Source organism: Streptomyces sp. NPDC096205 (genome assembly GCF_044763135.1).
Classification (GTDB): domain Bacteria; phylum Actinomycetota; class Actinomycetes; order Streptomycetales; family Streptomycetaceae; genus Streptomyces.
Genome location: NZ_JBIWFS010000003.1, coordinates 750,257 through 806,237, shown reverse-complemented (window position 1 = coordinate 806,237; position 55,981 = coordinate 750,257). Strand labels below are relative to the sequence as shown.

At 72.4% G+C, this 55,981-nt stretch carries 50 protein-coding genes and 1 pseudogene (1 of these 51 only partly in view); 20 read left to right on the top strand and 31 right to left on the bottom strand.

The window, feature by feature from the left end; genetic code table 11:
• The 3 genes in view from ACIQ6Y_RS16115 to ACIQ6Y_RS16105 are tightly spaced (at most 60 nt apart) and all read right to left on the bottom strand, a layout consistent with a single transcriptional unit that may run on beyond the window.
• A protein-coding gene (locus tag ACIQ6Y_RS16115; protein WP_404038256.1) for a class I SAM-dependent methyltransferase crosses the window boundary here: on the bottom strand, positions 1–566 show its 5' portion. Its footprint begins 205 nt before the window's first position; the window shows 566 of its 771 coding nt (coding positions 1–566); its start codon is at positions 564–566; its stop codon lies beyond the left edge, outside the window.
• A 49-nt stretch (positions 567–615) separates the two neighbouring features.
• Positions 616–1,140, bottom strand: a complete 525-nt coding sequence (locus tag ACIQ6Y_RS16110; protein ID WP_404038253.1) for an EamA/RhaT family transporter — start codon at positions 1,138–1,140, stop codon at positions 616–618.
• Positions 1,141–1,200: 60 nt separating this feature from the next.
• Positions 1,201–1,518 (bottom strand): SH3 domain-containing protein, encoded by a 318-nt coding sequence (locus tag ACIQ6Y_RS16105; RefSeq protein WP_404038250.1) that lies wholly within the window; start codon positions 1,516–1,518, stop codon positions 1,201–1,203.
• Positions 1,519–1,683: 165 nt separating this feature from the next.
• On the opposite strand from ACIQ6Y_RS16105, the gene ACIQ6Y_RS16100 reads away from it, so the two are divergent.
• Positions 1,684–3,777 carry a serine/threonine-protein kinase gene (locus tag ACIQ6Y_RS16100; protein WP_404038247.1) on the top strand — a complete coding sequence of 698 codons (2,094 nt, stop codon included), beginning with the start codon at positions 1,684–1,686 and terminating at the stop codon, positions 3,775–3,777.
• A 59-nt stretch (positions 3,778–3,836) separates the two neighbouring features.
• Here the strand turns inward: ACIQ6Y_RS16100 and ilvD are convergent, their stop codons facing one another.
• From ilvD to ACIQ6Y_RS16080, 4 genes are all read right to left on the bottom strand, one after another.
• Positions 3,837–5,690, bottom strand: a complete 1,854-nt coding sequence (gene ilvD, locus ACIQ6Y_RS16095) for a dihydroxy-acid dehydratase (protein WP_404038244.1) — start codon at positions 5,688–5,690, stop codon at positions 3,837–3,839.
• 110 nt (positions 5,691–5,800) lie between these two features.
• Positions 5,801–6,406: a TetR family transcriptional regulator gene (locus ACIQ6Y_RS16090; protein WP_404038241.1), complete on the bottom strand. Its 606-nt coding sequence runs from the start codon at positions 6,404–6,406 to the stop codon at positions 5,801–5,803.
• Positions 6,403–7,227, bottom strand: a complete 825-nt coding sequence (locus ACIQ6Y_RS16085; RefSeq protein WP_404038238.1) for a sugar phosphate isomerase/epimerase family protein — start codon at positions 7,225–7,227, stop codon at positions 6,403–6,405. The genes ACIQ6Y_RS16090 and ACIQ6Y_RS16085 overlap by 4 nt, the downstream gene beginning before the upstream one ends.
• A 113-nt stretch (positions 7,228–7,340) precedes the next feature.
• Positions 7,341–8,270, bottom strand: coding sequence for a Ppx/GppA family phosphatase (locus ACIQ6Y_RS16080; RefSeq protein ID WP_404038235.1), 930 nt, complete (start codon positions 8,268–8,270; stop codon positions 7,341–7,343).
• A gap of 95 nt (positions 8,271–8,365) precedes the next feature.
• Here ACIQ6Y_RS16080 and ACIQ6Y_RS16075 point away from each other — a divergent pair, with 95 nt between their 5' ends.
• Positions 8,366–9,208 (top strand): hypothetical protein, encoded by an 843-nt coding sequence (locus tag ACIQ6Y_RS16075; protein ID WP_404038232.1) that lies wholly within the window; start codon positions 8,366–8,368, stop codon positions 9,206–9,208.
• A 21-nt stretch (positions 9,209–9,229) separates the two neighbouring features.
• Here the strand turns inward: ACIQ6Y_RS16075 and ACIQ6Y_RS16070 are convergent, their stop codons facing one another.
• Positions 9,230–10,954, bottom strand: a complete 1,725-nt coding sequence (locus tag ACIQ6Y_RS16070) for a hypothetical protein (RefSeq protein WP_404038229.1) — start codon at positions 10,952–10,954, stop codon at positions 9,230–9,232.
• Between the two features lie 297 nt (positions 10,955–11,251).
• Here ACIQ6Y_RS16070 and radA point away from each other — a divergent pair, with 297 nt between their 5' ends.
• Positions 11,252–12,661, top strand: a complete 1,410-nt coding sequence (gene radA, locus ACIQ6Y_RS16065) for a DNA repair protein RadA (protein ID WP_404038227.1) — start codon at positions 11,252–11,254, stop codon at positions 12,659–12,661.
• Between the two features lie 81 nt (positions 12,662–12,742).
• Positions 12,743–13,867 (top strand): DNA integrity scanning diadenylate cyclase DisA, encoded by a 1,125-nt coding sequence (gene disA / locus ACIQ6Y_RS16060; protein ID WP_404038224.1) that lies wholly within the window; start codon positions 12,743–12,745, stop codon positions 13,865–13,867.
• Positions 13,868–14,001: 134 nt separating this feature from the next.
• Here the strand turns inward: disA and ACIQ6Y_RS16055 are convergent, their stop codons facing one another.
• The gene (locus tag ACIQ6Y_RS16055; RefSeq protein ID WP_404038221.1) at positions 14,002–14,856 is read right to left on the bottom strand and encodes a hypothetical protein; all 855 of its coding nucleotides are present in this window, start codon (positions 14,854–14,856) and stop codon (positions 14,002–14,004) included.
• A gap of 176 nt (positions 14,857–15,032) precedes the next feature.
• Here ACIQ6Y_RS16055 and ACIQ6Y_RS16050 point away from each other — a divergent pair, with 176 nt between their 5' ends.
• The gene (locus ACIQ6Y_RS16050) at positions 15,033–15,635 is read left to right on the top strand and encodes a phosphatase PAP2 family protein (protein WP_404038218.1); all 603 of its coding nucleotides are present in this window, start codon (positions 15,033–15,035) and stop codon (positions 15,633–15,635) included.
• A 19-nt stretch (positions 15,636–15,654) separates the two neighbouring features.
• Here the strand turns inward: ACIQ6Y_RS16050 and ACIQ6Y_RS16045 are convergent, their stop codons facing one another.
• Positions 15,655–16,326, bottom strand: a complete 672-nt coding sequence (locus ACIQ6Y_RS16045; RefSeq protein WP_404038407.1) for a response regulator — start codon at positions 16,324–16,326, stop codon at positions 15,655–15,657.
• A complete protein-coding gene (locus tag ACIQ6Y_RS16040; RefSeq protein WP_404038215.1) occupies positions 16,323–17,960 on the bottom strand; it encodes a sensor histidine kinase in 1,638 nt (545 codons plus the stop codon). Before ACIQ6Y_RS16040 ends, ACIQ6Y_RS16045 begins: the two co-directional genes overlap by 4 nt.
• Before the next feature lie 120 nt (positions 17,961–18,080).
• Here ACIQ6Y_RS16040 and ACIQ6Y_RS16035 point away from each other — a divergent pair, with 120 nt between their 5' ends.
• The 5 genes from ACIQ6Y_RS16035 (at position 18,081) to cseC (ending at position 23,087) form a co-directional block, all read left to right on the top strand.
• Positions 18,081–19,070: an A/G-specific adenine glycosylase gene (locus ACIQ6Y_RS16035; protein ID WP_404038212.1), complete on the top strand. Its 990-nt coding sequence runs from the start codon at positions 18,081–18,083 to the stop codon at positions 19,068–19,070.
• Positions 19,071–19,255: 185 nt separating this feature from the next.
• The gene (locus ACIQ6Y_RS16030; RefSeq protein ID WP_399643610.1) at positions 19,256–19,795 is read left to right on the top strand and encodes a SigE family RNA polymerase sigma factor; all 540 of its coding nucleotides are present in this window, start codon (positions 19,256–19,258) and stop codon (positions 19,793–19,795) included.
• Positions 19,783–20,460: a hypothetical protein gene (locus tag ACIQ6Y_RS16025; protein ID WP_404038209.1), complete on the top strand. Its 678-nt coding sequence runs from the start codon at positions 19,783–19,785 to the stop codon at positions 20,458–20,460. Before ACIQ6Y_RS16030 ends, ACIQ6Y_RS16025 begins: the two co-directional genes overlap by 13 nt.
• Before the next feature lie 12 nt (positions 20,461–20,472).
• Positions 20,473–21,174: a two-component system response regulator CseB gene (cseB, locus tag ACIQ6Y_RS16020; RefSeq protein ID WP_404038206.1), complete on the top strand. Its 702-nt coding sequence runs from the start codon at positions 20,473–20,475 to the stop codon at positions 21,172–21,174.
• A 578-nt stretch (positions 21,175–21,752) separates the two neighbouring features.
• A complete protein-coding gene (gene cseC / locus ACIQ6Y_RS16015; RefSeq protein ID WP_404038404.1) occupies positions 21,753–23,087 on the top strand; it encodes a two-component system sensor histidine kinase CseC in 1,335 nt (444 codons plus the stop codon).
• A 25-nt stretch (positions 23,088–23,112) separates the two neighbouring features.
• Here cseC and ACIQ6Y_RS16010 read toward each other — a convergent pair whose 3' ends face one another.
• The 3 genes from ACIQ6Y_RS16010 to ACIQ6Y_RS16000 form a co-directional block, all read right to left on the bottom strand.
• The gene (locus ACIQ6Y_RS16010) at positions 23,113–23,544 is read right to left on the bottom strand and encodes a VOC family protein (RefSeq protein ID WP_404038203.1); all 432 of its coding nucleotides are present in this window, start codon (positions 23,542–23,544) and stop codon (positions 23,113–23,115) included.
• A gap of 62 nt (positions 23,545–23,606) precedes the next feature.
• Positions 23,607–24,041 carry a helix-turn-helix transcriptional regulator gene (locus ACIQ6Y_RS16005; RefSeq protein WP_404038200.1) on the bottom strand — a complete coding sequence of 145 codons (435 nt, stop codon included), beginning with the start codon at positions 24,039–24,041 and terminating at the stop codon, positions 23,607–23,609.
• Between the two features lie 217 nt (positions 24,042–24,258).
• Positions 24,259–25,824 carry an MDR family MFS transporter gene (locus ACIQ6Y_RS16000; RefSeq protein WP_404038197.1) on the bottom strand — a complete coding sequence of 522 codons (1,566 nt, stop codon included), beginning with the start codon at positions 25,822–25,824 and terminating at the stop codon, positions 24,259–24,261.
• A gap of 139 nt (positions 25,825–25,963) precedes the next feature.
• Between ACIQ6Y_RS16000 and ACIQ6Y_RS15995 the strand changes: the two genes are divergently transcribed.
• Positions 25,964–26,551, top strand: a complete 588-nt coding sequence (locus tag ACIQ6Y_RS15995; RefSeq protein WP_404038195.1) for a TetR/AcrR family transcriptional regulator — start codon at positions 25,964–25,966, stop codon at positions 26,549–26,551.
• A 15-nt stretch (positions 26,552–26,566) separates the two neighbouring features.
• Here ACIQ6Y_RS15995 and ACIQ6Y_RS15990 read toward each other — a convergent pair whose 3' ends face one another.
• Positions 26,567–27,316, bottom strand: a complete 750-nt coding sequence (locus ACIQ6Y_RS15990; protein ID WP_404038192.1) for a M23 family metallopeptidase — start codon at positions 27,314–27,316, stop codon at positions 26,567–26,569.
• 450 nt (positions 27,317–27,766) lie between these two features.
• On the opposite strand from ACIQ6Y_RS15990, the gene ACIQ6Y_RS15985 reads away from it, so the two are divergent.
• Complete coding sequence (locus tag ACIQ6Y_RS15985) at positions 27,767–28,369, top strand: HAD family acid phosphatase (RefSeq protein ID WP_404038190.1); 603 nt, start codon at positions 27,767–27,769, stop codon at positions 28,367–28,369.
• 55 nt (positions 28,370–28,424) lie between these two features.
• A complete protein-coding gene (locus ACIQ6Y_RS15980) occupies positions 28,425–31,367 on the top strand; it encodes an NACHT domain-containing protein (protein ID WP_404038187.1) in 2,943 nt (980 codons plus the stop codon).
• A gap of 69 nt (positions 31,368–31,436) precedes the next feature.
• Here the strand turns inward: ACIQ6Y_RS15980 and ACIQ6Y_RS15975 are convergent, their stop codons facing one another.
• Positions 31,437–33,962, bottom strand: a complete 2,526-nt coding sequence (locus ACIQ6Y_RS15975) for an ATP-dependent Clp protease ATP-binding subunit (protein ID WP_404038184.1) — start codon at positions 33,960–33,962, stop codon at positions 31,437–31,439.
• 430 nt (positions 33,963–34,392) lie between these two features.
• Between ACIQ6Y_RS15975 and ACIQ6Y_RS15970 the strand changes: the two genes are divergently transcribed.
• Positions 34,393–35,034, top strand: a complete 642-nt coding sequence (locus ACIQ6Y_RS15970; protein WP_404038181.1) for an SCO3374 family protein — start codon at positions 34,393–34,395, stop codon at positions 35,032–35,034.
• On the opposite strand, the gene ACIQ6Y_RS15965 is transcribed toward ACIQ6Y_RS15970, so the two are convergent.
• From ACIQ6Y_RS15965 to ACIQ6Y_RS15920, 10 genes are all read right to left on the bottom strand, one after another.
• Entirely contained in the window at positions 35,013–35,348 is a 336-nt protein-coding gene (locus ACIQ6Y_RS15965; protein WP_404038178.1) for an Lsr2 family protein, read from the bottom strand. The genes ACIQ6Y_RS15970 and ACIQ6Y_RS15965 overlap by 22 nt on opposite strands.
• Positions 35,349–35,659: 311 nt before the next feature.
• On the bottom strand, positions 35,660–36,193 hold the full coding sequence (locus ACIQ6Y_RS15960; protein ID WP_404038175.1) for an amino-acid N-acetyltransferase: 534 nt from the start codon (positions 36,191–36,193) through the stop codon (positions 35,660–35,662).
• Positions 36,194–36,202: 9 nt separating this feature from the next.
• The gene (locus ACIQ6Y_RS15955; RefSeq protein WP_404038172.1) at positions 36,203–36,634 is read right to left on the bottom strand and encodes a BlaI/MecI/CopY family transcriptional regulator; all 432 of its coding nucleotides are present in this window, start codon (positions 36,632–36,634) and stop codon (positions 36,203–36,205) included.
• Positions 36,635–36,818: 184 nt separating this feature from the next.
• Positions 36,819–36,995 (bottom strand): hypothetical protein, encoded by a 177-nt coding sequence (locus ACIQ6Y_RS15950; RefSeq protein ID WP_404038170.1) that lies wholly within the window; start codon positions 36,993–36,995, stop codon positions 36,819–36,821.
• Between the two features lie 80 nt (positions 36,996–37,075).
• Entirely contained in the window at positions 37,076–37,723 is a 648-nt protein-coding gene (locus ACIQ6Y_RS15945; RefSeq protein WP_404038401.1) for a hypothetical protein, read from the bottom strand.
• A gap of 159 nt (positions 37,724–37,882) precedes the next feature.
• On the bottom strand, positions 37,883–38,680 hold the full coding sequence (locus ACIQ6Y_RS15940) for a type III pantothenate kinase (RefSeq protein WP_404038168.1): 798 nt from the start codon (positions 38,678–38,680) through the stop codon (positions 37,883–37,885).
• 16 nt (positions 38,681–38,696) lie between these two features.
• Complete coding sequence (gene nadC, locus ACIQ6Y_RS15935; RefSeq protein ID WP_404038165.1) at positions 38,697–39,665, bottom strand: carboxylating nicotinate-nucleotide diphosphorylase; 969 nt, start codon at positions 39,663–39,665, stop codon at positions 38,697–38,699.
• Between the two features lie 5 nt (positions 39,666–39,670).
• Positions 39,671–41,392 carry an L-aspartate oxidase gene (locus ACIQ6Y_RS15930; RefSeq protein ID WP_404038162.1) on the bottom strand — a complete coding sequence of 574 codons (1,722 nt, stop codon included), beginning with the start codon at positions 41,390–41,392 and terminating at the stop codon, positions 39,671–39,673.
• Positions 41,389–42,381, bottom strand: coding sequence for a pantoate--beta-alanine ligase (panC, locus tag ACIQ6Y_RS15925; RefSeq protein ID WP_404038159.1), 993 nt, complete (start codon positions 42,379–42,381; stop codon positions 41,389–41,391). Before panC ends, ACIQ6Y_RS15930 begins: the two co-directional genes overlap by 4 nt.
• The gene (locus tag ACIQ6Y_RS15920; protein WP_404038156.1) at positions 42,378–43,313 is read right to left on the bottom strand and encodes a Rossmann-like and DUF2520 domain-containing protein; all 936 of its coding nucleotides are present in this window, start codon (positions 43,311–43,313) and stop codon (positions 42,378–42,380) included. The genes panC and ACIQ6Y_RS15920 overlap by 4 nt, the downstream gene beginning before the upstream one ends.
• Positions 43,314–43,497: 184 nt before the next feature.
• Here ACIQ6Y_RS15920 and ACIQ6Y_RS15915 point away from each other — a divergent pair, with 184 nt between their 5' ends.
• Positions 43,498–44,682, top strand: coding sequence for a threonine aldolase family protein (locus ACIQ6Y_RS15915; RefSeq protein ID WP_404038154.1), 1,185 nt, complete (start codon positions 43,498–43,500; stop codon positions 44,680–44,682).
• 224 nt (positions 44,683–44,906) lie between these two features.
• A complete protein-coding gene (locus ACIQ6Y_RS15910) occupies positions 44,907–46,010 on the top strand; it encodes a DUF5937 family protein (protein WP_404038151.1) in 1,104 nt (367 codons plus the stop codon).
• Positions 46,011–46,102: 92 nt separating this feature from the next.
• Here ACIQ6Y_RS15910 and ACIQ6Y_RS15905 read toward each other — a convergent pair whose 3' ends face one another.
• The 3 genes from ACIQ6Y_RS15905 to ACIQ6Y_RS15895 form a co-directional block, all read right to left on the bottom strand.
• Positions 46,103–46,735: an AAA family ATPase gene (locus tag ACIQ6Y_RS15905; RefSeq protein WP_404038148.1), complete on the bottom strand. Its 633-nt coding sequence runs from the start codon at positions 46,733–46,735 to the stop codon at positions 46,103–46,105.
• A 31-nt stretch (positions 46,736–46,766) separates the two neighbouring features.
• On the bottom strand, positions 46,767–47,438 hold the full coding sequence (locus tag ACIQ6Y_RS15900; protein WP_404038398.1) for a response regulator: 672 nt from the start codon (positions 47,436–47,438) through the stop codon (positions 46,767–46,769).
• A 90-nt stretch (positions 47,439–47,528) separates the two neighbouring features.
• Positions 47,529–48,731 (bottom strand): sensor histidine kinase, encoded by a 1,203-nt coding sequence (locus ACIQ6Y_RS15895; RefSeq protein ID WP_404038145.1) that lies wholly within the window; start codon positions 48,729–48,731, stop codon positions 47,529–47,531.
• Between the two features lie 177 nt (positions 48,732–48,908).
• On the opposite strand from ACIQ6Y_RS15895, the gene ACIQ6Y_RS15890 reads away from it, so the two are divergent.
• Entirely contained in the window at positions 48,909–49,919 is a 1,011-nt protein-coding gene (locus ACIQ6Y_RS15890) for an SAM-dependent methyltransferase (RefSeq protein ID WP_404038395.1), read from the top strand.
• Between the two features lie 12 nt (positions 49,920–49,931).
• Here the strand turns inward: ACIQ6Y_RS15890 and ACIQ6Y_RS15885 are convergent, their stop codons facing one another.
• Positions 49,932–51,083 carry an NADH-quinone oxidoreductase subunit D gene (locus tag ACIQ6Y_RS15885; protein ID WP_404038142.1) on the bottom strand — a complete coding sequence of 384 codons (1,152 nt, stop codon included), beginning with the start codon at positions 51,081–51,083 and terminating at the stop codon, positions 49,932–49,934.
• Between the two features lie 31 nt (positions 51,084–51,114).
• Here ACIQ6Y_RS15885 and ACIQ6Y_RS15880 point away from each other — a divergent pair, with 31 nt between their 5' ends.
• Both ACIQ6Y_RS15880 and ACIQ6Y_RS15875 read left to right on the top strand, forming a co-directional pair.
• Entirely contained in the window at positions 51,115–51,651 is a 537-nt protein-coding gene (locus ACIQ6Y_RS15880) for a PH domain-containing protein (protein ID WP_404038140.1), read from the top strand.
• A 44-nt stretch (positions 51,652–51,695) separates the two neighbouring features.
• On the top strand, positions 51,696–53,039 hold the full coding sequence (locus ACIQ6Y_RS15875; RefSeq protein WP_404038393.1) for a PH domain-containing protein: 1,344 nt from the start codon (positions 51,696–51,698) through the stop codon (positions 53,037–53,039).
• 63 nt (positions 53,040–53,102) lie between these two features.
• Here ACIQ6Y_RS15875 and ACIQ6Y_RS15870 read toward each other — a convergent pair whose 3' ends face one another.
• Entirely contained in the window at positions 53,103–54,425 is a 1,323-nt protein-coding gene (locus ACIQ6Y_RS15870) for a hypothetical protein (RefSeq protein WP_404038137.1), read from the bottom strand.
• Between the two features lie 244 nt (positions 54,426–54,669).
• Between ACIQ6Y_RS15870 and ACIQ6Y_RS15865 the strand changes: the two are divergent.
• A pseudogene (locus tag ACIQ6Y_RS15865) lies at positions 54,670–55,981 on the top strand (phosphatidylglycerol lysyltransferase domain-containing protein); the annotation flags it as partial.

Below are 55,981 nucleotides of genomic sequence, written 5' to 3'. Positions count from 1 at the left end.
GGGGTGAGGCCGAGGCGGCCTTCGGGGTCGGCGACTTCGGGGTGCGTGTCGCGCTTCTTGTAGGCCTCGATGTCGATGCCGAAGTGCGCTGCCTGGCGGGCACCCGCCTCGGCGATCCAGGGCACGTCCGCGGCACCCATGTTCCACCACAGCGCGAGCGCGCCGCCGGGGCGCAGCACGCGCAGGGCCTCCGGGACGGAGCGGGCGGGGTCGGTCCAGTGCCAGGACTGGGCGTAGGTGAGGAGGTCGACGGAGGCGGAGGCGAGGGGGAGGTGGTTGCCGTCGCCTCGGACGAGGGGTACGTCGGGGTGCGCGCGGCGGAACTCGGCCGCCATGCCGGAGCCGGGTTCCACGGCGATCACCTCGGCGCCGCGGGCGCGCAGCAGGGCGGTGGCTATGCCCGTACCGGCGCCGATGTCCGCGACGCGGGCGCCGTGCAGGGGGCGGCCGGCGAGGTCCTCGATCGCGTCGAGGAGGGCGGGCGGGTAGGAGGGCCGGTTGGCGGCGTACTGGGCCGCGGCCGCGTTGAAGGAGTGGGCTCGGGCGCTGTGTGTGGGAGCCGTCATGAGGTCATCGTGCCCACGGTCGGGGTGGTGTGCGGGGGATTTTCCGGGGTCAGGAGCGGCGGCGCTTCCTCGACGGGTTGCCGGTCCGGCGGGCCGAACGCTTCTGGTGTTCCTGCAGGGCCGTCTCGTACTCCCGGCGGTGCAGTTTCTCGCCGGGGGCCTCGGTGAGCGAGCGGACGAAGTAGGCGAGCAGCGAGCCGACGAAGCCGATGGTGAGCAGGCCGCGCAGGGAGGCCTGGCGGTCGGGGTCGGGGCGCTTGCGGAAGCTGTCCCAGGTGTGGCCGAAGGCGAGCGCGCTGCACGCGGCGAACATCAGGGTGACCAGGAGGGTGACGAACGTGCCGATGTCCGCGATCTGCAGGCCCTCGTAGGCGAACCGCAGGACCAGGCAGGAGCCGGCGGCGAGGGCGAGCGAGCCGGCGGAGGCGGCGATGCGGCGGAGGGTGTAGCCGTTGTCGTGCTCCACCCAGGTCGTGCCGAAGTACCGGAGGGGTTCGGGGGCGGGGGCCTGCGGCCGGGAGCCCGCCGCCTGGTCCCGGGTGCCGCTGCCGTTGCCGTTCTGCTTGTCGCTCACGGGTCGATTATGCGGCTGGGGTGCGGCGGGCTCCGGTTTCCGCCTCAGGGGCCTGCGGGCTCAGGCGCAGCGGGAGGCCACGTAGCCGTCGCTGCCCGTGTTGACGTACGCGTCGGAGACGAACTCGCCGTCGTCGATGTTGTCCCAGAGGTTCGACGTGCCGTACGGACCCGTCACCGTCGTGCCCGGCATCTGGCAGAAGATCGCCACCTTGGAGCCCTCGGGGAGGACCCGCACGATGCGGTAGCCGGTGCCGGGGCCGCTGCGGACGTTGAGCCGGACGCCCGGAGCGATCGAGTAGTAGCGCAGCATGCCGGACGCGGTGGCGGACAGTTCCTCGTCGCCGTCTGCGGTTTCCGCCGCATGTTCGACTGCCATGGCAGACCTCCCCCGTGAAACCCTGTATCAGGGCCTTGTGGATCACGTCTTGAAACAGACGTGCACAACTCGTACACGGAGGCTAGCAAGCCGCCTCGGCCTCGTACGAGTCATCGACTAGGCTCCGTGCGTCGCGCGCGCGGACGAAGAGCACGGGGGTGGTCCATGGCGCCGCAGAGCAACATCGGGATAGGGGCGGAAGCGGAACTTCCCGAGTACGCCGGTCACTACCTGTTGGAGTCATGTCTCGGCTCCGGAGGCATGGGGGTCGTGCATCGGGCGCGCAGCACCTCGGGGATGACGCTCGCGGTGAAGGTGGTGCATGCCGAGTTCGCCAGGGATCCGGAGTTCAGGGGGCGGTTCCGGCAGGAGGTGGCTGCGGCGCGGCGGGTGAGCGGGGCGTTCACCGCACCCGTGGTCGACGCGGATCCAGAGGCGGAACGGCCTTGGATGGCCACGCTGTTCATCCCCGGCCCTACGCTCTCCGACGAGGTGAAGCGGAACGGTCCCATGAGTGCCGAGCAGTTGCGCCGGCTCATGGCGGGGCTGGCGGAGGCGCTGCGGGACATCCATCGGGTGGGTGTCGTGCACCGGGATCTGAAGCCGAGCAATGTGCTGCTCGCGGAAGACGGGCCGAAAGTCATCGACTTCGGGATCTCCCGGCCGAAGGACAGTGAACTGCGGACCGAGACCGGGAAGTTGATCGGCACGCCTCCTTTCATGGCCCCGGAGCAGTTCCGGCGGCCGCGGGAGGTCGGTCCGGCCGCGGACATCTTCGCGCTCGGGTCGGTCATGGTGCACGCGGCGACAGGGCGGGGGCCGTTCGACTCCGACAGTCCGTATGTGGTCGCCTACCAGGTCGTCCATGACGAGCCCGATCTGACGGATGTGCCGGAGAGTCTCGCGCCGCTCGTGGCGCGGTGTCTGGCGAAGGAGCCCGAGGAGCGGCCCACGCCGGACGAACTCATGCGTGATCTGCGGTCGCTGGCCGCGTCGTACGACACACAGGCGTTCATCCCGACGCAGCGGACCGGCGGGGTGTCCCTGCCGCCGTCGGCCACCGCTCCCGCGAAGCGGACGGACGGCCGGCGCTGGGTCAGGAGGGCGGCCGTCGGCGCGGTCGCGCTGGGGATCGTGGCGACCGGCGTCGTCGTGGTTCTCCGGCAGGCGCACGAGGACCGCCGGCCGCAGGACGCCGGGCGCACGCACAGTACGTCGGCCGAGATCCACGCCTGGGAGACCGCGGCAGTGGCGGGAGGGTCCGTCGCGCCGCAGTGTTCGTACGGCGACGGCGCGTTGTTCTGCGGCCGGCAGGGTGCGGTGTTCGCGCTGGATCCGTCCGACGGCGCCCTGCTGTGGAGTCACTCGACCGCGAAGTCCCGGCGCGACAGCCCGCCGGTGCTGTCCGGTGGGCTCGTCCAGCCTCTCGTGGAGGAGAGCCGTCGCCTGGAAGGGCTCGACCCGGCATCGGGCAGGGCTCGTTGGGACCGCGCCATGCCGGCGCACGACGGCATGCATCTTGCCGGGGACACGCTGCTGTTCACCGGACCCGACGGAACGGTCACGGGGGTGGACGGCGCCTCGGGTGAGCCCGTGTGGAGTCACCGCATCCGGGGCCAGGATTTCCCGTCCTTCGCGTCGTTCGCCGGTGATCCCCTGGCGTACTCGACCCGTGTGGGGGACGACGGGTACAGCACGGTCGCCGCTGTGGTCCCGAGGACCGGGTCCGTGCGGTGGGAGGCGCGGCTGGAGGGCTCGCTGAAGCCGGTCGGCTCGTACGGCGGATCGCTCTACTTTCTCGCCGAGGACCGGCTCTCCGGGGATACGACGGCCGTGGTGCGCTACACCCCCGAAGACGGGGCGGTGCGGCGCGTGGAGCTGCCCGTGCCGCGGATGGTCGCCCGGGCGGGCGTGGGGACGGGTGTCGTGTACATCCTCGCCGCGGGCGGGTCGCTGGAGGCCGTGGACCTGGAGGCGCGGAAGCGGATGTGGGCCGTCGAGACGTCCGTGAGCCGTGGCTCCGCTCCGGTCGCCGACGGTGGCCACGTGTACTTCACCACGCCCGACGGACGTCTTCTCGCGGTGGACGCGCGTACCGGCAGGCCGCTGGGACAGACACTTCCCCGCCCGGGTGCGGCCTCGGACGGCGTGCCGTCCTCGCTGCCCGAGCCCCTCGTCCGCGACGGCCGTGTCTACGCCTCCGCCCCCGACGGCACCGTCTTCTCCGTGCCCGCGAAGGACCCCGCCGCCTGGCGCTGACATGCGAAGGGGCCGCCCTCCCCGGCAGGGAAGGGCGGCCCCAGGGGCGCCAAGAGGTGTCAGCCCAGCTTGGACACGTCGCGGACCGCGCCCTTGTCGGCGCTGGTGGCCATGGCGGCGTAGGCGCGCAGGGCCGCGGAGACCTTGCGGACGCGGGACTTGGGGGCGTAGTTGCCGCCCAGGGCCTGCTCGCGGCGGGCCAGCTCGGCGTCGTCGACCAGGAGCTCGATGGTGCGGTTGGGGATGTCGATGCGGATGCGGTCGCCGTCCTCGACCAGGGCGATGGTGCCGCCGGAGGCCGCCTCGGGGGAGGCGTGGCCGATGGAGAGGCCCGAGGTGCCGCCGGAGAAGCGGCCGTCGGTGATCAGGGCGCAGGTCTTGCCGAGGCCGCGGCCCTTGAGGAAGGAGGTCGGGTAGAGCATCTCCTGCATGCCGGGGCCGCCCTTGGGGCCCTCGTAGCGGATGACGACGACGTCTCCGTCGGTCACCTGCTTGTTGAGGATCTTCTCGACCGCTTCCTCCTGGGACTCGCAGACGACCGCGGGGCCCTCGAAGGTCCAGATGGACTCGTCGACACCGGCCGTCTTCACGACACAGCCGTCGACGGCCAGGTTGCCCTTGAGGACCGCGAGGCCGCCGTCCTTGGAGTAGGCGTGCTCGACGGAGCGGATGCAGCCGTTCTCGGCGTCCGTGTCGAGGGCCTCCCAGCGCTCGGACTGGGAGAAGGCCTCGGCGGAGCGCACACAGCCGGGGGCCGCGTGCCACAGTTCCTCCGCCTCGGGGGACGGGGAGCCGCCGCGGACGTCCCACCTCTTGAGCCAGTCGGCCAGGGAGGGGCTGTGCACGGAGTGGACGTCCTCGTTGAGCAGACCGCCTCGGTGCAGCTCGCCCAGCAGGGCGGGGATGCCGCCGGCGCGGTGGACGTCCTCCATGTAGTACGTACGGTCCTTGGCGACGTTCGGGGCGACCTTCGCCAGGCAGGGCACCCGGCGGGACACCGCGTCGATCTCCTCCAGGCCGAAGGGGACGCCCGCTTCCTGGGCGGCGGCCAGCAGGTGGAGGATCGTGTTCGTGGAGCCGCCCATCGCGATGTCGAGCGCCATGGCGTTCTCGAAGGCCGCGAAGGTGGCGATGTTCAGCGGGAGGGCCGACTCGTCGTCCTGCTCGTAGTAGCGGTGGACCAGGTCCATGACCGTGCGGGCGGCGTCGACGTAGAGCCGCTTGCGGGCGGTGTGGGTGGCCAGCACCGAGCCGTTGCCGGGCAGGGACAGGCCGATGGCCTCGGTCAGGCAGTTCATCGAGTTGGCGGTGAACATGCCGGAACAGGAACCGCAGGTCGGACAGGCGTTCTCCTCGATGCGGAGGATGTCCTCGTCCGAGATCTTGTCGTTCACGGCGTCGGAGATCGCGTCGACCAGGTCGAGGGTGCGGACCGTGCCGTCGACCAGCGTGGCGCGGCCGGCCTCCATGGGGCCGCCGGAGACGAAGACCGTCGGGATGTTCAGGCGGAGCGCCGCCATCAGCATGCCCGGGGTGATCTTGTCGCAGTTGGAGATGCAGACCAGGGCGTCGGCGCAGTGCGCCTCGACCATGTACTCCACGCTGTCCGCGATCAGGTCGCGGGAGGGCAGGGAGTAGAGCATGCCGCCGTGACCCATCGCGATGCCGTCGTCGACGGCGATCGTGTTGAACTCGCGGGGGATACCGCCCGCCTCCTCGATCGCCTTGCTGACGATCCGGCCGACCGGCTGGAGGTGGGTGTGGCCCGGCACGAACTCGGTGAAGGAGTTCGCCACCGCGATGATCGGCTTCCGGCCGATGTCCGCGCCGGGTACACCGGCGGCACGCAGTAGGGCGCGGGCGCCCGCCATGTTGCGGCCGTGGGTGACTGTGCGGGACCTCAGCTCGGGCATCGTCGCTCGCTCCTTCAGACAGATAGGGCTGATACCGAGCGTACGCCGGTCATCCAGGTGTCGGGACGAAGTGTCCGGAATACGGGACAGGGATCTCAGTGCGCGCGGGCTCAGGGGCCGGTCAGGTGTCCCTGCACCACCGGCGCCAGCCGCCGGATGATCTGCTCGGGGTCCGCCGAGGCCAGCGGCTCCACCTTGATCACGTACCGCAGCATCGCCGTCCCCACCAGCTGCGCCGCCGCCAGCTCGGCCCGCAGCTCGGCGTCCGGCAGGTCCAGCTGGGCGGCGATACGGCGCAGCAGCTGGGAGGCGACCAGGCGGCGGAAGACAGCGGCCGCGGTGTCGTTGTTGACGGCGGACCGCACGATCGCGAGCAGCGGCGTACGGGTGCCGGGGTTCTCCCAGATGCCGAAGACGAACCGGGTGAGCCGCTCTCCTACGCCGTCCAGGGGGCCGTCGGCGAGCGCCTCGGGGGCATTCAGGGCGGGCGCGAAGGCGACCTCGATCGCCGACTCGAACACCTGCTCCTTGGTGCCGAAGTAGTGGTGGACCAGCGCCGAGTCGACTCCGGCGGCCTTGGCGATGCCGCGTACGGACGTCTTGTCGTAGCCGCGTTCCGAGAACTCCTCGCGGGCCGCGTTCAGGATGCGGTCGCGGGTGTCCGCGGACTCGGTGCGCGGGGGCCGGCCGCGCCGCCGGGAGGCCGCCTCGGTCATCGTCTCGGCACCTTCGTCGAGGACGCCAGGTGCAGCCGGGTGAAGGCCAGCGCCTCGGCGAGGTCGGCCTCGCGCTCCGCGCTGGACATCGCGCGGCGGGTGTTGACCTCGATGACGACATGGCCGTCGAAGCGGGTGGCCGCGAGCCGCTCCAGCACCTCGGCGCAGGGCTGGGTGCCGCGGCCGGGCACGAGGTGCTCGTCCTTGGCGGAGCCGCGGCCGTCGGCGAGGTGGACGTGGCCGAGCCGGTCGCCCATGCGGTCGATCATCTGCAGCGCGTCCGTGCGGGCGGTCGCGGTGTGGCTGAGGTCGATCGTGAAGTGCCGGTAGTCGTCCTTGGTGACGTCCCAGTCGGGGGCGTACGCGAGCATCTCGCGGTCGCGGTAGCGCCAGGGGTACATGTTCTCGACCGCGAAGCGTATGTCCGTCTCGTCCGCCATCCGCCAGATCCCGGTGACGAAGTCACGGGCGTACGAGCGCTGCCAGCGGAAGGGCGGGTGCACGACGACGGTGCTCGCGCCGAGCTTCTCCGCCGCCGTGCGGGCCCGCTGGAGCTTGGTCCAGGGGTCGGTGGACCACACGCGCTGGGTGATGAGCAGACAGGGGGCGTGCACGGCGAGGATCGGGACGCCGTGGTGGTCGCTGAGCCTGCGCAGGGCTTCGATGTCCTGGCTGACCGGGTCGTTCCAGACCATGACCTCGACGCCGTCGTAGCCGAGGCGTGCGGCGATCTCGAAGGCCGTCGCCGTGGACTCCGGGTAGACGGAGGCCGTCGAGAGGGCGACCTTCGCGTCCGGGATGCGCACGACTGGGTTTGCCACGAGCTACAGGGTACGTGGTCGCCTACTCGCCGTTGGGGGTTCCGGTCACGTGCGGGTGCGGGCCGTATGTGGCCGTTCGCGCAGTTCGCCGCGCCCCTTCGGGGGCGCTTCTCCTAGGTCGGCATGTGGTCCAGTTTGCGCAAAATCACACCCTCGCGCAGGGCCCAGGGGCAGATCTCCAGGCGTTCCACGCCGAAGAGGTCCATCGCGCCCTCGGCCACCAGGGCGCCCGCCAGGAGCTGGTTGGCGCGGCCCTCCGAGACTCCGGGGAGCTCGGCGCGCTCGGCCGCGGTCATGCCGGCCAGCCTCGGCACCCAGGCCTCCAGGGACTCGCGCTTGAGGTCGCGCTGGACGTACAGGCCGTCGGCGGAGCGGGCGGCGCCGCCCATGCGGGCGAGCTGCTTGAAGGTCTTGGAGGTGGCGACGACGTGGTCGGGGGCGCCGAAGCGGGTGAATTCCCCCACAGTGCGGGCGATCTGGGCGCGGACATGGCGGCGCAGGGCCCTGACGTCGTCGGGGTCCGGCGGGTCGCCGGGGAGCCAGCCGGCGGTGAGGCGGCCCGCGCCCAAGGGCAGGGAGACGGCGGCGTCGGGTTCCTCGTCGATGCCGTAGGCGATCTCCAGGGAGCCGCCGCCGATGTCCAGGACCAGCAGCTTTCCGGCGGACCAGCCGAACCAGCGGCGGGCCGCGAGGAAGGTGAGACGGGCCTCCTCGGCGCCGGTGAGGACCTGGAGCTCGACGCCGGTCTCGGCCTTCACGCGCGCGAGGACGTCGTCGGCGTTGCTGGCCTCACGCACCGCGGAGGTGGCGAACGGCAGCAGTTCCTCGACGCCCTTGTCCTCGGCGGCCTGGAGGGCGTCATGGATGACGGCGATCAGTTTGTCGACCCCCTCGGGGCCGATGGCTCCGGCCTCGTCCAGGAGTTGGGCCAGGCGCAGCTCCACCTTGTGCGAGTGCGCGGGCAGGGGGCGCGCGCCGGGGTGGGCATCCACCACCAGCAGATGCACCGTGTTGCTTCCCACGTCGAGGACACCGAGTCTCATGTACGGAACGCTACTGCCCGCGCGGCGGTGTTCCCTCCCCTCGGACCTCGCCGGACCGGTCCCGGCGGGGTTGCCGGGCGACTTACCCTGGACGCGTGCCAAAGACGAAAAAGGCGAAGGACGACAAGAAGGCCAAATCGACCAAGGGGCTGTCGAGCAAGGCCCTGAAGGCGGACGAGAAAGGCCTCGACTTCGCGCGCGCATGGGTGGAGTTCCCGGATCCGGCGGACGAGGAGCAGGTCTTCCGCTGCGATCTGACATGGCTGACCTCCCGCTGGAACTGCATCTTCGGAAGCGGCTGCCAGGGCATCCAGGCGGGCCGCGCGGCGGACGGGTGCTGCTCGCTGGGCGCCCACTTCTCCGACGAGGACGACGAGAAGCGGGTCGCCGAGCATGTGGCGCGCCTCACGCCGGACATCTGGCAGCACCACGACGAGGGCACGGAGCACGGCTGGGTCTCCGAGGACGACGAGGGCTCCCGCCAGACCCGCCCCTTCCAGGGCTCCTGCATCTTCCAGAACCGGCCGGGCTTCGAGGGCGGCGCGGGCTGCTCGCTGCACATCCTGGCCCTGAAGGAGGGCCGCGAGCCGCTGGAGACCAAGCCGGACGTCTGCTGGCAGCTGCCGGTGCGGCGCACGTTCGACTGGATCGACCGGCCCGACGACACGCGTGTCCTCCAGGTCTCCATCGGTGAGTACGACCGACGCGGCTGGGGTCCGGGCGGCCACGACCTGCACTGGTGGTGCACCTCGGCGACCTCGGCGCACGGCGCGGGCGACCCGGTGTACGTCTCCTACCGGGCGGAGCTGACCGAGCTGATGGGCAAGGCCGGCTACGACCGGCTGGTCGAGCTGTGCGAGCAGCGGCTGGCGTCCCAGCTGCCGCTGGTGGCTCCGCATCCGGCGGACCCGGTCGACCGGCCGTCCGTGACCGGCTGACCGTCCGGACCGTCGTACGTCCTACGACGTCGAAGGGCTCGGGTCGCCGCTGTCGCTGGGCGGCGGCGTCGAGCCGGGGTCGGTGGGCTCGGGGCTGGTCGGGGTCGGCTCGGGGTCGGGTGACGACGGCGGTGGCTCGCTCGGCGTCGGCGGGTCGCTGGGGGCGGAGGTCGTCGGGGTCGGCGTGGGCAGCGTGGGGGTGGGCTCGGGGGGAGCGGTGGGCTGCGGCTCGGGGTCGAACGGGGTGGGTGCGGTGCCGTAGCCCTCGATGGTGACGACGGCCCCGGCGGGTGACACCGCCACGCGCGCGTGCCAGTGGCCGGAGGGCTCGCGCAGATGGTCGACGTACACCTTGATCGTCAACGTCCGGCCGGGCCGGAGGGTTCCCGAGGACTGGCTGAGATACAGCCAGTCGACGCCGGTGGAGGCCGACCAGCGCACGGGGGCGTCCCCGGACGCGGTGAGCGTGATCAGCGTGGTGTCGCCGCTGCTGCCTGCCGTGACCTCCAGTTGGCCGGTGCCCTTCTTCCCGGCGCCGGCGACGCTGACGACCTCGACGGAGACGTCGGACCGGGCGCCGTCGCCGAAGGCCGCTCCGGGCCGGGTGCGGGCGTTGCCGGCGTTCTCGTAGCCGCCGCCCGCGGCCACCCCGTCGAGACCTCCGGCCTCGTCCGCGCGGCTGCTGGCGGCGCCCGGGCCGCCCTCCGCCTCGGCGCCGAGCGGCTCGCCCCGGTAGGCCGACCACAGGGCGATCACCGGGGCGGCCACCACCGTCGCGACCACGGTCGTCGTCACGGCACGCGCGCGGAGCCGGTCGCGCCGGGCGGCACGGTCCTTGGGGTCCATCGGGAAGCCGCGCCGGTCGAAGCGCGGGACGGCCGCGCCCCGCGCGCGCGGTTGGTGCGTCATGGCCATGTGCAGCACCGCGCGCGGTGCCTGAAGGACGGGCAGTTCCTCGGGGGTGACGCTCGCTCCCGGCCAGCGACCGGGTACGGCCCGCTCGGCCGCCCTGCGGCAGCGCGGGCAGTCGTCGACATGGCGGACCAGCTCCCGCCGCAGGGCGCTGCTCAGCACGAGCTGGTGATCACCGATGAGCCGGGCCACGCTCGGGCAGGCCCCTGTCTCGACGACGGCCAGCACCGCGCGCGTGCGCTCCACCTCGCAGGCGGCGGCCGCGAGGAGCTCCCGCGCGGCGGCGAGGTCCATGCCGAGCACCGCGGCCACCTCGTGCGCCGCCAGGTGGTGCCGCACGGCCAGTTCCAGCGCTTCCCGCTGCTCCGGCGTGGTGCCCGCCGCCTCCGGCCAGGCCAGCTGCGCCAGCTCGCGCCGCCGCTGCTCCTGGACCTCCTCCGACACGGCAGGAGTCCCTGGCGGTACGGGCCGCGGCCGGGGGCCGTGCCGTCCCGCGGCGTGGGTGGCCTGACGTTTCTGCTTGGCCTCGGCCATCTTGCGCAGACACGCCCAGCGGGCCAGCGCGTACAGCCAGGCCCTGCGGTCGTCGGCCGCCTCGGGGGCGCGGGTGCCGCGCCGCTCGGCCACGGCGAGGACGTCGCCCAGGGCGGCCGTCGCGTCGTCGTGGTCGCACAGTACGGACAGGCAGTAGGTGAACAGCCCGTCCAGGTACGGCTCGTAGCGCGCGGGCGTCCGCTGCGCCAACGTACGCGCCGCACCGCGGTCACGCACCTCCCGGTGCGCCCGGTGTGCGCCGGTGGTGCGGGTCGAGGTCTCCGGGCTGCTGCTCATCACCCGTGCGACCGTAGGCGGCGGAGGGCGGGCCATTCCGGCCCCTTGAGCACATTTACTCCGTACGGGTGAAACGATCCCTCATAAGGGGACAGTAACCCCGGTGTCGGTGGCGCGATCTAGATCGAACTGGCCGGTTCTTGATGAGGGGGCCGCGGGTGGATGTGCCTGAAAGGGGCGCGGGGAACTGCGCAACCGGCCGACGACGGCCGCCAGTCGCGCACGGCGAGCAGACGAACGGCGATCAGGCGCAGCCCGACGCAGGCACCCGTTGTCAGACCCTCCGGCTACGGTTTCCCCATGGCTGCCCGTACGAAGACCACCAAGGACCGTCCGTCCTACCGCTGCACGGAATGCGGCTGGCAGACGGCGAAGTGGCTCGGCCGCTGCCCCGAGTGCCAGGCCTGGGGCACGATCGAGGAGTACGGCACGCCCGCGGTCCGCACGACGACGCCCGGCCGGGTCACCACCTCCGCCCTGCCCATCGGCCAGGTCGACGGCCGGCAGGCCACCGCGCGCCCCACCGGCGTCCCCGAGCTGGACCGCGTCCTCGGCGGCGGCCTCGTCCCCGGCGCGGTCGTCCTGCTCGCGGGCGAACCGGGCGTGGGCAAGTCCACCCTCCTCCTCGACGTGGCGGCGAAGTCGGCCGGCGAGGAGCACCCCACCCTGTACGTCACGGGCGAGGAGTCCGCCAGCCAGGTCCGCCTGCGGGCGGACCGCATCGGCGCGCTCGACGACCACCTCTACCTCGCCGCCGAGACGGACCTCTCGGCCGTCCTCGGCCACCTCGACGCCGTCAAGCCGTCCCTGCTGATCCTCGACTCGGTGCAGACCGTCGCGTCCCCGGAGATCGACGGGGCCCCCGGCGGCATGGCGCAGGTCCGCGAGGTGGCCGGCGCCCTGATCCGCGCGTCCAAGGAGCGCGGCATGTCCACGCTCCTGGTGGGCCATGTCACCAAGGACGGCGCGATCGCGGGGCCCCGCCTGCTGGAGCACCTGGTGGACGTCGTCCTGCACTTCGAGGGCGACCGGCACGCGCGTCTGCGGCTGGTGCGCGGTGTGAAGAACCGCTACGGGGCCACCGACGAGGTCGGCTGCTTCGAGCTGCACGACGAGGGCATCACCGGACTCGCCGACCCCAGCGGCCTGTTCCTGACCCGCCGCGCGGAGCCGGTTCCCGGCACCTGCCTGACCGTCACCCTGGAGGGCCGCCGCCCCCTGGTCGCCGAGGTGCAGGCGCTCACGGTGGACTCCCAGATCCCCTCGCCCCGCCGCACCACCTCCGGCCTGGAGACCTCGCGGGTGTCGATGATGCTGGCGGTACTGGAACAAAGGGGAAGAATCAGCGCACTGGGCAAACGGGACATCTACTCCGCGACGGTCGGCGGGGTGAAGCTCTCGGAGCCCGCCGCCGACCTCGCCATCGCCCTCGCCCTGGCCTCCGCCGCGAGCGACACCCCGCTGCCCAAGAACCTCGTCGCGATCGGCGAGGTCGGCCTCGCGGGCGAGGTGAGACGCGTCACCGGCGTCCAGCGCAGGCTCGCCGAGGCCCACCGGCTCGGCTTCACTCACGCGCTGGTGCCGGGCGACCCTGGCAAGGTCCCGGCCGGTATGAAGGTGCTGGAAGTCGCGGACATAGGGGACGCCCTCAGGGTCCTGCCGCGCTCCCGTCGGCGAGAGGCCCCCCGGGAGGCGGAGGACCGCCGGTAGACTTTGCCCTGGTCTCGCCCGTCCGTACGAACAGAGTGCGCGATACGGGAGCGCCCCAGAACCTGCGACCGGAGGAGTGCAGTGGCAGCCAACGACCGGGCAGCAGCTCCCGGAAAGTCCGGTGGGAGTGCCGGTTCCGATGGCCTGATGCGCGCCTCCCTCAGCGCCGTGGCACCTGGCACCGCCCTGCGTGACGGCCTGGAACGGGTGCTTCGCGGCAACACCGGCGGCCTGATCGTGCTCGGCTGGGACAAGACGGTCGAGTCCATGTGCACCGGCGGTTTCGTGCTGGACGTGGAGTTCACCGCGACCCGGCTGCGCGAGCTGTGCAAGCTCGACGGCGGCATCGTGCTCTCCTCGGACCTGTCGAAGATCCTCCGGGCGGGCGTGCAGTTCGTGCCCGACGCGACCATCCCCACCGAGGAGACCGGCACCCGGCACCGTACGGCGGACCGCGTCTCCAAGCAGGTCGGCTTCCCGGTCGTCTCGGTGTCGCAGTCGATGCGGCTGGTCGCGCTGTACGTCGACGGCCAGCGCCGCGTCCTGGAGGACTCGGCGGCGATCCTGTCCCGCGCCAACCAGGCCCTGGCCACGCTGGAGCGCTACAAGCTGCGCCTGGACGAGGTCGCGGGCACCCTGTCGGCGCTGGAGATCGAGGACCTGGTGACGGTCCGCGACGTCTCCGCCGTGGCGCAGCGGCTGGAGATGGTCCGCCGTATCGCCACCGAGATCGCCGAGTACGTGGTCGAACTGGGCACCGACGGCAGACTCCTGGCCCTCCAGTTGGACGAGCTGATCGCGGGCGTGGAGCCGGAGCGCGAGCTGGTCGTCCGGGACTACGTCCCCGAGCCCACCGCCAAGCGCTCCCGCACGGTCGAGGAGGCCCTGGCCGAGCTCGACGCGCTGACCCATGCCGAGCTGCTCGAACTGTCCACGGTCGCCCGGGCCATGGGCTACACCGGCTCGCCCGAGACGCTCGACTCGGCCGTGTCGCCGCGCGGCTTCCGCCTGCTGGCGAAGGTGCCGCGGCTGCCCGGCGCCATCATCGACCGCCTCGTCGAGCACTTCGGCGGCCTGCAGAAGCTGCTCGCCGCGAGCGTGGACGACCTGCAGACGGTGGACGGCGTCGGCGAGGCCCGCGCGCGCAGCGTCCGCGAGGGTCTGTCGCGGCTGGCGGAGTCGTCGATCCTGGAGCGGTACGTCTAGCAGGGCGACCCGGGGGGCGCGGGGCTGTATCGGTATGCGGCTCCGCCGCGCGGGCGCGAGAAACCGCAACGCACCCGCGCCCGGCCGGCCACAGCACCACCCCGAGCGACGGCCGTGAAAGCCTCAGTCAACCTTCAGTCGGCCTTCAGCACGAACGACGTCTGTGCCTTGGCAAACCCGGAGGACCGGGCCTCGACCAGGTACGTGCCCGCTCCGGCCGACCCCGGCGGGGGCGTCCCGCACTCGGGGGCGCTCGGCTTGCGGTCCCAGCGCACGGTGTAGGTGATGCTGCTGCCCGCGGGCACCCGGTAGACCCGGCTGCCGGCGTCCTTCGGGCAGTCGGCCGACGACCAGTACGTGTCGTCGGCGGTGGCGTGAGTGATCGTCAATACCGCGCTCTTCGGCCCGAGATCGACCTTGCAGTCGCTGCCGGAGGAGTTCTTCGCGGTGATCTGGAAGGCGGGCGTCTGGTCGGGCGAGTAGGCGTTGTGCACGCTGCGCAGGCTCAACGTCACGGCGTTCGCGGTGCAGTTGGGCAGCGAGGAGCCGGCGGGCAGGGTGCTGACCGCACCACCGCCGCTGTCGACGGCGCCACCGGCCGACCCGGACCCGTCCGCGCCGGTACCGCCCCCGTCGGCCGAGTCCGCCGATCCGGAACCGTCCCCGGAGCCCGCGTCGGAGCCCTGCCCCGTACCCGAACCGTCCTCGGAACCCGTTCCGTTGGAGTTGCCGACGCCCGACTCGTCGCGTCCGCCCGGGGCTTGGCTGATCGCCGGACCGGAGCCCTCGGGGCCTGGGGTGATGGTGGAGGCGGAAGGCGCGGGATTCTTGCCGTTGGTGCCGTCGGCGGTGTTCTTTCCGCCGCTGCCCGAGGTGACGATCCAGGTGATCAGGAGCGCCAACAGGGCGACCATGGACACCATGACGACCCTCCGTCGCCAGTAGATGGAGGAGGGAAGCGGCCCGACCGGATTGCGCAGAGATCCCACGGCGCAAACTGTACGAGAGATCGGCGCCGTCGCCCGCCCCACCCGCCGCTGAGAACGTCAACTTTTCCGGATCATCATCCCGGGACGGCGTGCGCCCACCCCTGACGATCGTCGGGCGAGCGACCCGACGATCGCTCGGTGTGACCGTACCGGCCTGTCGCCTACCGTCTGTGACCATGGACTCCGACGACACCGAGCTGTACCGGGACATCACCGAGCTGGCGCATGACACTCCTCCGTGGGTACAGCACCTGGCCGAGGCATGGACGGAGGCGGGACTGCTGCTCTTCGGTGTGCTGTTCGCCGTCGCGTGGTGGCGGGCCCGCCGGGACACCTCCCGCGCCTTCGCTATCGCGGTCCTTGCACCTGTGGCCACGGCTCTGGCGTATGTGTGCAGTGAGGTGCTCAAGTCGGCCGTAGGTGAGGAGCGTCCGTGCCGTGCGGTCGCCGGCGCGGTGAGCCCGCTCGTGGCCTGTCCGCCGACCGGCGACTGGTCGTTCCCCAGCAACCACGCCACGATCGCGGGTGCCGCGGCCGTCGCCCTGGCCCTCACCCGGCGCGTCCTGCTCGCCGTGACGGCACCGCTCGCCCTGCTGATGGCGTTCTCGCGCGTGTTCGTCGGCGTCCACTATCCGCACGACGTCGCCGCCGGACTGCTGCTCGGCGCCCTGGTCGCCGTTGTGGCGATCCGTCTGGGGACGCGCCCGGCGGCCCGGCTGACGGAGGCGATGCGGGGCTCCTCCCGGCCGACGGCGACCTGGTTCGCGGGTCGCCCCTAGGGGCGTGGAGCCGCCCGGGTCACTGCTCTCCCGCCAGGCCCGCCTCGTACGCCACGATCGCCGCCTGCACCCGGTTGCGGACGCCGAGCCGTTCCAGGACCGCGCTGACGTACGCCTTCACCGTGCCCTCGACGAGGTGCAGCCGGGCGGCGATCTCCGGGTTGGACAGGCCCTGGCCGACGAGGCCGAGGACCTCGCGTTCGCGCGGGGACAGCACCGCCACGCGTGCGCGTGCGGCGGCCTCGCGGCCGAGCCGGCCGCCGTCGGGCGCGCCCGCGCCGAGGCCGTCGAGGAGGTCCCGGGCCACCTTCGGCGACAGGAAGGCGGCCCCGGCCGCGACCGCCCGTACGCCCGCGATCAGCTCGTACGGGTCACCGGACTTGAGCAGGAAGCCGGTCGCTCCGCCGCCGAGGGCGCGGGCCACATAGGCCCGTTCGGAGAAGGTGGTCAGCATGGCGACGGCCGTGCCGGGCAGGGTCCGTACGATCTCCTCCGCGGCGGCCAGGCCGTCCAGGCGGGGCATACGGATGTCGAGCAGGGCCACGTCCGGGCGGTGGGCCCGGGCCAGTTCGACCGCCTCGTGGCCGTCGCCCGCCTCGGCGACCACCTCGATGCCGGCGTCGCTGGCGAGGATGGCCCGCACCCCCGCGCGCACCATCGCCTCGTCGTCGGCCAGCAGGATCCGGATCAACTCCCCCACTCCTCTTTCCTTTCCGCGTCCTCCACAGGCCCGGCGGGCTCCTGTTCACCGCCGTCCACCCGCGGTACGACGTCCTTGGCGATCAGCCGGCCGTCCGCGAAGCACAGTCTGAAGTGGTCGACGGAGGTGAGGAGTTCGCCGCTCGCGCGGTAGTAGCGGCACTCGGCGCCGGGCGGCGCGTCCGGGGCCCGGTCGGCGGGCGGGTCGGCGACCGCGCGGTCGGGCAGCAGCCGGGCGACCTCGTCCTGCGGGGTGCCGAGGCGCAGGCCGGCGTAGGAGGCGGGCGGCAGGACCGAGTGGGTCTCGGTGTACGCGTACCAGGCGAAGGCCCCGCCGGTCAGGACGGCCCCGACGACGGCCGCCACGCCGAGGCCGAGGGCGACGCGGCGGCGGGCGCGCACGAAGGGGGCGCGGGAGGCGGGCCGGGTCGGCGCGGGGGCCGCCTCGGTGGGGGCGGCTGTCTGGCCCGCGGGGAGTTGGGCGCGGACCTGGAAGCCGTCGCCGTGCGGCCGGGCCGAGAAGGTGCCGCCCGCCTCGGTGACCGCGGCGCGCAGACCCAGCAGTCCGGATCCGCCCGAGGACGGGGAACTCTCGCGGGTGGGCCGCCCGTTGGTGATGGTGACGGTGGTACCGGCCGTCTCCCGGACCGCCGCCACCCGGACCGGGGCGCCGGGTGCGTGCCGTGCCGCGTTGGTGAGGGCCTCGCGCACCACGCGGTACAGGATCCGCTCACCGACCGCATCGGCCTCTGCGGTGGAGAGCGGCTCGGGTCCGTGTGTCTCCCAGGACACGTCGAGCCCGGAGTCGGCGGCCCGTGCGAGGAGTTGCTCCAGGCTCTCGCCCGCGGGGGCCAGCGGCAAGGGTTCGTCGTCCTCGCGCAGGACGCCGATGATGCGGTGCAGGCGATCGGTCGCGTCGGAGGCCGCCGCGCGCAGGTCGGCCGCTGCCGCGCGATGGTGTCCGGGCAGGTCGGCGGCGACCTGGAGGGCGCCCGCGCGCAGGGCGATGAGGCTCAGTTCGTGGCCCAGGGAGTCGTGCATGTCCTGGGCGATCCGGGCCCGTTCGCGCAGCCGGGCCCGCTCCTCGGCGAGTCGCTGCTCGCTCTCCAGGCGGGCGGCGCGGACCCAGCCGGCCTCGGTCAGCTCGCGGCTCTGCCGCCAGTAGCGGCCGGCCAGCCAGGGGAACACACAACAGAACAGCAGCGTGCACATCAGCACCAGCCACTCGGGCGCCGGGTCGACCCCGAGGAGGGCGATACGGACCGTGCCCGCACAGCCCACGGCGGCGAGCAGGGCCGCCGCCGGGCGCGTCCGTGGTGCCCGCAGCCCGAGCAGCAGGGCGAACACGCCGAGCGCCGGTGTCCAGGAGACGGTGAACAGGGCGGGCGCGGCGAGGAGGTTCAGCGCGGCCGTCACCGCGAACGCCGCCGGTGGACTGCGCCGGGCCACCCCGACAGCCACCGCGAGCACCCCGAACCCGACCGCCGACTGCCACAGCGGGCGTTCCTCGTTCAGCCCGAGCCCGTCCGCCGCCATGGCAGGCACCGCGAGGGCGGTCCACAGCAGGGCCGCCCGTAGCAGCTGCCCGAGCGCACCCGCCCGGAAGCGGCCCTTGACACGTTCCATCCACCCGACGCTACAAGCGGCCGGCGGGCCTGTGCCCCTGCTGATCGTCAGGTCTGCGTCCTCCCCTCGGGTGGCGGTCCTCCCGGTGGCGTGCTCGCGCATGGCAGGATCGGAACCGCCATGACTGCGCCCACGAAGCCCCCGCACAGCACGCCCCTCCCCCACGACAGGACCGCCGCCTCCGGTGCGACCGGGCAGGACGCCGCCGCGGGCTCCGCCCGGGGAACGCAACCGCAGGGAGCGGAACTGCACGTCCCCGTCATCGCGTGGTTCGACCAGCACGCCCGTGACCTGCCCTGGCGGCGCCCGGAGGCGGGCGCGTGGGGGGTGATGGTCAGCGAGTTCATGCTGCAGCAGACCCCGGTCAACAGGGTCCTGCCGGTGTACGAGCAGTGGCTGGCCCGCTGGCCGCGTCCGGCCGACCTCGCCCGGGAGGCGCCCGGTGAGGCGGTGCGCGCCTGGGGCCGGCTCGGCTATCCGCGCCGGGCGCTGCGGCTGCACGGGGCCGCGGTCGCCATAACGGAGCGGCACGGCGGGGACGTACCGTCCGACCACGCCCAGTTGCTGGCGCTGCCCGGGATCGGCGAGTACACGGCGGCCGCGGTGGCGTCGTTCGCGTACGAGCAGCGGCATGCGGTGCTGGACACCAATGTGCGGCGGGTGTTCGCCCGCGCGGTGACCGGGGTGCAGTACCCGCCGAACGCCACGACGGCCGCCGAGCGCCGGCTGGCCCGTGCGCTGCTGCCCGAGGACGAGCGGACCGCCGCCCGCTGGGCCGCCGCCTCGATGGAGCTGGGCGCGCTGGTGTGCACGGCGAAGAACGAGACGTGCCACCGCTGCCCGATCGCCGCGCAGTGCGCGTGGCGGCTCGCGGGCAAGCCGGAGCACGACGGTCCGCCGCGTCGGGGGCAGACGTACGCCGGGACGGACCGGCAGGTGCGCGGCAAGCTGCTCGCCGTGCTGCGCGAGGCGCACGCGCCGGTGCCGCAGGCCGCGCTGGACGCCGTATGGCATGAGCCGATCCAGCGGGCCCGTGCGCTGGACGGCCTGGTGGCCGACGGGCTGGTGGAACCGCTGCCGGGCGGAATGTATCGGCTGCCGTCGGCCTGACCGGCGCCTCGACCGCCCCAAAACCGGATAACCCGGTACGGCCCCTTACCCCGCGCCTACTTCTGTTACACAACCGACGGACAGCCGAGCGCTGTCCGCAGGCTGCTTCGGACAGCCTCGTGACAACGCCTCCGTAGCTTCATGGGCAGACCAGGCACGGGGAAAAGAGCGGGAGGCGGTTGATCATGGCGCAGGGCGAGGTGCTCGAGTTCGAGGAGTACGTCCGCACCCGGCAGGACGCGCTGTTGCGCAGCGCCCGCCGGCTGGTGCCGGACCCCGTCGACGCCCAGGACCTGCTGCAGACCGCGCTGGCCCGCACCTACGGCCGCTGGGAGGGCATCGCCGACAAGCGGCTGGCGGATGCTTACCTGCGCCGCGTGATGATCAACACCCGGACCGAGTGGTGGCGGGCGCGCAAGCTGGAGGAGGTGCCGACCGAGCAGCTCCCGGAGTCCTGCGTGGACGACTCCACCGAGCAGCACGCGGACCGCGCCCTGCTGATGGACGTCCTGAAGGTGCTCGCCCCCAAGCAGCGCAGCGTGGTCGTGCTGCGACACTGGGAGCAGATGTCCACGGAGGAGACGGCCGCCGCCCTCGGCATGTCGGCCGGCACCGTCAAGAGCACGCTGCACCGGGCCCTCGCACGGCTCCGCGAGGAGCTGGAGTCCCGCGATCTCGACGCACGCGCGCTGGAGCGTGAGGAGCGGGAGCGTTGCGCGGCCTGACCGGAGCGGGACCCCTGCGGAGTCCCGGGGGGACGGCACGGAGCCGGGGCTCCCGGCGGGCGGTGAGCACGGCGACGGCCGGGTTCGCCGCCCTCACCCTTGCCCTCTCGGCGTGCTCCACCGGCGGCACCGGGACGAGGGACGAGGGCCCGGCGCACGCCTCGGGCCTGACCGGCGCCGCGGCCTCCCCGTCGATGTCGGCCGGAACCCCGGCCCGGGTGAACGCGGTCCGGCTGGTGCAGGAGGACCCGCTGGTCTCGGTGGCGGTCAAGCGCGATCTGCGCCCGTGCAACGGCGACGAGTACCCGGTCGACGTCTCCTACGGCGAGCTGACCGGCGGCACCGTCGACGACGTCGTGATCAACGTGCTGACCTGCGGGGACACCGTCGGCGTCGGCTCGTACGTGTATCGCAGGGAGGGCGGGCGCTACGAGAACGTCTTCCGGATCGAGGAGCCCCCGGTCTACGCCGAGATCGACCGCGGCGATCTGCTGGTGACCAAGCAGGTGTACGACGCCGGCGACCCGGTGACGGACCCGTCCGGCGAGGATGTCATCACCTACCGCTGGGCGACCGACCGTTTCGTCGCGCGGCACCACTGGCACAACGACTACGGCACCACCGCCCGGGGCGGCGAGCCCGCCCCAGTGCCCGAGAGCAACTGACGGAGCATCCGGATGGCAGACCAGACCCACGTCCTGTTCGTGGAGGACGACGACGTCATCCGCGAGGCCACCCAGCTCGCCCTGGAGCGGGACGGCTTCGCGGTCACCGCCATGCCCGACGGCCTTTCGGGCCTGGACGCGTTCCGGGCGCGGCGCCCGGACATCGCGCTGCTGGACGTCATGGTGCCGGGCCTGGACGGGGTCAGCCTGTGCCGTCGTATCCGGGACGAGTCGACGGTCCCGGTGATCATGCTGTCGGCGCGGGCCGACTCCATCGATGTGGTGCTGGGCCTGGAGGCGGGGGCCGACGACTACGTCACCAAGCCGTTCGACGGGGCCGTACTGGTCGCCCGGATCCGCGCGGTGCTGCGCCGCTTCGGCCATGCGAGCGGCGGCGCGCAGGCCGAGGACGCCGACGCGGCGGTCGGCGGGGTGCTGACCTTCGGCGACCTGGAGGTCGACACCGACGGCATGGAGGTGCGCCGCGCCGGGCAGCCGGTGGGGCTCACCCCGACCGAGATGCGGCTGCTGCTGGAGTTCTCCTCGGCGCCGGGCACGGTGCTGTCCCGGGACAAACTGCTGGAGCGCGTGTGGGACTACGGCTGGGGCGGCGACACCCGGGTCGTGGACGTCCATGTGCAGCGGCTCCGCACGAAGATCGGCCAGGACCGCATCGAGACGGTGCGCGGCTTCGGCTACAAGCTCAAGGCGTGAGCGGGCGCGAACAGGGCCCGGCCGGGTGGGGACTTCCCGCGGCCTGGACCAAGGGGTGGGGGAAACGCGCCGGGTCGGGGTCCGGGGCCGGGTCGGGGTCCGGGGCCGGGTCCGGGGCCGGGTCCGAGGCCGGGTCCGAAACCGGGGCCGGGTACGGGTCCGAGGCCGGGGCCGGGGCCGGGGCCGGGGCCGGGGCCGGGGCCGGGGCTGGGTACGGGACCGGGACCGGGACCGGGTACGGAACCGGCACCGGGTCCGGCACCGGGACCGGGTACGGGTACGGAACCGGGACCGGGTCCGAGGCTGGGTACGGGACCGGCACCGGGTACGGAACCGCCACCGGGTCCGGCACCAGGTCCGGGTACGGGTACGGAACCGGGACCGGGTCCGAGGCTGGGTACGGGACCGGCACCGGGACCGGCACCGGCACCGGGTACGGGACCGGCACCGGGGCCGGGGCCGCCGAGCGGCAGTACCTCGGGGAAGACGCCGGCCGCACACCGCCGGGTCGTCGGGCCCGCCTCTGGCCGCAGGCCGACCGCACCCTGCGGGCGCGACTGCACCGCAGGCTGGGCGGTCTGCCGGCCGGGCTCGGGCAGCGGCTGGGCGGGGACGGGCTGCGCACCGGGCTGCGCTGGAAGCTCAGCGCGGCGATCGCGCTGGTCGGCGCGCTGGTCGCGGTCGCGCTCAGCCTGGTCGTGCACAACGCCGCCCGGGTGTCGATGCTGGACAACGCCCGCGATCTGGCCGACGAGCGGGTGGAGGTCGCGCAGCGCACCTACGAGCTGACCGGCCGGCTGAACTTCCCCAACGTGGTGGTCGACGACCCGGACCTGCCCACGCAGCTGCGGGAGAAGGTCGAGCGCGGGCGGCGGGCGACCTATGTGTCCGACGACCACGACGGCCCGCCGGACATCTGGGCCGCGGTGCCGGCCAACGACGGCAAGGTGCTGTCCCTGCACACCGGCTTTCCCGACCGCAGCGAGGACATCCTCGACGACCTCGACCAGGCGCTGGTCATCGGCTCCATCGCGGCCGTCCTCGGCGGCAGCGCGCTCGGTGTGCTGATCGGGGCCCAGCTCTCCAGCCGGCTGCGCAAGGCGGCCTCGGCGGCGAACCGGGTCGCCACGGGCGAGACCGACGTACGGGTGCGCGAGGCGATCGGCGGGGTCGTGCGCGACGAGACCGACGATCTCGCGCGGGCGGTGGACGCGATGGCGGACGCCCTCAGGCAGCGCCTGGAGGCGGAGCGCCGGGTCACCGCGGACATCGCGCACGAGCTGCGCACCCCGGTGACCGGGCTGCTGACGGCGGCCGAGCTGCTGCCGCCGGGCCGGCCCACCGAGCTGGTCCTGGACCGGGCGAAGGCCATGCGCACCCTGGTGGAGGACGTGCTGGAGGTCGCCCGGCTGGACGGCGCCTCGGAGCGGGCCGAGCTGCAGGACATCCTGCTGGGCGAGTTCGTCGCCCGGCGGGTGGCGGCCAAGGAGCCGGACGCCGAGGTACTGGTCGTGCACGAGTCGGAGGTCACCACCGACCCGCGCCGGCTGGAGCGCGTGCTGTTCAACCTGCTGGCCAACGCCGCCCGCCACGGCCGCCCGCCGATCCAGGTCACCGTCGAGGGCCGGGTCATCCGGGTCCGCGACCACGGGCCCGGTTTCCCGGAGGACCTGCTCGCCGACGGCCCGAGCCGCTTCCGCACCGGCAGCAAGGACCGCGCCGGACGCGGCCACGGGCTGGGCCTGACCATCGCGGCGGGTCAGGCCCGGGTGCTCGGCGCGCGGCTGACCTTCCGCAACGTACGGCCGCCGGGTGCGCCGGAGCATGTCCCGGCCGACGGGGCGGTCGCTGTGCTGTGGCTGCCGGAGCACGCGCCGACGAACACCGGCAGCTATCCGATGCTGCCCTCCTGAGGCCGGCTCGGCGGGCCCGGGCTCCTCAGAACTCCTTGGAGAAGTCCAGCTCCTCGCTGCGCTGGGTGAGGCTGTACCAGTTGCCGTTGTCGTCGCGGAAGATCGCCTCCACGCCGTACGGCCGTTCCTTCGGTTCCTGGAGGAATTCCACCCCGCGTGCCTTGAAGGTCTCGTAGTCGCCACGGCAGTCGTCCGTGCGGAGCGCGCCCGCGCCGATGACGCCCTTGCTGACCAGTTTCTTCAGCGCCTCGGACGACTCGGCGTCCAGACCGGGACCGTCCAGGCTCATCAGGGCGAGCTCGACGTCGGGCTGGTCCTTGGCGCCGACCGTCACCCAGCGCATGTCGCCCATGGAGAGGTCGGTGCGCACCTCGAAGTCCAGCTTCTCGGTGAAGAACGCCTTGGTGCGCTGCTGGTCGAAGGTCCATACGGTGGTGATGCCCAGGCCGGTGATCATGGCGGTCGCTCCTGTGGGTGCGGGGGCCGGTCGTTCCTCCGTCACCGTAGGCAGGGCGGCTCTCAGCCCGCTTCTCCGGAATTGCGGTCCTGCCCGGCCGGCGCGCGGCGCGGGAAACCGCCGGCCCACAGCATGGCGTAGCAGCCGGGTATCAGGGCCGCCCCTCGGCCGACATGCTTGGCCCGGTAGTCGCTCGGGGACAGTCCGGTGCGGGTCTTGAAGCGGCGGGAGAAGGTGCCGAGACTGCTGAAGCCGACCAGGTGGCATATCTCGGTGACGCTGAGGTCGGCGGCGCGCAGCAGTTCCTCGGCTCGCTCGATCCGGCGGTGGGTGAGGTACTGGCCGGGTGTCTCGCCGTACGCCTCCTTGAAGGCGCGGACGAAGTGGTAGCGGGAGTAGCCGGCGTGCGCGGCGACCGCGTCCAGGTCGAGGGCGGGGTCGGCCCAGTCGCGGTCCATGGCGTCCTTGGCCAGCCTGAGCTGACGCAGCTTGTCCATCCGGGCCTCCTCTCCCCTGGTCGCACGACGCCACTCACCTTGTGGTCGACGCCTCTCACCTCGTGAACGACGCCGCGTGGGTGACGCCCCTCACCTCGTACGCCGATGGTGACACGAGGGTCTGACAACGCCTCCGCACCGACGGCCGCAGGCCCCCGGGAGCAACCTCCCAGGGGCCTGCGGGAAACCCGGACCTTAACCGTCGTACCGACGAATGTCAGACGGCCTCTCCGACGGGCGCCGGCGTCTCGGCGCCCTCGGTCTTCTGCGGTCCCGCCCCCTTGAGCGGCACCTCCTTGACGAACACCGACGCGGCCAGCGCGACCACGGCGACGATCGCGCCGAGCAGGAACGCCCCGTGGGTGCCGGAGGACACCGCGTGCTGGTACGCGTCGCGGGCGGCCTCGGGCAGCTTGGCGAGGCTGGCGGCGTCCAGCTGGGCGGACTGCTGGGTGACCTGGGAGCCCAGCGCGCCGGCCCGCTCGGTCATGACGTCCTGGACGCGGTGGTTGAACAGGGCGCCCATGATGGCGACGCCGAAGGAGGAGCCCAGGGTGCGGAACAGGGTGGTGGAGGAGGAGGCGACGCCCATGTCCTTCAGCTCAACGCTGTTCTGCGCGACCAGCATGGTGATCTGCATCAGGAAGCCCATGCCCGCGCCGAGGACGGCCATGTAGAGGCCGGAGGTCAGCCGCGAGGTGTCGGTGTCCATCAGCGACAGCAGGTACAGGCCGGCGATCATCAGCGCGCTTCCCGCGATGGGGAAGAGCCGGTAGCGGCCGGTGTTGGTGGTGATCCGGCCGGCGATCATCGACACGACGAGCATCGCGCCGAGCATCGGCAGGAGCAGCAGGCCGGAGTTGGTCGCGGAGGCTCCCTGCACGGACTGCTGGTAGAGCGGCAGGAAGAGGACCGCGCCGAACATCACGAAGCCGGTGATGAAGCCGATGACCGACATCAGGGAGAAGTTGCGGCTGCGGAAGATGTGCAGCGGCATGACGGGCTCGGCGGCCTTGGTCTCCCAGAACAGGAACCCGACGAGCGCGGCCACGCCGATGCCGATCAGCTCCATGATCCGCGCGGACGTCCAGGCGTACTCGGTGCCGCCCCAGGTGGTGACCAGGACGATGGCGGTGATGCCGATGGTGAGCAGTCCGGCGCCGAGGTAGTCGATGCGGGTCTTGGCCGACTTCCTGGGCAGGTGCAGGACCGCGCCGACGGCGGCGAGGGCGACCGCGCCGAGGGGCAGGTTGATGTAGAAGGCCCAGCGCCAGCCCCAGTGGTCGGTGATGGTGCCGCCGACGAGGGGTCCGCCGATCATGGCGAGGGCCATGACACCGGCGATGAGGCCCTGGTACTTGCCGCGCTCGCGGGGCGGCACGAGGTCGCCGATGATCGCCATGACACCGACCATCAGACCGCCGGCGCCGAGACCCTGCACCGCGCGGAAGCCGATCAGCTGGCCCATGTCCTGGGCCATGCCGCTGAGCGCGGAGCCGGCCAGGAAGATCGCGATGGAGGTGAGGAAGGCGCCCTTGCGCCCGTACATGTCGCCGAGCTTGCCCCAGATGGGCGTCGACGCGGCGGTGGCCAGGGTGTAGGAGGTCACCACCCAGGACAGGTGCTCCAGCCCGCCGAGCTCGCCGACGATCGTGGGCATCGCGGTGCCGACGATCATGTTGTCGAGCATCGCGAGCATCATCGCGATCATCAGCGCGAGCAGCACGACCCGCACGTTCTGTGGCTTCTTCTCGGCCTTGTCTTTGATTCCTGCGTCCGCCATCGTCTTCTCCCCCAGACCTTGCTACTTACTTGCCGCCCGGCTAGTTCTTTACAGTGGGGAAAGTAGACCCCTAACTAGCCGGGCGTCAAGTAAGTTTGTCGGGCAGGCGGATTTCCGCGTGAGCGCAAGGAGTACGAGGATGGGCGTCACGATGGACGGCACCAAGCAGCAGCGCCGCGGCAACACCCGCCAGCGCATCCAGGACGTAGCGCTCGAACTGTTCGCCGAGCAGGGCTACGAGAAGACCTCCCTGCGCGAGATCGCCGAGCGCCTGGCGGTGACCAAGGCGGCGCTCTACTACCACTTCAAGACGAAGGAAGAGATCGTCGTCAGCATCTTCGAGGATCTGACGCAGCCGATCGGCGACCTCATCGAGTGGGGCGCGCAGCAGCCCCCCACCCTGGAGACCAAGCACGAGCTCGTACGGCGCTACAGCGCGGCCCTGGCCGGGGCGGCGCCGCTGTTCCGCTTCATGCAGGAGAACCAGGCGACCGTACGGGACCTTCAGATCGGCGAGACCTTCAAGGACCGCATGCGCGCCCTGCGGGACATCGTCATCGACCCCGCGGCGCCCCTGGTGGACCAGGTCCGCTGCGTCAGCGCGATCTTCACGCTGCACGCCGGCATGTTCTTCCTGCAGGACCTCGAAGGCGACCCCGAGGACAAGCGCAGGGCTGTCCTGGAGGTCGCCATGGATCTGGTCACTCAGGCGCACCAGGGCGCCTGAGTCCCGTACGACGGGTCAGACGGTCAGACCCTTGCCGCGCAGGAAGGCGACGGGGTCGACGGCCGTGCCGTAGTTCGGGGTGGTGCGGATCTCGAAGTGCAGGTGCGGGCCGCTGGAGTTGCCCGTGTTGCCGGACAGGGCGATGTGCTGGCCGGTGGCGACGATCTGGCCGATCTTGACGTCGATCCGGGACAGGTGGGCGTACTGCGAGTACGTGCCGTTGGCGTGCTTGATGACGATGGCGTTGCCGTAGGCGGGACCGTCACCGGCACCGTTGCCGCCGGCCTTGACCACGGTGCCGCCGTGCGCAGCGGAGACCGGGGTGCCGGTCGGGACGGCGAAGTCCTGGCCGCTGTGGGTGGACTGCCACATGCCGCCGGCCTGCGCGAAGCTCGCGGTCTTGGTGTAGTGCTTCACCGGCGCGACCCAGGAGATCGCCTTCTTCGCGGCGGCCTTCTTGGCGGCAGCCTTCTTGGCCGCGGCCTGCTGCGCGGCGGCCTTGGCGGCAGCCGCCTTCTTCGCCGCGGCGGCCTGCGCCTTGGCGGCGGCCGCGGTCTTGGCGGCCTCGGCGGCCTTGGCCTGGGCGGCGGCCTGCGCCTGGACGGCACCGGCGGCGCTCGCGGCACTCGCGGACACCCCGGTGTCCGCGGCCATCGCGACCCCGGCTCCCATGACGGCCGACACCCCCAGCCCGGCGGCCAGGACGGCGGCGCGGGTGCGGAGCTTGGACGTACGGAAGGAGCGGGACGTGACGCGCTGGGACATCGAAACCTCATGCGGTGGGGAACAGGGGAACCACCCGGCACCGAGCGGCGTCCGGATGGCTATCCCTTGGTAGCCCGATCGCCCATCAACCCCCAAACGTGTGATCTACGACGGAAGCTAGTACCTCGGTCGGAATATCACGCTTCCTTGACAGAGCCCTCATTCGGGACGAATCGACCATGATGCGGGGCCGAGCGCCCGGACTCCGGGCCGAAAGTCACTTCTTCAACCGCCAAGATCGCCACTATTCCCCCTAGTAACGGACAAATCGCCTGTGCGGCATGTCACCGGCGCGCCCACCCCTCTGACCTGCGGATGTGACGGGGGCTACGCAATTCCTACCCTCCGGTAACCTGACAGACCTCTCGACGCCACCCGACGAGACGAGCATGCTCATGACACGTCGGTTGTGTACGGGACGCCGTACGCGCGTGAGAGGACCCCCCACAGATGACCGGACGACGCCCCGGGACACGTCGCGCCACCGCGACCGCCGCCACCGCGGCCGCCCTGCTGGCCCTGGCCACCCCCGCCGAGGCCGCGACGGCCACCGCCGCGGATGTCGACTACACGACCTGGCAGCGGGACTGCCAGGCGGTGATGGACCAGGCGCTGCCCGACCTGAAGCAGCGCATCGCGAACACGAAGCCCGGCGAGAAGCAGGCGATCGTCTTCGACATCGACAACACCACCCTGGAGACCGACTTCGGCTTCAGCTACCCCCAGCCGGCCAACAGCCCGGTCCTGAAGGTCGCCGAGTACGCCCAGGAGCACGGCGTCGACCTCTTCTTCGTCACCGCCCGCCCCGGCATCATCTACGCGCCCACCGAGTGGAACCTGGAGTACCGCGGCTACGAGGTCTCCGGCCTCCACGTCCGCAGCTTCTTCGACCTGTTCAAGAACGTGGCCGACTACAAGACCGCCCAGCGCGTCGCCATCGAGAAGCAGGGCTACACGATCATCGCGAACATCGGCAACAGCGCCACCGACGTCTCCGGCGGCCACGCCGAGAAGACGTACAAGCTGCCGGACTACGACGGCCGACTCTCCTGAACCAACTGCGGGTAATCTCACCCCCGTTGTGTACGGCGACGGGGGTGGGGCGCGGATGGAACCGGCGGTACTGGGCGGCAGGCTCGCGTCCTCGATGATCGCCCCGCTGGTGAAGAAGCTCTTCCGGCCGGACGGCCCGGGCGCGGGCCTGGTCGACAAGCCGGTCCGTCTCTCCTCGCTGCTCTCCTTCACGGGCGAGAAGCGCACGCTGACGGAGAAGGACGTCTCACGGCTCGCCGCGCAGCTGGTGGAGCGCGCCGTGACCTCACCCGGCGAGCCGCCCTTCCCCCACGACGAGCAGGTCGCGGTCACCGACGCCCTCGCCCGCCGCCTGCTCGCCCTCGGCGACCTGGACATGGACGACGTACAGGCCGTACGCCTCGGCCACCGCGAGCTGGCGGCGCGCCTGCGCGGCGAGCCCGACGGCCTGTCCACCGACGCGACCCACTTCCTCGACTCGGCGACGGAATGGGCCTGCCTGCACATTCTGGAGTTCTTCACCCGCCGGTCCACCTTCGTCGCCCGCACGCTGGTGGAACAGTCGCGGGACCAGGCGGCCCTGATCGCCAAGGTCGACGAACTGCTGGCCCGCACCCCGCGCCCGCCTACGACGGACACCTCCTTCGAACGCCGCTATCTGGCGTACGTCGCCGAGCGCCACAACCACATCACCATCTACGGCCTCGACCTGCGCGACTCCCCCGACCGCTGGCCCCTGGAAGTGGCCTATCTGAGCCTGGAGGCGACGGCCGAGGAGAGCGGCCTCGACGGGCCGGTGACCGGCACTCCGGTCCACCTCCCGGCCGAGCACGCGCTGCGCGACCACGGTCGGGTCCTGCTGCGCGGGGACGCGGGCTCCGGCAAGACGACGCTGGTCCAGTGGCTGGCGGTGACCGCGGCACGGGACGGGGCGCAGATCCCGTACGTACTTCCGCTGCGGACCCTGATCCGCCGCGCCGCGCTTCCCGCCCCGGCCGACTTCCTGACCGCGGTGGGCTGCCCGCTGGCCCCGCCGGAGGGCTGGGCGGAACGCGTCCTGTGGGCCGGCCGGGGGCTGATCCTCGTCGACGGCCTGGACGAGATCCCGGCCCCCGACCGCCACCGCGCCCGCGACTGGCTCCTGGACCTGATCAGCGCCTTCCCCGGCAACCGCTGGCTGATCACGTCCCGCCCCACGGCCGTACGGCAGGACTGGCTGGCCTCGGCCGGCTTCCGCGAACTGCTGCTGGCCCCGATGCGGCGAGGGGAGGTCGCGACGTTCGTGAGCCGCTGGCACCAGGCGGCAAGGGCGCCTGAATACGAGGGCCCGCTCCTGGACTCCCTCCGCGTCAAACGCGACCTGGCCCGGCTGGCGACGAACCCGCTGATGTGCGGCCTGATCTGCGCCCTGCACCGGGAACGGCGGGGCTACCTCCCGACCGGCCGCAAGGAGCTCTACGACGCCGCCCTCGCCATGCTGCTGGCCCGCCGGGACCGGGAGCGGGGCATGGGCGCGGTGGACTCCGTCGACCTCGGCGAGGAGGCGCAGCTGGAGCTGCTGCAACGCCTGGCGTACGCGCTGGTGCTGAGCGGCCGCACGGAGATGGACGTGGAGACGGCGGAGGGCATCCTGGAGCGCTGCCTCCCGACGATCGCCCTGCCGGGCCGGACGGACGCGCCTTCGGTCCTCTCGCAGCTCCTGCTCCGCAGCGGCCTGCTCCGCCGCCCGGCCGACGGCGTCGTCGACTTCGTCCACCGCACCTTCCAGGACTACCTGGGCGCCCGCTACGCCGTCGAGGAGGGCCACCTGGACGTCCTCCTGAGCCACGCGGACGACGCCCAGTGGGAGGACGTCATCCGCATGGCGGTGGCCCACGCCCGCCCCCGCGAGCGCGCCTCCGTCCTACGACAGCTCCTGGCACGGGAGACGCCCCGGCTGACCTTGCTGGCGCTGGCTTGCGTGGAGCATGCGGCGGCGTTGGATCCGGGGGTGCGGGGGGAGGTGGAGGCGCGGGCCTCCGAGCTGATCCCGCCACGTTCGACTGAGGACGCGCGCGCCCTGGCAGAGGCCGGGCCGCTGGTGCTGGAGCTGCTACCGGGCCCGGAGGGACTCGCGGACGACGCGGCCCACGGCATCACGGTGGCCGCCTCGCTCCTCGCCACGGACGAGCCGGAAGGCGCACTGGCGGTCCTGCGGCGCTTCCGGGAACACCCGTCGCTGGACGTACGGCGGCAGCTCGTGGGGACGTGGCATCGCTTCGACGCGGCGGTGTACGCGACGGAGGTGCTGGATCATCTGGACCGGGACGGTCTGGTGCTCAACTGTGAATCGTCCGAACAGACAGCGGCCCTGCGGCTCATGCGGCCGTGGACGCAGTTGGAGTTCCGCGGTACGCCACCGCCGGACATCGGCCTCGATCATTCCGCGACCGAAGTCCTGACCCTGCTTGCCGTAAGTGAGCTCGGCGATCTGTCCGCTCTGGCAGGCTTCGAGTCACTGAGGACCCTGTGGCTGGCCGAGTGCCACAACACGACGAACCTGGCCGCGCTCGCTGACCTGCCCGTGACGTCTCTGGGTCTGGTCGGCGAGGTCTCCGACCTCGGCGGACTGCGCGTGCTGAGCGGCCTCACCCAGCTCGGCTTGGACCTGAACCTCCCTGGCGGTCTCTTGGACTGGCTGCCCGCCGATGCGCCGCTGGAGCACCTTCACCTCGGCTCCGAGGCCCTGCGCCGGCCCGACCCGCTCCGCGGCCTGCGCGACTGGCCCACGTTGAGGTCGCTGACCCTGGGGCAGGGCGGTCTGACGGCGGCCGACTGGGCCGAGATCGCCGCTCTTCCGGCACTTGAGAGGTTCGGCCTGCTCCTGCGAGGGGCCGAAGACGTGGACATCCTCCTCGACGAGGCCCCGTGCCTCCCGCAGGTGCGCAGGGTCCGCCTCCGGGTCCCCTCCCGGCACACCACCGTCCCCGATCTGAGCCCGGTCTTTCCGTCGGCCGAGATCACCCAGGAGTTCTTCTGACCCCGGGCACGCCGAAGGGGCCGGCACCTGGAAAGGCACCGGCCCCTTCTACCGCTCAACCCCGAAGGGTCACGCGTCCTTGCTCAGGTTGGGTCCAGCCCCACCCGCAGCCTGCTCGATCGGCGGGACGTCGGGGAGGGAGGACTTCTCCTCGCCGCGGAAGGTGAAGGTCTGGGCCTCGCCCTCGCCCTCGGTGTCCACGACGACGATGTGGCCCGGACGCAGCTCGCCGAAGAGGATCTTCTCCGACAGCGTGTCCTCGACCTCGCGCTGGATCGTGCGACGCAGCGGACGCGCGCCCAGCACCGGGTCGTAGCCCTTCTTGGACAGCAGCTCCTTGGCGGACTGGGAGAGCTCGATGCCCATGTCCCGGTCCTTCAGGCGCTCGTCCACCTTGCCGATCATCAGGTCGACGATCCGCAGGATGTCGGCCTGGGTCAGCTGCGGGAAGACGACCACGTCGTCGACGCGGTTGAGGAACTCGGGCCGGAAGTGCTGCTTGAGCTCGTCCGAGACCTTGTTCTTCATGCGCTCGTAGTTGGTCTTCGTGTCACCCGAGGCCGCGAAGCCCAGGTTGAAGCCCTTGGAGATGTCCCGGGTGCCGAGGTTGGTCGTCATGATGATGACCGTGTTCTTGAAGTCCACGACCCGGCCCTGGGAGTCGGTCAGGCGACCGTCCTCCAGGATCTGCAGCAGCGAGTTGAAGATGTCCGGGTGGGCCTTCTCGACCTCGTCGAACAGAACGACGGAGAACGGCTTGCGGCGGACCTTCTCGGTCAGCTGGCCGCCCTCTTCGTAGCCCACGTAGCCGGGGGGCGAACCGAAGAGACGCGAGACCGTGTGCTTCTCGCTGAACTCCGACATGTCGAGGGAGATCAGCGCGTCCTCGTCGCCGAAGAGGAACTCGGCGAGCGCCTTGGACAGCTCGGTCTTACCGACACCGGACGGGCCGGCGAAGATGAACGAGCCACCGGGACGCTTCGGGTCCTTCAGACCGGCACGCGTACGGCGGATCGCCTTCGACAGCGCCTTGACGGCGTCGTTCTGGCCGATGACCCGCTTGTGGAGCTCGTCCTCCATGCGGAGCAGACGGGAGGACTCCTCCTCGGTCAGCTTGAAGACCGGGATGCCGGTGGCGGTGGCGAGGACCTCGGCGATCAGCTCGCCGTCGACCTCGGCGACGACGTCCATGTCGCCGGCCTTCCACTCCTTCTCCCGCTTGGCCTTGGCGGCCAGGAGCTGCTTCTCCTTGTCGCGCAGGGAGGCTGCCTTCTCGAAGTCCTGCGAGTCGATCGCGGACTCCTTGTCGCGGCGGACGCCGGCGATCTTCTCGTCGAACTCGCGCAGGTCCGGCGGCGCGGTCATCCGGCGGATGCGCATCCGGGAACCGGCCTCGTCGATCAGGTCGATCGCCTTGTCCGGCAGGAAGCGGTCCGAGATGTAGCGGTCGGCCAGGGTGGCGGCCTGGACCAGCGCCTCGTCCGTGATGGAGACCCGGTGGTGGGCCTCGTACCGGTCGCGCAGACCCTTGAGGATCTCGATGGTGTGCGGCAGGGACGGCTCGGCGACCTGGATGGGCTGGAAGCGGCGCTCCAGGGCCGCGTCCTTCTCCAGGTGCTTGCGGTACTCGTCCAGCGTCGTCGCACCGATGGTCTGCAGCTCACCACGGGCCAGCATCGGCTTCAGGATGCTCGCGGCGTCGATCGCGCCCTCGGCGGCGCCCGCACCGACCAGCGTGTGCAGCTCGTCGATGAACAGGATGATGTCGCCGCGGGTGCGGATCTCCTTGAGGACCTTCTTCAGGCGCTCCTCGAAGTCACCGCGGTACCGGGAGCCGGCGACCAGCGCGCCGAGGTCCAGGGTGTAGAGGTGCTTGTCCTTGAGGGTCTCGGGCACCTCGCCCTTGACGATGGCCTGGGCGAGGCCCTCGACGACGGCGGTCTTGCCGACGCCGGGCTCACCGATGAGGACCGGGTTGTTCTTGGTGCGGCGGGACAGCACCTGCATGACCCGCTCGATCTCCTTCTCGCGCCCGATGACCGGGTCGAGCTTGGACTCACGAGCGGCCTGGGTGAGGTTCCGGCCGAACTGGTCGAGGACCAGGGACGTGGAGGGGGTGCCCTCGGCAGGACCGCCGGCGGTGGCGGTCTCCTTGCCCTGGTAACCGGAGAGCAGCTGGATCACCTGCTGCCGCACGCGGTTCAGATCTGCGCCCAGCTTGACCAGGACCTGGGCGGCGACGCCCTCGCCCTCACGGATCAGGCCGAGCAGGATGTGCTCCGTGCCGATGTAGTTGTGGCCCAGCTGAAGCGCCTCGCGGAGCGACAGCTCCAGCACCTTCTTGGCACGGGGGGTGAAGGGGATGTGGCCCGAGGGCGCCTGCTGGCCCTGGCCGATGATCTCCTCCACCTGCTGGCGGACCGCCTCGAGCGAAATCCCGAGGCTCTCAAGGGCCTTGGCGGCGACACCCTCACCCTCGTGGATCAGGCCCAGGAGGATGTGCTCGGTGCCGATGTAGTTGTGGTTGAGCATCCGGGCTTCTTCCTGAGCCAGGACGACAACCCGCCGCGCGCGGTCGGTGAACCTCTCGAACATCGTTAATCGCTCCTCAGAGCGGTCAGGCAGTGGGGGGAACTTCCCCTCCCTGTCCTTCCGCAGCTTAGTCCCGCAAGCGGGGACCGCTCATTCCAACTGCCGACACCGTCGATGGCCTCCTGACCCCTGACGCCGACATCTGCTCCAACCCGATGGTGCGAGACGATGTTCCCGCAGGCCAGGCAGTTACCCCACTCGCCACTACGCCGATGGCGAACGTGAGACGTCCTTTCCCGCGCGTCGCCCCCTCCCACTAGGGATGTCTTACCCGCTGGGACTGACACTCCATGCCGTGCGCCCCCTTTCCCTCCGCTACGGGCGAACAACCTTGCGCCTCCCCGCACGCCCACACGCCCCCTCGTCCGGCACTCTTCGCACACGTCGGAACACCCAGCGTAACTCCGGGGCCGTTTCGGCGGTTGCACTTGTCATGGTTGGCGCAGTCCCGCCGGCGACCCCGGCGCCTCCGGTCTCCCCGACGGTCCCGCTTCCCCGCCGGGCGCCCGAGGCGAGCGCCCATGTCCGGCGGTGGTACGAGAACGAACTGGGCTGGGCGACAGTGCCCGGCGATCCGGTACTACTTTCCGTAGGTCTGCGCTTCGACGTCCTGGACGTACCGATGGAGGCCGGAATCGCCGCCCTGCGGCATCTGCGGCCCGGTTCCCCGGTGGCCGTGTGCGGCGGGCGGATGTGGCTGCTGGCGGCCCCGGGAAGCGCCGAGGAGCTGCCCGGTCTGCTGGACTGGCTGGAGTGGGGCGCACTGTCCCCGGACGTCATGGCGATCGGTCCGGGCGGGCTCGTCCAGGCTCCGCCGCCCGCCGAGCCGGACGCGGTCGCCGCGGGCTTGTCAGGGGCGGGTGCGCGACCGGGCCGGCCCGGTGCGCTGCAGGGGGCCGCTTGGCTGCGGCCCCCCGTGCCGGGGTGCGAGGTCGAGGCCTCGCTGCCGACGCTGTCGGCCCTGGGGGGCGTACAGGACGCCCCGGATCTCGTGCGGGTGGTGGAGACGGTGGCCACGCAGTGCCACCGGATCCGGCTGCGGCGAGCGGGTGCTCAGCCGTTGGCCTTCTCGTAGGCCTCGCGGATGGACGCGGGAACGCGGCCGCGGTCGTTGACCTCGTAACCGTTCTCCTTGGCCCACGCGCGGATCGCCGCGGTGTCCTGGCTGCCACCGGAAGCGGCACGCGTCTTTGCACGGCCACCCGAAGCGCGGCCACCGGTGCGCCGGCCACCCTTCACGTAGGGGTCGAGAAGGCTGCGCAGCTTGTCCGCATTGGCAGTCGTGAGATCGATCTCGTACGTCTTGCCGTCCAGCGCGAACGTCACGGTCTCGTCGGCCTCGCCGCCGTCGAGGTCGTCGACAAGAAGGACCTGAACCTTCTGTGCCACCGGATTTCCTTTCATCGAAAACGTGAGGGCCGGGGGTCAGGCGTCCGCCGTTTCGCCGCCCCCTCTTATATGCAGTACTGCAGTACGTCGGAAAGCAAACCGCTTTTGCTGGAAAAACACAAACCCCCGGGAGAGGACCGACGGTCCGCCCCCGCCCCGGAAACATGCGCGTTTCGGACATAGGGGAAGGCAGGCAAGGAGGGGGCCGGCAAGAATACCGCCGCCTTAGCCGACCGCATACCCCTGGGGATACTTCCGCGCATACCTCGTGGCATACCCGGGGCATAGGCCGGGCATAGACCGGAGGGCGATCACAGATGCAGAAGCATCCGGCTGTTGCCCAAGGTGTTCGGTTTCACTCGTTCGAGACCGAGGAACTCCGCGACGCCCTCGTCGTAAGAACGCAGCAGCTCCGCGTAGACATCGGTGTCGACGGGTGTCTCGCCGATCTCCACGAAGCCGTGTCTGCCGAAGAAGTCGACTTCGAAGGTCAGGCAGAAAACGCGTCGAACGCCGAGCCAGCGCGCGGTCTCCAGCAACTTCTCCAGGACCCGGTGCCCGACGCCCGCGCCCTTCAGGCCCGGCCGCACCGCGAGGGTGCGGACTTCCGCGAGGTCTTCCCACATGACGTGCAGCGCACCGCAGCCGACCACCTCGGCGTTGTCGTCGCGTTCCGCGACCCAGAACTCCTGGATGTCCTCGTAAAGCGTCACGGTCGCTTTGTCGAGCAGGATGCCGCCTCGGACGTAGGCGTCAAGGAGTCGGCGCACGGCGGGGACATCGCTGGTCCGGGCCCGCCGGACGGTGATGGCTTTAGCGGAGACTTCGGGACTGTCTGCTGACATGAGCGGACGCTATCGCCCGTCGCCCTCCGGTGCCGAGCCGGGGTTGTCCTCGGTGGTCTCTCGGGATGGTTCGACGGGTCGTACGGGTTCGGCGGCTTCCGCGGGTTCGACGGATTCCGGTCCTTGGACGATCCGTACGGCGTCCGTGAGAGCCTGTCGCTGTTCGTCGCTCATCATCCCGAAGAAGGCGACGAGAGCGGCGGCGGGGTTGTCGCTCTGCGCCCAGGCGTCGTTCATCAGGGCAGCGGCGTAGGCGGCGCGGGTGGAGACCGCCTCATATCGATAGGCCCGGCCTTCCGCCTCACGGCGCACCCAGCCCTTCTGATGGAGATTGTCCAAAACGGTCATCACCGTGGTGTAGGCGATCGACCGTTCCTGCTGAAGGTCTTCCAGGACTTCTCGAACGGTCACCGGGCGGTTCCACTTCCACACCCGCGTCATGACCGCGTCTTCGAGTTCTCCCAATGGGCGAGGCACAGCTCAGACAATAGTGGGAGATCACGGCGATCGCGTGACGGACGTGCGCGATGGCCGTCAAACCGCAACAAAAAGGGCGTACGGCTCGCCAGGTGACCGCATCGGCCTCACCTGGCGGTCGTACGCCGAAGTGGTGGGCGCCCGAGGGTCAGGCGTCGGCGCCCGTGGCGGGACGGGCGTTCTCCACCCGCTGGAGCGCGGCGTCCACGGCCGCGTCCTCCTTGGCCTTCTGGGCGCCGCCCTGGGTCTTCACGATCACCCGGATCACGCCGATGAAGAACACGGCCATCACGACCGGGGGCAGCAGCGCGGAGAGGTAGTCCATGACTCCAGAGTAGCCACGCACACGCGTGTGCCCGCTCCGGGGTGGAGCGGGCACACGAACGGCACTCGGGCGGTGGGGCCTCAGCCCGCGGCCATCTGCTGCGGCGGACCGGCGGGCGGCTGCGGCTTGCGCCGCGGGAAGACCTCACCCGGGGTGGGAACGGGGCGACGGACCGGCTCGGAGGGGCCGGGCCTGGGCGCGGCGGGCTTGTCCGCGGGCCGCTCGGCGGGCTTCTCCCCCGGCTTCCTCTCGGACGCCTCGGCGACGCCTCGCCCCGCACGCCCGCCCGGCAGGGCGAGCAGCCGCGTACGGGACTGCGGCACCAGCGGGGCGGCGGCGAAGGCCGGGGCGGCCGTACGCCGGGCGAGACGCGCCCGTACGTCCTGCTCCGCGAGCACCTGGCAGCGCTCCAGCAGGGCCGCTGCGACGGGACTGCCGCGCAGGGCGCGCAGCGCGGCGAGGTCGTCGGGCTCCGGGCGATGCCCCGCCGCCAGCACCTCCTCCAGCAGTGCGAGATAGCCGGCCGCGGTACCGGGCAGGGCGGCCCGGTAGCGGGCCAGATCGGCCACCAGGAACGCCCGCAGCCGGGCCCCCTCCCGCATCGCCTCGTCGAGCGATTCGGCGAGGCGATGGCAGTCCTGGACGTCCTGGGCCGAGACGGGACGGGGATGAAGGGCGAGGGCGAGAGCACGGCGGAGCACACGCAGCTCCTCCGCGCCGAACGCCATGCCGCCGCGGGATCCGTATGGCGTGGGCATGCGGCGACAATACGCGCTAATCAGACAAACAGGACCTTACTGGGGTCATGACACGCACGGACGCCCCCAAAGGGGCGCGGGCTGTTCCCCTATGCGGCTCCGCCGCGGCGGGCGCGACCGGCCCGTCACTCACATACGCGCCACGTTCCGCTCGTACACCAGCCGCAGCCCGATCAGCGTCAGCCACGGCTCGTGCTCGTCGATCACCGAGGACTCCCCGAGGACCATGGGCGCGAGCCCACCCGTGGCGATCACCGTCACGTCCTCGGGGTCCTCCGCCAGCTCCCGCGCCATCCGGCTCACCACGCCGTCGACCTGTCCGGCGAACCCGTAGACGATCCCCGCCTGCATCGCCTCGACCGTGTTCTTGCCGATGACGCTGCGCGGGCGTGCCACCTCGATCTTGCGCAGCTGGGCGCCCTTGACGCCGAGCGCCTCGACGGAGATCTCGATGCCGGGCGCGATGACCCCGCCGACGTACTCCCCGCGCGCGGAGACCGCGTCGAACGTCGTCGCCGTACCGAAGTCGACGACGATGGCCGGGCCGCCGTAGAGGTCGACGGCGGCGACCGCGTTGATGATGCGGTCCGCGCCGACCTCCTTGGGATTGTCGGTGAGGATCGGCACGCCCGTCTTCACGCCGGGCTCGACCAGGACCGCGGGGACGTCGCCGTAGTAGCGGCGGGTGACCTCGCGCAGCTCGTGCAGGACCGAGGGGACGGTCGCGCAGATGGCGATGCCGTCGATGCCGTCGCCCAGCTCGTCGCCGAGCAGCGGGTGCATGCCCATCAGGCCCTGGAGCAGCACGGCCAGTTCGTCGGCCGTACGGCGGGCGTCGGTCGAGATCCGCCAGTGCTCGACGATGTCCTCGCCGTCGAACAGGCCGAGCACGGTGTGCGTGTTGCCTACGTCGATCGTCAGCAGCATGGCCGGTCCCGCTCCCTTACTCCGCCGCTCGCAGGTCCAGGCCGATGTCGAGGATCGGCGAGGAGTGGGTCAGGGCGCCGACCGCGAGGTAGTCCACGCCGGTGTCCGCGTACGCCTTGGCGTTGTCCAGGGTGAGCCGGCCCGACGCCTCCAGTGCGGCGCGGCCGTGCACCAGGGCGACGGCCTCCTCGCACTCGCCGGGCGTGAAGTTGTCCAGCAGGATCAGGTCCGCGCCCGCGTCGACGACCTCGCGCAGCTGGTGCAGGGTGTCGACCTCGACCTCGATCGGCACGTCCGGGAAGGCCTCCCGTACGGCCTTGAAGGCCTGGGCGACGCCGCCGGCCGCGACGACGTGGTTGTCCTTGACCAGGGCCGCGTCCGACAGGGACATGCGGTGGTTGACGCCGCCGCCGCAGCGCACGGCGAACTTCTCCAGCGAGCGCAGGCCCGGCGTGGTCTTGCGGGTGTCACGCACGCGTGCGGAGGTGCCTTCCAGGGCGTCGGCCCACGCGCGCGTGGCGGTGGCGATGCCGGACAGGCGGCACAGCAGGTTGAGCGCGCTGCGCTCGGCGGTGAGCAGGTCGCGGGTGCGGGTGGTGACCGACAGCAGCTTCTGCCCGGCCTCCACGCGGTCGCCGTCCTCGACGTGCCGCTCGACCTCGAACTCGTCGGCGGCGACGATCGACACGACCGCCTCGGCGACCCTCAGGCCCGCCACGACGCCCGCCTCACGGGCGACGAAGTCGGCGGTGGCCACCGCGTCCTCGGGGATGGTCGCGACGGTCGTCACGTCGACGCCGCCGGCCAGGTCCTCCTGGATGGCGACGTTGGCGATGTCCTCGATCTCTACGGGATCGAGCCCGGCGTCGGCCAGCAGCTGGGCGAGGGCGGGGTCGAGCCCGCTCTCCAGGTACTCCGCGTCGCCGCAGGCGCAGCCGTCGCCGCAGCCGCCTTCGTCGGCGAGGGGAAGGTCGGTGTCGCTCACTTCTGTCACTGCTCCTGAGAAGGCCGGTGCTGCCGGGTCGGGGGAAAGTCTGCGGTGTCGGTGGTACGCACGGCGAGCGTGCGGTCCGGATTCAGCCGTACGACGATATGGCGGCGCCAGTTCGCGTCGTCGCGGTCGGCGGCGTCCTCGCGCCAGTGGCAGCCGCGGGTCTCCTCGCGCAGCCGGGCGGCGGCCACCAGGACTCGGCCGACGCACAGGAGGTTGGTGGCCTCCCAGGTGTCGACGCCGGGTTCGGCGGTCTTGCCGTTCTCGTCGAGGGCGTCGCGGGCCTCGCTGTGCAGCCGCTGAAGCTGCTCGGCCGCCTGCTGGAGGGAATCGGCCGAGCGCAGGACGCCCGCGCCCGCGGTCATGATCCGCTGGATGGCGAACCGGGCCTCGGCGGGCTGGAGCGGGTGCTCCGGCGTCTGCGGGTACGGCACGGGTTCGGGCACACGCGCGTGCAGGGCGTTCTCCGCGTGGCTCGCGGCGATGTCGGCGGCGATGCGCTCGGCGTAGACCAGGCCCTCCAGCAGGGAGTTGGAGGCGAGCCGGTTGGCGCCGTGCACACCGGTGCAGGCGACCTCGCCGCACGCGTACAGGCCGGGGACGGTCGTACGGCCGTGGGAGTCGGTGCGGACGCCGCCGGAGGCGTAGTGGGCGGCCGGGGCGACCGGGACGGGCTCGGTGACCGGGTCGATGCCGTGGGCGCGGCAGGCGGCGAGGATCGTCGGGAAGCGGTGCTCCCACATCTCGGCGCCGAAGTGCCGGGCGTCGAGGTACATGTGCTCGGCGCCCTGCTCGTGCATGCGGCGCATGATGCCCTTGGCGACGATGTCGCGCGGGGCCAGCTCGGCCAGCTCGTGCTGTCCGATCATGAAGCGCACGCCGTCGGCGTCGACCAGGTGCGCGCCCTCACCGCGTACGGCCTCGGAGACCAGCGGCTGCTGGCCCTCCGCGTCCGGGCCGAGGAACAGCACGGTCGGGTGGAACTGCACGAACTCCAGGTCGGAGACCTCCGCGCCCGCGCGCAGGGCGAGGGCCACGCCGTCACCGGTGGACACGGACGGGTTGGTGGTGGCGGAGAAGACCTGGCCCATGCCGCCGGTCGCCAGGACCACGGCCGGCGCGTGCACGGCGCCCACGCCGTCGTGCTGGCCCTCGCCCATCACATGCAGCGTGACCCCGGCCGTGCGGCCGTCGGCGTCGGTCAGCAGGTCCAGGACGAGCGCGTTCTCGACGGTGCGCATGCCACGCGCGCGTACCGCCTCGACGAGGGCGCGGGAGATCTCCGCGCCGGTCGCGTCACCGCCCGCGTGGGCGATACGGCGGCGGTGGTGGCCGCCCTCGCGGGTCAGCTCGATGCCGCCCTCGTCGTCGGTGTCGAACGCGGCGCCGGTCGCGATCAGCCGGCGTACGGCGTCGGGGCCCTCGGTGACGAGGATGCGCACGGCCTCCTCGTCGCACAGTCCTGCGCCCGCGACCAGGGTGTCGTCCAGGTGCTGCTCGGGGGTGTCGCCCTCGCCGAGGGCCGCGGCGATGCCGCCCTGGGCCCAGCGGGTGGAGCCGTCGTCGAGGCGGGCCTTGGTGACCACGACCGTGCTCAGCCCGGCGGCCTCGCAGCGCAGGGCCGCGGTCAGGCCCGCCACGCCGGAGCCCACCACCACCACGTCGGCGTCGATCGACCAGCCCGGCGCGGGCGCGTGCAGTCGTATGCCTGTGCTCGTCACGAGGCGGCTCCGAAGGTGAGGGGCAGGTTGTCGATCAGCCGGGTCGTGCCGACCCGCGCGGCGACGGCGAGGACCGCCTCGCCGGTGAAGTCGTCGTCGATCTCGGTGAAGTCGGCCGGGTCGACGAGCGCGAGGTAGTCCAGCTCCAGCGGCGGGTCGACGCGGGCGGCCTCGTCCAGGACGAGCCGGGCGGCCGCGCGGACGGCGGACGCGGCGCCCGGTACGGCCTGGGCGACGGCGTGCGCGTCGGCGGCCGCGCGGGACTCCCCTATGGCGCTGAGCGCCTCGGCACGCGCGTGCGTGGCGGGCACCGCCAGGGCACGCGCGCGCAGCGCCTCCTGCGCGGCGTGCCGGTCGCGTCCCGCGAACAGCGCGCGGGACAGCGCGAGCGCGGTACGCCGCTCCGCCGGGGACAGGTAGCGGTTGCGGCTGGACAGGGCCAGGCCGTCGTCCTCGCGCACGGTCGGTACGCCGACGATGTCCACGCCGAAGTTCAGGTCGCGGACCATGCGCCGGATCAGGGCGAGCTGCTGGGCGTCCTTCTGCCCGAAGAACGCCACGTCGGGCCGGGTGAGGTGGAGCAGCTTGGCGACGACGGTGAGCATGCCGTCGAAGTGGCCGGGCCGCGAGGAACCCTCCAGGCGCTCGCCCATCGGGCCCGCGGTGATGCGCACCTGCGGCTCACCGCCCGGGTAGACCTCCTCGACCGAGGGCGCGAACACGACGTCGGCTCCGGCCTGCTCGCAGACCTTCAGGTCGGCGTCCAAGGTGCGCGGATAGCGGTCGAGGTCCTCGCCCTTGCCGAACTGCAGCGGGTTGACGAAGACGGTGACGACGACCTCGCCGTCGGGCCCGGCGACCTCCCGCGCGGTGCGGATCAGGGTGGCATGGCCCTCGTGCAGGGCGCCCATGGTCATCACCACGGCGCGGCGGCCCGCACGCGCGCGTGCGGACAGTTCGGCGGCGGTGCGCTGCAGGGTGATGGTCATCGGGCGTCTCCTTCGGCGCCGTAGCTCTTGGCCTCGTTCGCGAGTACCCCGAGCAGGTCCTCGGCGAGCTCCGCCTTCAGCAGGCCGGACGCGAGCGCCCGGTCCGCGGTCGCGCGGGCCATCGCCAGATAGCCGGCGACCGTCGTCGGCGCGTGCTTGCGCAGCTCGCTCACATGGGCGGCGACCGTGCCCGCGTCCCCGCGCGCGACAGGGCCGGTCAGGGCCGCGTCACCGGAGCGCAGGGCGTTGTCCAGGGCGGCGCCGAGCAGCGGGCCGAGCATCCGGTCGGGGGCGGCGACACCGGCGGTGCGCAGCAGCTCCATCGACTGGGCGACCAGGGTGACCAGGTGGTTCGCCCCCAGGGCGAGGGCCGCGTGGTAGAGCGGGCGGTTGTCCTCGGCGATCCACTCCGGCTCGCCGCCCATCTCGATCACCAGGGCCTCTGCGGCCATCCGCAGCTCCTCGGGCGCGGTCACGCCGAACGAGCAGCCCGCCAGGCGCTGCACGTCGACCGGCGTGCCGGTGAACGTCATCGCCGGGTGCAGGGCCAGCGGCAGCGCGCCCGCGCGCAGGGCGGGGTCGAGCACCTTGGCGCCGTAGCGGCCGGAGGTGTGCACCAGGAGCTGGCCCGGGCGCACGGCGCCGGTGTCGGCGAGGCCCTGGACCAGACCGGGCAGGGTGTCGTCGGGAACGGTGAGCAGAACCAGGTCGGCGCGCTGGAGCACCTCGGCCGGCGGCACGACCGGCACGTCGGGCAGCATGTCGGCGGCCCGGCGCCGGGAGGCGTCGGAGACGGCGGAGACGGCCACCGGGTGATGCCCGGCGAGCTGGAGGGACGCGGCGAGCGCGGGGCCCACGCGGCCGGCGCCGACGACGCCGACGGCGAGCCGCGCGGGGCGGTCCTTCGGGTCTGGTTGTTGGACTGTACTCACGCGACGGTGGCCTTCCCGTTCCAGTCCGCTCGGGGTACCGGACGATTTCTCGTCATGTTAACGCGATCGTGTCGAGGGGTGTCCGGTCATCCACAGGCTGTGGGTTTCGCCACGTCGCCCGCGCGCGTGAGGGGGAGGTGAAATCCCGGTGCCCGCTCAGGGCGGAGAAGGCATGATCCCGCGCATGAGCGACGTGGCGGAACACAAGGGCGAGCAGGACACACGATCGGCCGAGGAGCGGCTGCGCGACCGGCGCGACGCCGCGTACCGGCACGCGCGCGTGCTGTCGCGGCCCGGCTTCGGCGACTCGGTCCGCGCGCGGCTCGCCTGGCTGCAGGAGGCCGCGCCCGAGGTGTACGACCTGGACGAGCGCGCGGACATGTACGGCGACCGGATCGTGGAGGCCTTGGAGGAGCGGGTCGCGGGGCTGCTTGGCCAGGAGGCGGCGGCGTTCTTCCCGACCGGCACGATGGCCCAGCAGGTGGCGCTGCGCTGCTGGGCGGGCCGCACGGGCACGCCCACGGTCGCCCTGCACGGCCTCTCCCACCCGGAAGTGCATGAACGGGACGCCTTCAGCCTGGTCAGCGGGTTGCGCCCGCTGCGACTGACCTCCGAGTCACGGCTGCCCAGCGCCGCGGAGGTGCGGGACTTCGAGGAACCCTTCGGGACCCTGATGCTGGAACTGCCCCTTAGGGATGCCGGTTTCCTGCTGCCCACCTGGGAGGAGCTGACCGAACTGGTGGACGCCGCGCGCGAGCGGGAGGCGGTCGTCCACTTCGACGGGGCGCGCCTGTGGGAGTCCACCGAGCACTTCGGCCGGCCCCTGGACGAGATCGCGGGCCTCGCCGACACCGTCTACGTGTCGTTCTACAAGTCCCTCGACGGCTTCGGCGGCGCCGCACTCGCCGGCCCGAGGGCTCTCGTCGAGGAGGCGAAGGCCTGGCGGCACCGGTACGGCGGCATGATCTTCCAGCAGTTCCCGACCGTCCTGTCGGCACTGATCGGCCTGGAGCGGGAGCTGCCGCGCCTGCCCGAGTACGTGCGCCACGCGCGCGTGGTCGCCGCCGCACTGCGCGACGGCTTCGCCGCGGCGGGCGTGCCCTGGGCGCGCGTGCACCCCGAGGTGCCGCACATCCACCAGTTCCAGCTCTGGCTGCCGTACGACGCCCCGGTGCTCGCGGAGACGGCCGTACGCCAGGCCGAGGAGACCGGCACGTTCCTGCTGCCCGCGGGCTGGCAACCGGGCGGCCCGGGGCTGGCCTTCACCGAGGTGACCGTGCGGTCGGCGGGGCTGGAGTGGACGGCGGACGACGTGAAGGAGGCGGCGGAGGGGTTCGCGGCACGGCTGGTGGGCGGGGGCGGGCGGTAGGGCGGGCGGGGGCGGACCGCACCCCCGTGCGGGCGGTAGGGCGGGCGGGGACGGACCGCACCCCCATGCGGGCGGTAGGGCGGGGGGGGGACGGACCGCACCCCACCCCCGTACAGCCACCCCGGTGCCTCCTGGCCGCGCCCGGTCAGAGCGCGTGTCGCGTCGATTGACGGGTGGCGTCAATCGACGGCCGTGTTGTCAGTGGTGGGGTGCACCATGAGGGCATGAGCGTGAGCATCGATGTGACGGGCCTGCGGCCGGAGAGGGTCGCCTTCGTGCCCTCGCCCCTGGCCGAGCTCGGCATGGCGCTGCACGCCCTGTCTGAGCCGGCCCACCACCCCGGCCTGCAGGGCTGGGCCACAGGCGTCACCGCGCGGTTGGACCCGCACCTGGCCGACCGGATGTGCGAGGCCGACTTCCTGTGGCGGACGACGTTCTCGGACCTGTTCCTGCCGTTCGCGGGCCTGCCCGGCGGCGCGCTCCCGGGCGCCACGCTCGCCGAGGAGCTGGACCTGCTGGACAAGCTGACCGACGAGCAGTTCGTGGACGCGGCCCTCGAGTTCACGTGCATGGCCCAGTACGACACCCAGATCCCGGACATCCTGTCGAACCCCGAGGTGCGCCGCCGGGCCCTGGAGACCGCCTCCTCCCGCGGCCCCCAGCAGGTGCGCTTCACCAGACGCCTGCTCGACGACCCGCCCGCCGTGCGCGCCTGGCTGCGCCGCTTCCTCCAGGACTGCGACGAGGCCTTCTTCGCCGAGACCTGGTCGCGGCTGAGCCTCCAGCTGGCGGCGGACGCCCGGCACAAGACCGACGTGCTGCGCCGCCGCGGCCTGGCCGAGGCGCTGGCCGCGGTGTCCCCGGCGCTGACGCTGGACAAGGACGCCGGCCGGATCGTCGTGGACAAGGTCGTCGAGGGCCGTGCCGCCGCCGGTGCCGACGGTCTGCTCCTGGTGCCGACGAGCCTGGGCCGGCCGCATCTGAACGTGCTGCACCGCTACGGCTGGCAGCCCCTGCTGCACTACCCCGTCGGCTCGCCCGAGCTGTCCTGTCCGCCGTCCGTCGAGGAGCTCACCCTGCGGATGACCGCGCTGTCCCACCCGGTGCGCATGCGCCTGTGCCGTCACCTGGCCCGCAGCGCGTACACCACCAGCGATCTGGCGCAGGTCCACGGCATGACCGCCCCCGAGATATCCCGGCACCTCGGGGTGCTCAAGAAGGCGGGGCTGGTCAGCACGCGCCGGCGCGGACGCTATGTGCTGCACCAGCTCGACGTCTCCATGGTGGCGCGGCTGGGCAGCGACTTCCTGGAAGGCATCCTCCGGTAGCCGCGCGGCTCGGCCGAACCGCCGGTCGGGCCATCCGTCGGGCCATCAGTCGGGCGATCTGCCGGAGTCTGTCGGACCATCGGTCGGGACCGTCAGTCGAAGCGGATGTGCCGGATCCCCACCCGCGCCTGCCGCAGCCGGTTGCGCAGCACGCCCGCGGTGTTGGGCCGCAGCGTCAGCCCGGCCAGCACCGCGATGCGGTCGGCCGTCCTGGGCACGGTGGTGTGGTCGGTCCACAGATGCTCGGCGAACTCCGGCTCGCTCAGCCGCTCCAGGCACCGGTCGAGCTGGGAGACGGCCCAGCTCTCCCGGCGCAGGCCGGTGTTCTTCCCGGCGACGTACTGAAGGAGGTGCCCGAAGCCGCGCTCACGCAGTCGCTGCAGCACGGTCTCGCGTTCGGCGAGGAGAGTGAAGTGGCGTACGTCGTGGCCCAGTTCGCGCAGACGGCCCACCGTCTCGGCGAAGTGCCCGGGGTCGGTGACCGTCATCGGCGCGATCACCACGCCGTCGTGCTTGGTCAGGGCGAGGTCGAGGACCTCCACGACCCCGGCCCGCCAGGACGCCAGATCCTGGAAGTCTCCGCGCAGTTCGGGCGGGAGCATGCGGCGCAGGCCGAAGCCCGCGTGCTCGGGGTCGCAGATGACGCTGCCCGCAAGCCGGCGCTGAATCTCGTGTGCGGTCTGTGTCTTGCCGCCCCCGAAGGGGCCGTTGATCCACAGGAGCATGCGCAGAAGGTACCGGCGCGAGGGACGTCCGTCAGCCCTGTCCGCCCGCGCGCACGAGCCCCGTCTCGTAGGCGAGGACGACCACCTGCACCCGGTCCCGCAGGCCGAGCTTGGTCAGGATGCGGCCGACGTGCGTCTTCACGGTCGCCTCGGACAGCACGAGCCGGGCGGCGATCTCGCCGTTGGACAGGCCCTGCGCGACCAGCACCATGACCTCGCGCTCGCGGTCGGTGAGCCGCTCCAGCTCCTTGTGCCGGGGCTCGCCGCCGGTGGCGGGCAGCATCGGCGCGAAGCGGTCGAGCAGCCGGCGCGTGGTCGAGGGGGCCACGACCGCGTCGCCGCTGTGCACGGAGCGGATGGCGGCGAGGAGTTCGCCGGGCGGCACGTCCTTGAGCATGAAGCCGGAGGCGCCCGCCTTCAGCCCCGAGAAGGCGTACTCGTCGAGGTCGAAGGTGGTCAGGATGAGCACCTTGGGCGGGTTGGGGTCGGAGCAGATGCGGCGGGTGGTCTCCACGCCGTCCAGCTTCGGCATGCGTACGTCCATCAGGACCACGTCGACGGCGGTGGAGCGCAGCACCTGGAGGGCCTCGACGCCGTCACCCGCCTCGGCGACGACCTCCATGTCCGGCTGGGCGGCGAGCACCATCCGGAAACCGGTGCGCAGCAGCACCTGGTCGTCGACGAGCATCACGCGGATCGTCATCGGGTCCTCTTCCGTCTGTCTCACGTAGGGGTCCTGCGTCTGTCTCACGCAGGGGGTCTGACAGGTGTCAACAGGGGGCGTGCGGCGGCGTCAGTGCGCCGGTTTGAGCGGGAGCAGCGCGCTGATGCGGAATCCTCCGCCCGGGCGCGGGCCCGCGTCCAGCGTGCCGCCGACCATGCCGACGCGCTCGCGCATGCCGATCAGGCCGTGGCCCTGTCCGTCGGCGCCGCCCTCCTCGTACAGCTCGTGCGGGGCGCCCTTGCCGTCGTCCTCGACGAGCAGGCCGAGACCGTCGTCGAAGTAGACGAGACGTACGCTCGCGCCGGCGTTCGGGCCGCCGTGCTTGCGCGTGTTGGTGAGCGCCTCCTGCACGATCCGGTACGCCGTGAGCTCGACGCCGCTGGGCAGCGAGCGCGGAGTGCCCTCGATCTTGAAGTCGACGGGCAGTCCGGAGCCGCGGCACTGCTCGACCAGGTCCTCGATCTGCTCCACGTCGGGCTGCGGCACGTACTCCCCGGCCTCCTGGTGCTCGCCGGTGCGCAGTACGCCCAGCAGACGGCGCATCTCGGCGAGGGCCTGGCGGCCGGTGGAGGAGATCGTCTCCAGGGCCTTCTTGGCCTGGTCGGGAGCTGCGTCGAGGACGTAGGCGGCACCGTCGGCCTGCACCACCATCACCGAGACGTTGTGCGCGACGACGTCGTGCAGCTCGCGTGCGATCCGGGCGCGCTCGGCGGCGACCGCGACCTTCGCCTGCGCCTCGCGCTCCTTCTCCAGGCGGGCCGCGCGCTCCTCCAGCTGCGCGAAGTAGGCGCGGCGGGTGCGCAGCGAGTCGCCGAGCACCCAGGCCAGGGCGAACGGCACCGTCTGGAACACGGCGATGGCCAGGTTGCCGGCGGTGCTGGTGTCCGGGTGGTGCCAGCGGATCTGCGCCAGGGGTGCCGCGGCCAGCCCGCCGACCAGGCCGAAGCGGCGGGCCCAGGTCGCGCCGGTGGCGGCCACGGTGTAGACGATCACCAGCATCGCGAAGTTGGCGACGGTGGTCGACACGTTCAGCACCAGCTGCGCGACCCCGACCACTCCGGCCAGGACCAGCATCTTCTCCGGCATACGGCGGCGCAGCGCGACGACGAGGCTCAGCAGCAGCGAGACCGAGACGATGCGCCACGGCGCGTCGGTGCCGGTGCGATCCCCTTCGACCGATCCGCCCACCACCGAGAGCCCGAACAGGATGATCGCCCAGAAGGTGTCGACCCCGGTCGGGTGTCTGCGGAGGAAGTCATAGAGACGCTGCACGTAACCCAGAGTAGGGAAGCGCGAAGTGTGCCGGGGTCAACCGGAGGGCCGATCCGCGCCCGCCCCGTGTACTCCGCAAGGTGGAGGCCCCGCTCCCCTGTGCGTTTAGCCTGACGGCGTGAAGGCGAGGTGACGGGCGACGTGACGGGTGACGTAACAGGGGACGTGACGGGCAACGTGACCGACCAGGCGCTGGGCGCGGCGGGCGAGTGGCGCGGGTGGCGGGCGGCCACCCAGGCCGCGCTGTACGGGCCGGACGGCTTCTACCGCAGGCCGGAGGGCCCGGCCGGGCACTTCCGTACGTCCGTGCACGCCTCGCCGCTGTTCGCGCGGACCGTGGCCCGGCTGCTGGACCGGGTCGACCAGGCGCTGGGGCGGCCGCAGCGGCTGGACTTCGTCGACATGGCCGCGGGCCGGGGCGAGCTGGCGGCCGGGGTGCTCGCGGCGCTGCCCGCCGAGGTGGCGGCACGCGCGCGTGTGCACGCCGTCGAGATCGCCGGGCGCCCGGACGGTCTCGACCCCCGGATCGAGTGGCTCGCCGAGCCGCCGAGGGCCGTCACCGGGCTGCTGTTCGCCAACGAGTGGCTGGACAACGTCCCCGTGGAGGTCGCCGAGGTGGACGCCGCCGGTGTGCCGCGGCTGGTCCTCGTACGGGACGACGGGACGGAGCGGCTCGGGGAGCCGGTGTCGGGTGCCGACGCCGCGTGGCTGGCGCGCTGGTGGCCGCTGCCGGGCGAGGAGGGGCTGCGGGCCGAGATCGGGCGGCCTCGGGACGCGGCGTGGGCCGAGGCGGTCGCCTGTGTGGAGCGGGGGCTCGCGGTGGCGGTCGACTACGCGCACACCGCCGACGCGCGCCCCCCGTTCGGGACGCTCACCGGCTTCCGGGAGGGGCGCGAGACGGCGCCCGTGCCGGACGGGTCGTGCGATGTGACGGCGCACGTCGCGCTGGACGCGTGTGCGCTCCCCGAGGGGCGCCTGCTGTCCCAGCGTGCTGCCCTGCGCGCCCTGGACCTCACCGGCGCACGCCCCCCGCTCGCGCTCGCATCCACGAACCCCGCGGAGTACGTACGCGCCCTCGCGGGCGCCGGGGAAGCCGCCGAGCTCACCGCTCCGGGCGGCCTCGGCGACTTCGGCTGGCTGATCCAGCCGGTTGGAATTTCCAACCCACTGACGGAGCGGGCCCTCTGAGGCCCGTACGCCCTACTTGTCGATGTCGCCGACCACGAAGAACATCGAGCCCAGGATCGCCACCATGTCCGCCACCAGCGTGCCCGGCAGCAGCTCGGTGAGCGCCTGGATGTTGTTGTAGGAGGCCGAGCGCAGCTTCAGCCGGTACGGCGTCTTCTCGCCCTTGCTCACCAGGTAGTAGCCGTTGATGCCGAGCGGGTTCTCGGTCCACGCGTACGTGTGCCCCTCGGGTGCCTTCAGCACCTTGGGCAGCCGCTGGTTGATCGGGCCGGGCGCCAGCTCGGCGAGCCGGTCCAGGCAGGCGTCGGCCAGGTCCAGCGCGTTGTGCGTCTGCTCCAGCAGGCACTCGAACCGGGCGAGGCAGTCGCCCTCCTGCCGCGTGACCACCTTCAGGACGTCCTGCAGCTCCCCGTAGGCCAGGTACGGCTCGTCCCGGCGCAGGTCGAAGTCGACGCCCGAGGCGCGCGCGATGGGCCCGCTCACGCCGTACGCGTGCACGGCCTGCGGCGTCAGCTCCCCGACGCCGCGCGTGCGCCCGCGGAAGATCTCGTTGCCGAGGACCAGGTCGTCGAAGACGTCCATGCGCGAGCGCACCGCGGCGACGGCACCACGCGCGCGTGCGGCCCAGCCCGCGGGCAGGTCCTCCTTGAGGCCGCCGACGCGGTTGAACATGTAGTGCATGCGCCCGCCGGAGACCTCCTCCATGACGTTCTGGAGCACCTCGCGCTCGCGGAACGCGTAGAAGACCGGCGTGATGCCGCCCAGCTCCAGCGGGTAGGAGCCGAGGAACATCAGATGGTTGAGCACCCGGTTCAGCTCCGCCAGCAGGGTGCGCGTCCACACCGCGCGCTCGGGCACCTCCATGCCGAGCATGCGCTCCACCGCCAGGACGACGCCCAGCTCGTTGGAGAACGCCGACAGCCAGTCGTGGCGGTTGGCCAGCATGATGATCTGCCGGTAGTCGCGCGCCTCGAACAGCTTCTCCGCGCCCCGGTGCATATAGCCGATCACCGGCTCCGCGCTGGTGATGCGCTCGCCGTCCAGGAGCAGCTTGAGCCGCAGCACGCCGTGCGTCGACGGGTGCTGGGGCCCGATGTTGAGCACCATGTCGGTGCTCTCCGCGGCGCCACCGATTCCGACCATCGTCTCCGTCTGAGGAGTCATGCACACAGTCTCCCCTACGTACGCTGGCCGTATGGAGACGGGGAGCCCACGGGGCGGGGAAGCGGCGGGGGCCGGAACGGCCGCGCCGGCCGGGTCGGATCCGAGCGACGCGCAGTGGACCGGGCTGCCGCCGGGGCTGCTGCGGATGCGGCGGACGCTGCTGGTGCTCTGGCTGGGCCTCGCCGCGGTCGCGGCCGGTCTGCTGCTCGGCCTGCTCGCCGGGCCCGCCTGGGCGGCCTTCGCCCTGCTCCCGCCGGCGTTCATCGCCTGGGGCTGGGTGCTGCTCGGCCGCAACTGGCGCTCCTGGCGCTACGCCGAGCGCGCCGACGACCTGCTGATCAGCCGCGGCGTGCTGTGGCGCACGGTCACGGTCGTGCCGTACGGCCGTATGCAACTGGTCGAGGTCACCTCCGGGCCGCTCGAACGGCACTTCGGGCTGGCCAGCGTCCAGCTGCACACCGCGGCCGCAGCGACCGACGCCACGATTCCTGGCCTGGACCCGGCCGAGGCGGAACGCCTGCGCGACCGGCTCACCGAGCTGGGCCAGGCCCGATCGGCGGGCCTGTGAACGGGCCGGGGGCCGACGGGGGCGTACGGCCTGAGGAGGGCGTACTGCCCGAGGAAGGCGTACTGCCCGAGGAAGGCGTACGCCCCGAGGAGGGCGTCGTAGAGCGGCGGCTGCATCCCGTCACGCCGCTGCGGCGGGCCTGGGCGCCCATAGCCGTGGTCATCGGATGGGCCGTGCACGATCCGGGCCAGACGCAGCGCCAGCTGGAGCGGCTCACGACCACGACCCTGCTGATCGCCCTGGCCGTGGTCGTCCCGGCCGCAGCCCTCTACGGCTTCCTGACCTGGTGGTACACCCACTTCGCGGTCACCGGCGCCGAGCTGCGCATCCGCACGGGCCTGGTGTTCCGGCGCACCGCGCACATCCGCCTGGAGCGGATCCAGGCCGTCGACGTCAGCCGGCCGCTGCTCGCGCGGATCGCGGGCGTGGCGAAGCTGCGGCTGGACGTCGTAGGAGCCGACAAGAAGGACGAACTGGCCTTTCTGGGGGAGCGCGAGGCGCGTGCGCTCCGCGCGGAGCTGCTGGCGCGCGCCGCCGGTTTCGCGCCCGAGACGGCGCACGAAGTCGGCGAAGCGCCGGCGCGCAGACTGCTGCAGGTGCCCCCCGGCGTACTCGCCGGCTCGCTGCTGCTGACCGGCGCGACCTGGGGGGCGCTGGCCGCCGCGCTCGTCGTACCGCCGGTGCTGTGGGTGGCCACCCACAGCCTGTGGACAGTCCTCGCGACCGCGCTGCCGTTGCTGGGTGCGGCGGGCGCGAGCAGCGTGGGGCGGTTCGTCGCCGACTTCGACTGGACGGTCGCCGAGTCCCCGGACGGGCTGCGCATCGACCGCGGGCTGCTGGACCGCAGCCACGAGACGGTGCCGCCCGGCCGGGTGCAGACCGTGCGGATCGTGGAGCCGCTGCTCTGGCGGACGCGGGGCTGGGTGCGGGTGGAGCTGGACGTGGCCGGGTCCTCGAACTCCGTACTGGTGCCGGTCGCCCCGCGCGAGATCGCCGAGTCGCTCGTCGCGCGCGTGCTGCCCGGGGTGACCGTACCGCCGTATGCGTCGCTGTCCCGGCCGCCGCGGCGCGCGGGCCGGTGTGTGCCGGTGTGGTGGCGCGGGCACGGGCTCGCGGTCACCGACGCGGTGTTCGCCGCGCGGCGCGGGCTGCTGCGGCGCAGCCTCGACCTCGTCCCGCACGCCAAGGTGCAGAGCGTACGGCTCACCCAAGGGCCCTGGCAGCGCCTGTGGCGGCTCGCCGACGTCCATGTGGACACCGGCGCCGACAAGAGCGTCACGGCCCGGCTGCGGGACGCCGAGGAGGCGGCGCTGCTGCTGCGCGGCCAGGCGGAGCGGTCCCGCACCGGACGCCGGGACGCCCTGCCCGACCGGTGGATGACGCCGTGACGCCGTGACGCCGGAGGGCGGCACGCGTGTGCGTGCCGCCCTCCGGGACGTCGTGACCGCGTGTCAGGATGCCGCGCTGCGCAGCCCCTGGACGTCGATCTGCTCGGTCTCGTCGTGCGCGGTCAGGTCGATCACCTGGCCGACGGCCCGGGTCTCCTCGCCCGCCGGGCGGAACCGCGCCTCGGACTCGGCCTTGTGCAGATCGAGCGCCTCCTGGCCGACGACGTCGGCGAGGTCCTCGTTCTGCACCGCCGCGAGCGCCGCGGGCTCCGGCGCCTTGGTGCCGAAGAAGTCGAAACCGCCCTCGACCGTCGGACGCCGCGCGGGAGCGGCCGGTACGACGGCCACGGCGGTCGGCACGGCGAAGTGACCGCCGACGGGCTGCGGGGCGGGGTCGGCGGGGGCCTGGACGTCCCCGGCCTGCTGGGCCTCCGTGGTCTGTTGGGCGTCCTGGTTGCTGCCCTGGCTTTCCTCGCTGCCGTGGCCTTCCTCGCTGCCCTGGCTTTCCTCGCTGCCCTGCGGGGAGGTGCGTACGTCCGTGGCGGTGTCGGGCGCGCGGTCCCGCGCGGGGGTCGAGGCCTCGACCTGCGGGGCGTTCGGGGCGGCGGCCGCGCGCTCGTGACCGGCGGCCGCCTCGGTCTTCCCCTGCGCCTCGTCCTCCGGCGCGGCCTCCGCAGCGGGGCCGTCGGTGCCGCCGTTCCCCGCAGGGGCGGCGGTCTTCGCAGGGGTCCTGCCGTCGCCGGCGAAACGGCTCAGGGCGGCGTTCGCCCGCAGGAACAGCTGCGAACCCTCCGGCGAGAACACCCCGGGCCGCTCGGGCTGCGCCACGCGCGCGTGGTCGGCCTCGGCGGTGTCGGGCTGCCGCGAGGCCGCCTCCACCTCGGCGGGCCGGGGCGCCGGTACGGGCGGCAGCGCCGCACGCGCGGGTGCGCCGGACTCGAGCTCCAGCAGGCGGCGGCCCTCCAGCGCGCTGGCCCGCTCGGTCTCCGCCGTGGCGTAACGGCGTAGCAGGGCCGCGTGTTCGTTGCGCAGCTTCGCCAGCTCCGCGCGCTTCGCCCGCAGCCGCTGCTCGAGCTTGCCGCGCAGTTCGCGCGACTCGTCGAGGTCGGACTCCAGTTCGGCGACCCGCTCCTCATGGCGCCACTCGTCGCTCGCACGCGCGCGTGCGAGATCGGCGACCTGCTTGCCCGCCTGTGTGTCCCAACGGCGCATGACCACCGCGCCGGTGACCGCGGTGACCGCGGCCACGGCGGCGAGGGAGCGCAGCAGCGCCGCTTCCGTGAACACCCAGGGGCCGAGCGCGCAGACGACGGAGACGCCTGCGATCGCCGACGGCGGCAGCAGCCTGTGCAGAGGCGGGGAATGGCGGTGACGTCCACGTGGCATGGCCAGAAACTTACCGCGCGTAGGCGAGTCGTGGTGCCCTGGGTCACAAAAACACAGGCACACCAGAGCCTTCACAGGGCATCAGGCATTCACGACGCGAGGGCAGGTGCGCGAGCCGAGTGAACCTCCCTTGCGAACTCACCGTCCTAGAGGGCGCAATGTCGCCGGATGCCCGAATCGGGCACCGGCACCGAGCCCTCTCGCGGAACCACGGGAAGCGATGTCTGCCAGGGAAGAACAGGACATGACGGGCAGGGCCCCGGCCCCGCCCGGCGGCACACGGCACCTGCCGCGCGGTCCACGCCCGGAGTCCGTGCCCGTCCTCGTCGCCCGCGCGGGCACGCTGGTGGGGTTGCTGGACATCGCCGCCGGCGTCGTCCCGGGCTTCCGGTACAGCCGTATGCACACCCTCGCCGAGGTACTTCCGGGCGCGCTCGGCCCGTTCGCCGCCGCGCTGTCGCTGAGCGCCGGTGTGCTGCTGCTTCTGCTGGCGCACGGTCTGAAGCGCGGCAAGCGGCGGGCCTGGCGCGCCGCCGTCGTGCTGCTGCCCCTCGGTGCCTTCGCCCAGTTCACCTACCGCAGTTCCGTCCTCGGCGTGGTCGTCCCGCTGGCCCTGCTCTGGCTGCTGCTGCGGCACCGCGAGCAGTTCGCCGCGCTGCCCGACCCGCGCGGACGCCGGCACGCGCTCGCCAACTTCGTCCTGATGGGCGCCTTCTCGGTCGTGCTCGGGCTGGTCGTGGTCAGCGCCCACCCCGGCCGTACGGTCGGCAACCCCAGCCTCGCCGACCGCCTCGCCCACGTCCTGTACGGCCTGTTCGGCCTCGACGGACCCGTCGACTACCGCGGCACCACCTCCTGGACGGTCGCCTTCTCCCTCGGCGCCCTCGGCCTGCTCACCGCCGTCACCACCCTCTACCTCGCCCTGCGCCCCGAGCACCCCGCCGCCCGTCTCACCCCCGAGGACGAGACCCGGCTGCGCGCCCTGCTGGAACAGCACGGCGGCCGCGACTCCCTCGGCCACTTCGCGCTGCGCCGCGACAAGGCCGTCGTGTTCTCCCCCAGCGGCAAGGCCGCCGTCACCTACCGCGTCGTCTCCGGTGTGATGCTCGCCAGCGGCGACCCCATCGGCGACGTCGAGGCCTGGCCCGGCGCCATCGAACGCTTCATGGACGAGGCCCGCGCCCACTCCTGGACCCCCGCCGTCATGGGCTGCTCCGAGACCGGCGGACAGGTGTGGACCCGCGAGACCGGCCTGGACGCCCTCGAACCGGGCGACGAGGCGGTGGTGGACACCGCGGATTTCTCCCTGGCCGGCCGCCCGATGCGCAATGTGCGCCAGATGGTCGAGCGCATCGAGCGCGCCGGTTACGAAACCCGGGTACGACGTGTCCCCGACCTCGGTGACACCGAGCTGGAGCGCATCCGGCGCGCCGCCGACGACTGGCGCGGCACCGCCACCGAGCGCGGCTTCTCCATGCCCCTGGGCAGGGTCGGCGACCGGCCGACGGTGACTGCCTGATCGCCACAGCCCACCTCGCCGACCGCGACCGCCTGAA

Coding starts and splice junctions, on each gene's coding strand:
- ACIQ6Y_RS15880 (WP_404038140.1), top strand. CDS start 51,115: ATGGAGACGGGGAGCCCACGGGGCGGGGAAGCGGCGGGGGCCGGAACG.
- ACIQ6Y_RS15945 (WP_404038401.1), bottom strand. CDS start 37,723: ATGGCGTTCGGCGCGGAGGAGCTGCGTGTGCTCCGCCGTGCTCTCGCC.
- ACIQ6Y_RS16080 (WP_404038235.1), bottom strand. CDS start 8,270: ATGAGACTCGGTGTCCTCGACGTGGGAAGCAACACGGTGCATCTGCTG.
- radA (WP_404038227.1), top strand. CDS start 11,252: ATGGCTGCCCGTACGAAGACCACCAAGGACCGTCCGTCCTACCGCTGC.
- ACIQ6Y_RS15950 (WP_404038170.1), bottom strand. CDS start 36,995: ATGGACTACCTCTCCGCGCTGCTGCCCCCGGTCGTGATGGCCGTGTTC.
- ilvD (WP_404038244.1), bottom strand. CDS start 5,690: ATGCCCGAGCTGAGGTCCCGCACAGTCACCCACGGCCGCAACATGGCG.
- ACIQ6Y_RS15915 (WP_404038154.1), top strand. CDS start 43,498: ATGAGCGACGTGGCGGAACACAAGGGCGAGCAGGACACACGATCGGCC.
- ACIQ6Y_RS15940 (WP_404038168.1), bottom strand. CDS start 38,680: ATGCTGCTGACGATCGACGTAGGCAACACGCACACCGTGCTCGGCCTG.
- ACIQ6Y_RS15970 (WP_404038181.1), top strand. CDS start 34,393: ATGGTTGGCGCAGTCCCGCCGGCGACCCCGGCGCCTCCGGTCTCCCCG.
- ACIQ6Y_RS15905 (WP_404038148.1), bottom strand. CDS start 46,735: ATGCTCCTGTGGATCAACGGCCCCTTCGGGGGCGGCAAGACACAGACC.
- ACIQ6Y_RS15870 (WP_404038137.1), bottom strand. CDS start 54,425: ATGCCACGTGGACGTCACCGCCATTCCCCGCCTCTGCACAGGCTGCTG.
- ACIQ6Y_RS16030 (WP_399643610.1), top strand. CDS start 19,256: ATGGCGCAGGGCGAGGTGCTCGAGTTCGAGGAGTACGTCCGCACCCGG.
- ACIQ6Y_RS15985 (WP_404038190.1), top strand. CDS start 27,767: ATGACCGGACGACGCCCCGGGACACGTCGCGCCACCGCGACCGCCGCC.
- ACIQ6Y_RS15910 (WP_404038151.1), top strand. CDS start 44,907: ATGAGCGTGAGCATCGATGTGACGGGCCTGCGGCCGGAGAGGGTCGCC.
- ACIQ6Y_RS16000 (WP_404038197.1), bottom strand. CDS start 25,824: ATGGCGGACGCAGGAATCAAAGACAAGGCCGAGAAGAAGCCACAGAAC.
- ACIQ6Y_RS15955 (WP_404038172.1), bottom strand. CDS start 36,634: ATGACGCGGGTGTGGAAGTGGAACCGCCCGGTGACCGTTCGAGAAGTC.
- ACIQ6Y_RS16105 (WP_404038250.1), bottom strand. CDS start 1,518: ATGGCAGTCGAACATGCGGCGGAAACCGCAGACGGCGACGAGGAACTG.
- ACIQ6Y_RS16005 (WP_404038200.1), bottom strand. CDS start 24,041: ATGGACAAGCTGCGTCAGCTCAGGCTGGCCAAGGACGCCATGGACCGC.
- ACIQ6Y_RS15900 (WP_404038398.1), bottom strand. CDS start 47,438: ATGACGATCCGCGTGATGCTCGTCGACGACCAGGTGCTGCTGCGCACC.
- ACIQ6Y_RS16040 (WP_404038215.1), bottom strand. CDS start 17,960: ATGGAACGTGTCAAGGGCCGCTTCCGGGCGGGTGCGCTCGGGCAGCTG.
- ACIQ6Y_RS16035 (WP_404038212.1), top strand. CDS start 18,081: ATGACTGCGCCCACGAAGCCCCCGCACAGCACGCCCCTCCCCCACGAC.
- ACIQ6Y_RS15960 (WP_404038175.1), bottom strand. CDS start 36,193: ATGTCAGCAGACAGTCCCGAAGTCTCCGCTAAAGCCATCACCGTCCGG.
- cseB (WP_404038206.1), top strand. CDS start 20,473: ATGGCAGACCAGACCCACGTCCTGTTCGTGGAGGACGACGACGTCATC.
- panC (WP_404038159.1), bottom strand. CDS start 42,381: ATGACCATCACCCTGCAGCGCACCGCCGCCGAACTGTCCGCACGCGCG.
- ACIQ6Y_RS15995 (WP_404038195.1), top strand. CDS start 25,964: ATGGGCGTCACGATGGACGGCACCAAGCAGCAGCGCCGCGGCAACACC.
- ACIQ6Y_RS15885 (WP_404038142.1), bottom strand. CDS start 51,083: ATGACTCCTCAGACGGAGACGATGGTCGGAATCGGTGGCGCCGCGGAG.
- ACIQ6Y_RS16100 (WP_404038247.1), top strand. CDS start 1,684: ATGGCGCCGCAGAGCAACATCGGGATAGGGGCGGAAGCGGAACTTCCC.
- ACIQ6Y_RS16010 (WP_404038203.1), bottom strand. CDS start 23,544: ATGATCACCGGCCTGGGCATCACCACCGTATGGACCTTCGACCAGCAG.
- ACIQ6Y_RS15975 (WP_404038184.1), bottom strand. CDS start 33,962: ATGTTCGAGAGGTTCACCGACCGCGCGCGGCGGGTTGTCGTCCTGGCT.
- ACIQ6Y_RS16090 (WP_404038241.1), bottom strand. CDS start 6,406: ATGACCGAGGCGGCCTCCCGGCGGCGCGGCCGGCCCCCGCGCACCGAG.
- ACIQ6Y_RS16050 (WP_404038218.1), top strand. CDS start 15,033: ATGGACTCCGACGACACCGAGCTGTACCGGGACATCACCGAGCTGGCG.
- ACIQ6Y_RS15990 (WP_404038192.1), bottom strand. CDS start 27,316: ATGTCCCAGCGCGTCACGTCCCGCTCCTTCCGTACGTCCAAGCTCCGC.
- ACIQ6Y_RS15980 (WP_404038187.1), top strand. CDS start 28,425: ATGGAACCGGCGGTACTGGGCGGCAGGCTCGCGTCCTCGATGATCGCC.